The sequence below is a fragment of the Asticcacaulis solisilvae genome, assembly GCF_017875235.1.
GTDB lineage: Bacteria > Pseudomonadota > Alphaproteobacteria > Caulobacterales > Caulobacteraceae > Asticcacaulis > Asticcacaulis solisilvae_A.
Genome location: NZ_JAGGMI010000013.1, coordinates 57,672 through 115,342, shown reverse-complemented (window position 1 = coordinate 115,342; position 57,671 = coordinate 57,672). Strand labels below are relative to the sequence as shown.

The 57,671-nt window shown below is 62.2% G+C and carries 37 protein-coding genes (2 of these 37 cut by a window edge); 15 read left to right on the top strand and 22 right to left on the bottom strand.

From position 1 onward, the window contains the following. Positions 1-108: the final stretch of a FadR/GntR family transcriptional regulator gene (locus J2X24_RS18575; RefSeq protein WP_245344941.1), read on the top strand. It extends 672 nt beyond the left edge of the window; 108 of the gene's 780 nt are visible here — the last part of the coding sequence; its start codon lies beyond the left edge, outside the window; the stop codon is at positions 106-108. 31 nt (positions 109-139) lie between these two features. Here the strand turns inward: J2X24_RS18575 and J2X24_RS18570 are convergent, their stop codons facing one another. Together J2X24_RS18570 and J2X24_RS18565 are read right to left on the bottom strand one after the other, a co-directional pair. Further along, positions 140-1,795 carry a glycoside hydrolase gene (locus J2X24_RS18570; protein WP_245344940.1) on the bottom strand — a complete coding sequence of 552 codons (1,656 nt, stop codon included), beginning with the start codon at positions 1,793-1,795 and terminating at the stop codon, positions 140-142. Between the two features lie 35 nt (positions 1,796-1,830). After that, positions 1,831-3,363: a tryptophan halogenase family protein gene (locus tag J2X24_RS18565; RefSeq protein ID WP_245344939.1), complete on the bottom strand. Its 1,533-nt coding sequence runs from the start codon at positions 3,361-3,363 to the stop codon at positions 1,831-1,833. 337 nt (positions 3,364-3,700) lie between these two features. On the opposite strand from J2X24_RS18565, the gene J2X24_RS18560 reads away from it, so the two are divergent. Continuing rightward, positions 3,701-6,493 carry a TonB-dependent receptor gene (locus J2X24_RS18560; RefSeq protein ID WP_209724893.1) on the top strand — a complete coding sequence of 931 codons (2,793 nt, stop codon included), beginning with the start codon at positions 3,701-3,703 and terminating at the stop codon, positions 6,491-6,493. 147 nt (positions 6,494-6,640) lie between these two features. Here J2X24_RS18560 and J2X24_RS18555 read toward each other — a convergent pair whose 3' ends face one another. The 13 genes from J2X24_RS18555 to J2X24_RS18495 form a co-directional block, all read right to left on the bottom strand. Next, on the bottom strand, positions 6,641-9,700 hold the full coding sequence (locus J2X24_RS18555; protein WP_209724891.1) for a ligand-binding sensor domain-containing diguanylate cyclase: 3,060 nt from the start codon (positions 9,698-9,700) through the stop codon (positions 6,641-6,643). A gap of 142 nt (positions 9,701-9,842) precedes the next feature. Further along, positions 9,843-12,491 (bottom strand): glycoside hydrolase family 3 C-terminal domain-containing protein, encoded by a 2,649-nt coding sequence (locus tag J2X24_RS18550; protein WP_209724889.1) that lies wholly within the window; start codon positions 12,489-12,491, stop codon positions 9,843-9,845. 148 nt (positions 12,492-12,639) lie between these two features. Beyond that, positions 12,640-14,232, bottom strand: a complete 1,593-nt coding sequence (locus J2X24_RS18545; RefSeq protein WP_209724887.1) for a pectate lyase — start codon at positions 14,230-14,232, stop codon at positions 12,640-12,642. 188 nt (positions 14,233-14,420) lie between these two features. After that, on the bottom strand, positions 14,421-17,882 hold the full coding sequence (locus J2X24_RS18540) for a TonB-dependent receptor domain-containing protein (RefSeq protein ID WP_209724885.1): 3,462 nt from the start codon (positions 17,880-17,882) through the stop codon (positions 14,421-14,423). 173 nt (positions 17,883-18,055) lie between these two features. Further along, complete coding sequence (locus J2X24_RS18535; protein ID WP_209724882.1) at positions 18,056-21,172, bottom strand: TonB-dependent receptor; 3,117 nt, start codon at positions 21,170-21,172, stop codon at positions 18,056-18,058. A gap of 105 nt (positions 21,173-21,277) precedes the next feature. Then, positions 21,278-22,240: a FecR family protein gene (locus J2X24_RS18530; protein ID WP_209724879.1), complete on the bottom strand. Its 963-nt coding sequence runs from the start codon at positions 22,238-22,240 to the stop codon at positions 21,278-21,280. Beyond that, entirely contained in the window at positions 22,234-22,710 is a 477-nt protein-coding gene (locus tag J2X24_RS18525) for an RNA polymerase sigma factor (RefSeq protein ID WP_209724877.1), read from the bottom strand. The genes J2X24_RS18530 and J2X24_RS18525 overlap by 7 nt, the downstream gene beginning before the upstream one ends. Positions 22,711-22,920: 210 nt before the next feature. Continuing rightward, on the bottom strand, positions 22,921-23,076 hold the full coding sequence (locus J2X24_RS18520) for a hypothetical protein (RefSeq protein WP_209724876.1): 156 nt from the start codon (positions 23,074-23,076) through the stop codon (positions 22,921-22,923). A 7-nt stretch (positions 23,077-23,083) separates the two neighbouring features. Beyond that, entirely contained in the window at positions 23,084-23,467 is a 384-nt protein-coding gene (locus J2X24_RS22875) for a DUF6445 family protein (protein WP_310004669.1), read from the bottom strand. Next, positions 23,350-25,746, bottom strand: a complete 2,397-nt coding sequence (locus J2X24_RS18510; protein ID WP_310004659.1) for an ABC transporter permease — start codon at positions 25,744-25,746, stop codon at positions 23,350-23,352. The genes J2X24_RS22875 and J2X24_RS18510 overlap by 118 nt, the downstream gene beginning before the upstream one ends. Further along, on the bottom strand, positions 25,743-26,429 hold the full coding sequence (locus J2X24_RS18505; protein ID WP_209724872.1) for an ABC transporter ATP-binding protein: 687 nt from the start codon (positions 26,427-26,429) through the stop codon (positions 25,743-25,745). The genes J2X24_RS18510 and J2X24_RS18505 overlap by 4 nt, the downstream gene beginning before the upstream one ends. A 2-nt stretch (positions 26,430-26,431) precedes the next feature. Continuing rightward, positions 26,432-27,610 carry a sensor histidine kinase gene (locus tag J2X24_RS18500; RefSeq protein WP_209724870.1) on the bottom strand — a complete coding sequence of 393 codons (1,179 nt, stop codon included), beginning with the start codon at positions 27,608-27,610 and terminating at the stop codon, positions 26,432-26,434. Then, positions 27,600-28,847, bottom strand: a complete 1,248-nt coding sequence (locus J2X24_RS18495) for a sigma-54-dependent transcriptional regulator (protein WP_245344938.1) — start codon at positions 28,845-28,847, stop codon at positions 27,600-27,602. Before J2X24_RS18495 ends, J2X24_RS18500 begins: the two co-directional genes overlap by 11 nt. Before the next feature lie 405 nt (positions 28,848-29,252). On the opposite strand from J2X24_RS18495, the gene J2X24_RS18490 reads away from it, so the two are divergent. From J2X24_RS18490 to J2X24_RS18465, 6 genes are read left to right on the top strand one after another with little or no spacing between them, the layout of a single operon-like run. After that, on the top strand, positions 29,253-31,601 hold the full coding sequence (locus J2X24_RS18490; protein WP_209724867.1) for a glycoside hydrolase family 31 protein: 2,349 nt from the start codon (positions 29,253-29,255) through the stop codon (positions 31,599-31,601). Beyond that, positions 31,602-33,122, top strand: a complete 1,521-nt coding sequence (locus J2X24_RS18485) for a carboxylesterase/lipase family protein (RefSeq protein WP_209724865.1) — start codon at positions 31,602-31,604, stop codon at positions 33,120-33,122. Between the two features lie 39 nt (positions 33,123-33,161). After that, complete coding sequence (locus J2X24_RS18480) at positions 33,162-34,736, top strand: GH39 family glycosyl hydrolase (RefSeq protein WP_209724863.1); 1,575 nt, start codon at positions 33,162-33,164, stop codon at positions 34,734-34,736. A 14-nt stretch (positions 34,737-34,750) separates the two neighbouring features. Beyond that, a complete protein-coding gene (locus J2X24_RS18475; protein ID WP_245344937.1) occupies positions 34,751-36,208 on the top strand; it encodes a DUF1593 domain-containing protein in 1,458 nt (485 codons plus the stop codon). 8 nt (positions 36,209-36,216) lie between these two features. Next, positions 36,217-37,821 (top strand): family 43 glycosylhydrolase, encoded by a 1,605-nt coding sequence (locus J2X24_RS18470; protein ID WP_209724861.1) that lies wholly within the window; start codon positions 36,217-36,219, stop codon positions 37,819-37,821. A 44-nt stretch (positions 37,822-37,865) separates the two neighbouring features. Further along, positions 37,866-39,149, top strand: coding sequence for a glycoside hydrolase family 5 protein (locus J2X24_RS18465; RefSeq protein WP_209724859.1), 1,284 nt, complete (start codon positions 37,866-37,868; stop codon positions 39,147-39,149). 18 nt (positions 39,150-39,167) lie between these two features. Here the strand turns inward: J2X24_RS18465 and J2X24_RS18460 are convergent, their stop codons facing one another. From J2X24_RS18460 to manD, 3 genes are read right to left on the bottom strand one after another with little or no spacing between them, the layout of a single operon-like run. Then, complete coding sequence (locus J2X24_RS18460) at positions 39,168-39,560, bottom strand: class I SAM-dependent methyltransferase (RefSeq protein WP_209724857.1); 393 nt, start codon at positions 39,558-39,560, stop codon at positions 39,168-39,170. A 35-nt stretch (positions 39,561-39,595) separates the two neighbouring features. Next, positions 39,596-42,073 (bottom strand): glycosyl hydrolase 115 family protein, encoded by a 2,478-nt coding sequence (locus J2X24_RS18455; protein ID WP_209724855.1) that lies wholly within the window; start codon positions 42,071-42,073, stop codon positions 39,596-39,598. A gap of 7 nt (positions 42,074-42,080) precedes the next feature. Continuing rightward, positions 42,081-43,289, bottom strand: coding sequence for a D-mannonate dehydratase ManD (manD, locus tag J2X24_RS18450; RefSeq protein ID WP_209724853.1), 1,209 nt, complete (start codon positions 43,287-43,289; stop codon positions 42,081-42,083). A 223-nt stretch (positions 43,290-43,512) separates the two neighbouring features. On the opposite strand from manD, the gene J2X24_RS18445 reads away from it, so the two are divergent. The 4 genes from J2X24_RS18445 (at position 43,513) to J2X24_RS18430 (ending at position 48,180) form a co-directional block, all read left to right on the top strand. Continuing rightward, positions 43,513-43,680 (top strand): hypothetical protein, encoded by a 168-nt coding sequence (locus J2X24_RS18445; protein ID WP_209724851.1) that lies wholly within the window; start codon positions 43,513-43,515, stop codon positions 43,678-43,680. A 95-nt stretch (positions 43,681-43,775) separates the two neighbouring features. Next, the gene (locus J2X24_RS18440) at positions 43,776-44,384 is read left to right on the top strand and encodes a hypothetical protein (protein WP_209724849.1); all 609 of its coding nucleotides are present in this window, start codon (positions 43,776-43,778) and stop codon (positions 44,382-44,384) included. Further along, positions 44,381-45,910, top strand: coding sequence for a PepSY-associated TM helix domain-containing protein (locus tag J2X24_RS18435; RefSeq protein WP_209724847.1), 1,530 nt, complete (start codon positions 44,381-44,383; stop codon positions 45,908-45,910). The genes J2X24_RS18440 and J2X24_RS18435 overlap by 4 nt, the downstream gene beginning before the upstream one ends. 131 nt (positions 45,911-46,041) lie before the next feature. After that, entirely contained in the window at positions 46,042-48,180 is a 2,139-nt protein-coding gene (locus tag J2X24_RS18430; RefSeq protein ID WP_209724845.1) for a TonB-dependent siderophore receptor, read from the top strand. A gap of 45 nt (positions 48,181-48,225) precedes the next feature. Here the strand turns inward: J2X24_RS18430 and J2X24_RS18425 are convergent, their stop codons facing one another. Beyond that, positions 48,226-48,867 carry a TetR/AcrR family transcriptional regulator gene (locus tag J2X24_RS18425; RefSeq protein ID WP_209724843.1) on the bottom strand — a complete coding sequence of 214 codons (642 nt, stop codon included), beginning with the start codon at positions 48,865-48,867 and terminating at the stop codon, positions 48,226-48,228. Between the two features lie 220 nt (positions 48,868-49,087). On the opposite strand from J2X24_RS18425, the gene J2X24_RS18420 reads away from it, so the two are divergent. The 3 genes from J2X24_RS18420 (at position 49,088) to J2X24_RS18410 (ending at position 55,017) form a co-directional block, all read left to right on the top strand. Beyond that, positions 49,088-50,266: an efflux RND transporter periplasmic adaptor subunit gene (locus J2X24_RS18420; RefSeq protein ID WP_209724841.1), complete on the top strand. Its 1,179-nt coding sequence runs from the start codon at positions 49,088-49,090 to the stop codon at positions 50,264-50,266. A gap of 163 nt (positions 50,267-50,429) precedes the next feature. After that, positions 50,430-53,615 (top strand): efflux RND transporter permease subunit, encoded by a 3,186-nt coding sequence (locus tag J2X24_RS18415; protein WP_245344936.1) that lies wholly within the window; start codon positions 50,430-50,432, stop codon positions 53,613-53,615. 1 nt (position 53,616) lies between these two features. Then, a complete protein-coding gene (locus J2X24_RS18410; protein ID WP_209724839.1) occupies positions 53,617-55,017 on the top strand; it encodes an efflux transporter outer membrane subunit in 1,401 nt (466 codons plus the stop codon). On the opposite strand, the gene J2X24_RS18405 is transcribed toward J2X24_RS18410, so the two are convergent. From J2X24_RS18405 to prpC, 3 genes are all read right to left on the bottom strand, one after another. Further along, complete coding sequence (locus J2X24_RS18405; protein ID WP_209724837.1) at positions 54,981-55,490, bottom strand: UTRA domain-containing protein; 510 nt, start codon at positions 55,488-55,490, stop codon at positions 54,981-54,983. The two genes, J2X24_RS18410 and J2X24_RS18405, sit on opposite strands and share 37 nt — an antisense overlap. A gap of 10 nt (positions 55,491-55,500) precedes the next feature. Next, positions 55,501-56,952: a bifunctional 2-methylcitrate dehydratase/aconitate hydratase gene (locus J2X24_RS18400; protein WP_209724835.1), complete on the bottom strand. Its 1,452-nt coding sequence runs from the start codon at positions 56,950-56,952 to the stop codon at positions 55,501-55,503. Positions 56,953-57,027: 75 nt separating this feature from the next. Further along, a protein-coding gene (gene prpC / locus J2X24_RS18395) for a bifunctional 2-methylcitrate synthase/citrate synthase (RefSeq protein WP_245344935.1) crosses the window boundary here: on the bottom strand, positions 57,028-57,671 show its 3' portion. 517 nt of this gene lie beyond the right edge of the window; only the last 644 of its 1,161 coding nucleotides appear in the window; its start codon lies off the right edge, out of view; its stop codon occupies positions 57,028-57,030.

The following is a 57,671-nucleotide window of genomic DNA, read 5'->3' as shown; positions in this document are numbered from 1 at the left end:
GCGGCAAAGAACCTCAAAGAGGCGAGATGGGCCATGGAAAGCCTTATCCGGCTGGCCAGGGAAGATACGCGCCGGTCGCAGGTCCGCCAGGAAAGTTCCGGAGCGTAATAGCGGTTCGCGGTGCTTTTCCGTATCCGTCTCAGGAGGCCGCGCCGCGCCGAATGACAACCGTCGAAATCGCGTTGGGCGGCAGTTCGAGTGTCGGTCCGGTCCCGGCGCCCGCTTGCCGGCAGATGACCTCGGCGTCATGCCGCGCGGCCGTAACGACCAAAGACACATCGTCCGCCGGCGTAAGATCGAGCGCCTTCATGGTGAGCGCGCGCGGCCGCGAGCCGGCGTTCACGTGCACCAGTACAATCACCTTGCCGTCAGGCGACAGCGCGCCGATGGTATCATAATCATCGACGGGAAAGAGGCGGTAGCCAGGCCGGATGTACCGGCTGAAGTTCGCCATGGCCCAATATTTCCGGGTCACGTGAATGGCGGGAGGCGCATCGGCCTTCGCCGTGAAGTCCATTTTGATCAAGCCCCAGTTGGAGCCTTTGGAGGGCGGCTTTGCCGAATCCTCGACGGCTTGCCAGAAGACCCATGCGGCCGGCTCCAAGCGCTTCAGGTCCAATATGATGCGTTCGGCCAATGCGACCGGAGGGCGCATATCGTCGAAATCCTCCACGACATTCTGAGGCGACAAATCGACTTCGGACATCCACAGGCGTTTATTGGCTGACCTGGCGATGTCGCGTACGGCCGTCTGGCCATAGGTATCGTAGCTATGCACGTTAAGCTGGCCGATGGCGTCGCGGACCTCGGGCGAGTAGGCGTCCCAGTCCCGTATGAAGGTCAGGGCATCGGTTTCATCCATCGCGGCTACCACCCCGGAAAGACCGTGATGCGTCATGGCCTTGCGCGTCGCCAGGATGATTTCCCCCTGTAGGGCGGGTGGCCAGTGTGCTCCTTCCTGGCGGTTTTTGGCAAACCAGTAAGGCGTCCCCGGCTCATTCACCGGTGACAGGGTCCGAAACCGGATACCGTGCGCCGTCTCGAGACGCGCGCTTACCCGAACAAGATAGTCGGCGAAAACAGCGCTATAGCCTGGCTTCAGGTTCGGCTGCAGGCCATCGTCCGCCCCGGAGACGAGGCCGCTGACCGTCATGAAATAGGGGGGTGAGTTCGAGAATGCTTCGTATATGGCGACATCTTGCGGCACCCGGCGTTTAATCGCATCAAGCCACCACCTTTGGCGCGGATCCGCCTCCCAGTTCCATACGTCGGGATTGTCAGGACGCCACCAATCCTGACCGACCGCATTGGCCGGCTGCTTCCAGAAGCCTGGGACGTCCGCGCCGGGACGCAGATATTCCGGCGTTCCGGCCGGATTGCCTCCCCCGATATTATACCGGGCGATATTCCAGCTGAGGCCCTGGGGACTAAACAGCAGATCGGCGAGCTGGTTGCGGACGGGATCAGGATAGCCCCCGGTAACATTGGCAAACCAGGCGAGCGCCGTTCCCCACCCTTCGAACGGCTGCGCAGAGGGCGTAATCGTCTCCGGCAGGCCCACATGTCTTACGTCGGCCTCAGGTATCGGGCAGGTGTCGCCCGCCTGAGCCGGAAGTCCACAACAGAGACCAAGTATGGCGCCAAAAGCCATGCCGATCGACACGCGTTTCCAGGCCTTTTTCTTCGCGGGCACTATGGTCTCCATTGGAAAAACGACGGACGTGTTGTTCGCTAGATCGGAATGATTGATGGAAGCATCATTCCGATCTAATTTTTGCTTTGCCGCGATATTCAAGGCGAAAACCGCTTCACACTTTTCGCCATATCGCTCTAAACCGCCAGGCTGGCCACCGCCTCGTTGGTGAGCCCGTTGGCGCGAAGGTAGTCCGCGTGATAGGGCAATCGATCCGCCACATTGCGCAAGTGCTGTTTCATCCGCTCATACCCCTGCGCCAAAAGATTGTCGTCCTGGAACGCCATGGTTGGCATATAGCCGCGCGGGCGAATTCCCTGCCCGAGAAGAACGGAAAGCCACGACGTGGCCTGGAACAGCTCTTCCGCCGCAAGGTCGAGTTGGCCGCGCTCGGCGAACAGAGCTACCCTGTTCGCCAGGCTGTCTGGAATGGGCATGGTTCGGGTGTAGTTCCAGAGGGGGGAGTCATCACGTTGCGTGGCGTTATAGTGCAGTATCAGAAAATCGCGGACATTTTCAAATTCAGCCTCGGCTTCCCTATTGTACGCATCCATAACGATCTTCGAGACAGTCTTGTCGGGGAAATATTTGATAAGTCTCTGAATGCTGGACTGGATGAGATGTATGCTGGTCGATTCCAACGGCTCCAAAAATCCGCTGGAAAGACCGACGGCGACGACATTCTTGTTCCACGGCGACCTCCGACGGCCGGTTGTAAATCTGAGGCGGTTCGGGCTGGCAAGGGCGGGGCCTTCGAGAGTCTCGGTGAGACGCTGGGCGGCTTGGTCGTCGGATGCAAAGTCCGTCGAATAGACGATGCCATTTCCCACCCGATGTTGCAGGGGAATGCGCCATTGCCACCCGAAGGCATGGGCCGTTGACACTGTATAGGGTGACAAGGGCAATTTCCGTTCACATGGGACGGCAATGGCCCTGTTCATGGGCAGCCATTTGGACCAGTCTTCGAATGCGGAGCCCATGACCTTGTCGATCAAGGCGCCGCGAGTGCCGGAGCAGTCGATGAACAGGTCGCCCGCGACGCGTTCCCCGGACTTCAGTACGAGGGCTTCCAAAAAGCCGGTCTCGGGATTTTTTACGGCGTCCACAACGTCACCGAGCTTGTGAGATACCCCTCGGTGTGTGCTCAGGCCCTTCAGGTGTCGCGCATAAAGCGAAGCGTCAAAATGATAGGCTGAGTACAGATGCTCAAGCGGATGATTTGGCGTGGTGGAGGGCGGAGCAAAGGCGTCGCGCCTGGCCGCGAGCGTGCACAGGGAAAACGTTTCAAAGTCCGCGACCTTGCCCAGCTCCGCCAGCCTCAGCCAGTACTGGAAAAAATAGCCGAGGTCCTTTTTTGTGCCGTAGACGCCAAAGGGGTGAAAATACCGGCTATTGATGGCGGACCAGTTCCTGAACTCGATGCCCAGCTTAAAGGTCGCGTGGCAATCGCGAATAAAGTCGGCCTCGTTCACGCCGGCAAGCTCGTGAAACGTGCGAATGGGGGGAATTGTGGCTTCGCCGACGCCAACGGTCGCGATCGCATCGGATTCGACAAGCGTCAGGGACACATTGTTTTCCAACACCTGAGACAGCGCCGCGGCGGTCATCCAGCCGGCGGTTCCCCCACCGACAATAACCACCTGGCGGATCCATCTATCCGTTTGTTCCAACCTTGCCTCCGCTGAAAACGTATAATTTATAGTCTTGTAATGTATGATTAAATATTTTTGGCAGCAAGTGCCTTTGTGAGCGGTTATTTGCCCCCAAGCGCCATATATCTGGCGAAGTTAACCAAGAGGCATACTGTTTTTCGCCCACAAATCAAACCATGTGTCAAAAACGCAACGCAAAGATATGGTTTGAGGCGTCGCAATAAGTCATACAAATTTATCATTGAAAAGTCATATAATGCGATTTAATCACAGCTAAGAATTGGCTCGTGCTTGTGCGGCGAAACCGCACGATGGGCAATTCCGCTTCGCTTAAAAAAAACAAATGGAGGAATAGATGCCAAAGCGTAAAGCCAATAGGTCCACCTTGCTGGCCACCGTGGCGGTGCTTGCCATGGCGGTGCCGATCGCGTCCTACGCGCAGGACGCCGCCCCGCCGGCACCGGCGGATGAGGCCCTGGTCATTACGGGGACCAGGGGATCGCTAAGGTCGGCGCGCAACATCAAAAGAAGCGCCAACCAGATCGTGGATTCGATCCAGGCCACCGATATCGGAAAGCTGCCCGACGTAAACACGGTAGAGTCCCTGCAGCGCATCACTGGCGTACAGATCCAGCGACGGTACGGTGAGGGCGGGACGGACTACGATCACCGCACCGAGCCCGCGATTACGATTCGCGGCATGACGCAGGTCCGCAACCTGATTGACGGGCGTGATTTTTTCACGGCCAACGGCGGCCGCGCGCCTGACCTTGAAGGGCTGCCGTCGGAACTGATGGCGGGACTGGACGTTTATAAGAACGCGGCTTCGAACCTGATCGAAGGCGGCATCGGCGGCGTCGTGGATATTCGCACGCGCAAGCCCTTCGATTCAAAGGCTGACATCAACAGCATCACGCTGAAGGCCAACCAGTATGACCGGATCGACAAGGCCTCGCCGTCGGTTTCGGCTCTCTTCAGCCGCCAGTTCGATACAAGCCTCGGCCGAATGGGGTTTCTGGTAAATGCGTCCTATGGCCAGACCTTCTATCGCCAGGACGCGGTCCTTCAGCAGCAGCAGCATGTCATCACCGCGACATCGAACCCGACGGCGTTCGCAAGCTTCCCAAACAAGGGAAGCCTTACAACCCTGTACGTTCCGACCTCGTTTGAAATCTATCAGGACTCGGGAAACCGGATCCGCAAGGGTCTGGCTTTAGCCTACCAGTGGCAAGTCAATGACGACGTCCTCCTGACTGTGCAAAACATGCACTCCGACTACCAGTTCATTCGCCGCGGCGAGTACCTGTACGGCGACGATAAGAACACCGATCCCATGGCGGCCGCGGGCTCGACCTTTACCTGGTCGGAAGACGGGGCGGCGACCAGCGGCGTGCTTTCGCCGCAGATCTTTTCGACCTCGCGTTTCGACCAGGACGTCCGAAGCGTGACGAACCTGTCCACCGTGAACCTGAAATGGCAGATTTCCGACCGCCTGACCTCGAAAACCGACTTCGCCTACGAATACGCGACCTATGACGCCGATCGCAACGGCGACTCGGTGAAGCTGTACGACAACGAGAGCCGGAGCGTGGCCAACATTCCCGATCTGGACATCGCCTTCGACGTCAGGGGGAAATACCCGACCTTCTCCATTGTCGATCCGGCAAATCCAAGCAATCCGTATGCTTATTTCGGCAATCCGAACAACTGGTACTACGAGTGGCTGGCAAACGCCGTCGACCGTCATAAACTGAAGATGTCTGCCTTTGTGCAGGAATTCGACTTCGATAATGACGGGCATTTCTTCAACAAACTGCACGCCGGCGTACGCGTCTCGGACACGAAAATCCTTTTGCGCGGAAATTGGGACAATACCGGAGTCTGTAACGACACGGGCACCAACCCAAGCTGGAGCGCGTGCCCGCTCATTCCGGTCTCACAGCACCCGAATCTCATATCGGTCGGCCCGGCGGACAACTTCATGGTGCCCGGCGTCGGCTTTGCCGTCGGGATCTTCCCCGAATACGCCGATCCGCAGTCCTCGGTGTTCAACCGGACGGTCAAGACCTATGCGGAATTGTTCGCTGGCAAGCCGAACAGCTATACATTCCGAACAAGCTTCAACCCGTCTGAAATCAACGAACAGGAAGAAAAAACCCAGGCCATTTATGTATCCGGCGACTTTGCCACGACCGTTTTCGGCTACGGCCTTGATGGCACCGCGGGTGTGCGCGCCGTCAAGACAAGCCTGAAATCGGTTGGCTATATCCAGGACAGCACCGGGGCGCACGATACGGTGCTCGAAAACGACTACACCAATGTGCTGCCAAGCCTGAACCTCCGGCTTCATGTCAGCAATGAACTGCAGTTCCGGGCGGCTTTCGGCCAGACGCTGACGCGGCCGAACTTCACGGACATGGCGACCCACGTGCAGCTGAATCCGAATATTCCGTCTCAGTACGATGCGTTTGGCCGGCCGACGGGCAGCTCTGGCAATCCGTTCCTGAAGCCCATGACCGCGACGTCGTACGATCTCACAGCGGAATATTACTGGGGCTCGGCCAATATGGCCTTCTTCGGCCTGTTCAAGAAGGACGTCGATGGCTACCTGGCCAGCGGCATCGAAGTCATGAACTTCAGCGGCGTGGACTATTCCATCAGTACGAACATCAATCTTGGAAAAGGCGAAATCAAGGGCTTCGAGACCGGGTACACGCAGTTTTTTGACTTCCTGCCCGGACTTTGGAGCGGTTTGGGCGTGCAGGCCAACTACACCCATGTCGATTCAAAAGTCGAACGGTCCCCAGGCGTATTCATACCTCTGCCCAAGCTTTCGAAGGACAGCTACAACCTGATCGGGCTGTATGAAAAAGGACCTGTCCAGGCCCGGATTGCCTATAACTGGCGGTCGTCCTTCCTGGATCAGTTGAACGGGAGCGGCGTTTTTGGCGCCAACCAGTATGCCGCGCCATATTCGTCCCTGGATGCTTCCGCGAGCTATCGCCTGAACGACGTGTTCACAGTCTCGGTGGATGCCGTGAACCTCGGAAATTCGATGTACCACACCTATGTCGAAAGGGAATCTGGCGGACTGCTGTGGCAGCTCAACGACCGTCGATACAGCGTGACACTGAAGGCAAACTTCTAATCCAGTGCGTAACAACCTGGGCATCCTTCGTGGATGCCCAGGATCTCATTTGAAGCGTTTGGAATCCACCTGTGCACGCATCAATTTCTCATAATCTTTATTATGCGAAATTGATGTTGGATTTTGTTTCGCCGTCAATATCGGGCATCAGCCGGCTTCGGCGGTTTCGTCCTCGACTGTGTAATATCGCCACGTGTTGCGTCCGGCAGCCTTGGCGCGGTACAGCGCGATATCGGCCGACTTGTAAAGCGCGTCTTCGCCGTCGCCATCGTCCGGAAACGCAGCCACACCGATGCTGGGACTGGTCTGCAGCTTATAGGCCTGGAAATGCACCGGCGCCGCGAAGCTCCATATGATGCGCTTGCACACCGTATCGACGTCGCCGTCACCCATAAGCACAATCGCGAACTCGTCGCCGCCGACCCGCGCCACACAGTCATTTTCGCGCAGCACCGAACGCAGACGGGTCGCCGCTTCCTTGAGCAGCGCGTCGCCGGCATCGTGGCCTAAGCTGTCGTTAACCTGTTTGAAACGATCGAGGTCGATCAGCAGCAGGCTGAAACCGGTGTGTTCGCGCCGCGCCCAGGCCATGGCCTTGCGCAGGTCTTCGTGGAACATGCGCCGGTTGGGCAGCCCGGTCAGGGCGTCGAAATAGGCCATGTGCTCCAGTTGCGCCTGGCTGCGCGTCAGTTCGGCCGTGCGTTCCTCGACCAGGGCTTCGAGCTGCCGCTGGCGGCTTCGCAGCACGCCGGTGCGCGTCTGGATGACGATGGCGATCGCCACCACGGCCAGGACCACGGCAAGCAGGTAGAACCACCAGGTCTGGTACCATGCCGGCATCACCCGAACCGGAATGCTGAGCATCCGGCTGCTCCACACGCCGTCGCGGTTCGAGCCTTGCAGCTTCAGGACGTAACGACCGGGTCGCAGGTTGGTGTAGGTGGCGACGCGGTGGCCGGCATCGGTCTCGTTCCAGTCCTGCTCGAAGCCGTCGAGGCGATACCGATAACGGTTGCGGTCGGGCGCGGAAAAATCGAGCGACGAGAATTCGACGGACAGGTTCTTGCCCGGCGGCACGATGAGCGTGCTGGGCAGTTTTCCGCCGTTGAAGGGCGCAGTCACCCTTGCTTCCTTGCCGATGCGGATGTCGCTGATAACCATCGGTGGCGCATAACCCCAGGTGCCGATCATCTCCGGGCGGACGACCAGAACCGCCGAGGCGCCGCTGAACATGAGTTCGCCGTGCGACGTAACCGTACCGGAGCCTACCCAGTAGTTGAACACGGACAGCCCGCTTTCGCGGCCGATGGCGCGGACGGTAAAACGCTCAGGATCGACTGTGGCCAGGGCCGAATCGGTCGACACCCAGATGCGTCCCTGGCCGTCGGCCAGCAACTTGTCGACATTGGGATCGGGCAAGCCTTCGCGCACGCCGATATGGTGGAACACGGGACGCCCCTTCGCGTCGCGTCCGGTCAGGACATCGACGCCACCGCCGGAGGTGCCGACCCACAGCCGGCCTTTGCTATCGACCAGCAGGGTGGTGACGAAGCCGGCGCTCAAGGCGTGTTTGCGCTTCTCCGGCAGGATTTTCTCGACGCGGCCATCGCGCGTCAGCCGGTTCAGACCGTTTTCGGTACCGATCCACACCGCGCCATCCGGCGTCGTCGCCAGGACGCGGGTGCGTTCGTCGGTCAGCGCCGTGACATGGAGCGGCTTGGCGTTGGGTTTGCCAGGATCGAAGCGCCACACGCCGTCATAACCGGCGATCCAGATGGCTGGGCCGTCGCGCATCAGCCCGACCGTATAGGCGTCGGCGTCGCGTCCCGGTATGTGCATGCGTTTCACCGCGCCGCCTCCCACATCGCTGCGGTAAAGGCCCTGCCCTGTCGCGATATAGACGTCACGCCCCATGGCCAGGAAGTCCCAGACATAGTTCTGCGGCAGGGCGGTTTCGGGATGAAGCGGATCCGGAGCCAGGGTGCGTACGCGGCCGCTGACGGGATCGACGATGTCCACGCCCTTGCGCAACAGTCCCATCCACAGCCGGCCGTCCGGCATTTCGCGGATCGCCAGCGCACCGGCTTCGGACATGTCGCTTACGCGCCCCGTGGCGCCGGTCACGACGGAAAACGCGCCCTGTTCCGGCGCATAGCGGCTGAGCCCCTCGCCCGTCGCAACCCAGATCAGGCCCGACCGGTCGCGATGCAGCCCCCAGACCTGGTCGAAGAGAAGGCTGTTGGCAATGCTGGGATCGTGGGTGATGCGCCGCATCCGCATGCTGGCCATATCGATGGCGACGATGCCGTGGCTATAGGTGCCAAGCCAGACTTCCCCCGGCCGGACTTCGACGATCGTGTTGACGCCTTCGTTGGGCAGGTCACCGGCGCCGGGACCTGTTACGGGCCTGGCCACGTCCGTTCCGGCGTCGATAATATAGGCACCGTGCCGCTGCGTGCCGACCCAGACGCGCCCCGTCGTGTCACGATAGATCTGGCGCACGGCCGGTACCTTGCCGTCAGGCGTCGGAAGCGCAACGGTCTCGGTCCGCGTTCCATTGCGCCGGACCAGCCCGGCCGAGGTACCGATCCACAGGTTACCGGCGGGATCGCGCAGCAATGCGCCGATCTTCTCGCTGGGCAGACCGGTGACGACGGCCTTTTGAATAATTCCACTGCGCGGATCGAGATGATCCAGTCCGCCCCAGGTCCCGACCCACAGCCCGCCCTTGCCGTCGCCGGCCATCGAGGTCACCGTGACGTGGCTCAGCCCCTTGGGTCCGGCCGTATAGGCCGTAAAACTGTCGGAAGTCTCGTCATAGCGCGCCAGGCCGCCGACATTGGTGGCGAGCCACAGGCGGCCTTCCCCATCGACAAACAGGTTGCGCACGTCGATATCGGGCAGCGCTCCGGCGCGATCCGGGTCCGGCCGGTACAGCCGGAAGCGGTAGCCGTCCCACCGCACCAGCCCGTTCTGGGAGCCGATCCACAGGAAGCCGTGACGATCCTGGATCAGCGAGGTTGGATTGCGCACTTCCGAACTTTGCGCGGTGACATGCTGGAAGGTCTCGGCCGTGAACCCGGTCCAGCGCGCCTCGGCCAAAACCGGTGTGGCGCCGGCGCCGCAGGTCGCGGACAGGATGAGAAGCAAAACGAAAACGACGGCCCGGAACATCGATTTCGGGCTGGCTTCCGGATCGGTACGCATACCAGTATCGTGGGCGGTGTCGTGCACGGCTACGCTTTAAACGGATGCGGCAGATGCGCCGCGCAGGCCACCATACAAAAGAAACTGAAAGAACCGCTTAGGAGACAGGGTTAACGCTTTTCCCCTCGCCTCGTCATATCAACTAAAATGGCGCGATTGTCTTGCGTCCGATAATATCGATACGTGCGGCAACCCCGGCGGCTGGCGGCAGGCCCGCGCGCTGGCCGGGCTGGCCGCCACCGATCCAGATATCGGCGGCCCCTTCCTCGACAACGCGATTACCGCCGGCATCGACAACGCTCAGCGCCATGGCATCGAGGGTAAAGGTCACCCGCCGGGTTTCACCGGCCTTTAACGCCATGCGCTGAAAGCCCTTCAGCGCGCGGATCGGTGCGCCGTCGGCCTGGCGCGTGACGTAAAGCTGGACAACCTCATCGCCATCGCGGCCGCCGGTATTGGTAACCTCCACCGAAACCGTGGCCCCCTCCCCTGCCGCGAGCCGGCTACGGTCGACAACGGGCTTGCCATAGGCAAAGGTCGTATAGCTCAGGCCGAAACCAAAGGGATAGAGCGCCTCACCGGCGAAATAGCGATAGGTCCTGCCATTCATTCCATAATTCTTGAAAGACGGAAGTTGTTCGGCGGATTTGTAGAAAGTTACCGGCAGACGGCCGGCAGGGCTGAAATCCCCCGCCAGCAGGTTGGCGATGGCCCGGCCGCCCTCCCCGCCCGGATACCAGGCTTCGACGATCGCCGGCAGGTTGGCGTCGGCCCAGTTGACGCTCATGGCGCTGCCGTTCATCAGGACCAGGACAACCGCCTTGCCGGTGCCATGCAGGCGTTCCAGCAGTTTTTGCTGCGGCGCCGGCAGGTCGAGGCTGGTGCGGTCGCCTCCGGCAAAGCCCGGGGCGGCCACGCGCATCTCCTCGCCTTCCAGACGCGCCGTCAGACCGGCGGCAAAGACGATCAGGTCGGCGGACCTGGCCGCCGTCATCGCCTTTTCATCGCCGTTGCTCGGCCGGCTCCATTGGAAGACCTGATCCTCGCGCTGCCCCCGCTGTACGGCCTCGATACGCAGGCTATAGACCTGACCCGCCGTGAGCTGCACCTCTGTGTCGGAGGTCGGCCAGGCAATGTCCCACACATCGGCGATCAGCTTGTCATCGACATAGATGCGGTAGCCGTCGTCGCCCGTGAACCGGAAGCGATGCGGGCCGCTTTCCTCGGCCTTGATATAGCCGGCCCAGCGGATCGAACTTTCGCGTTCCTCACGCGTGGGCCAACCCCAGCGGAACCTGGCATTGGCCTCGGTTTTCGTCGCGACCGGCGCGCCTTCCAGCTTCGGCCCGTTGAATTCCTCCTGCGTCAGGCCCTTTGTCGAGCAGGCCCGGTCGAGGCACAGCGCGGTGTCCGGCACGTTTTCGAGCGGTGGCGCCACCCAGCCGGTGCCTTCTACGTAGGTAACTTCGGCGTCCGGAAAGCGCGCCTTGATGCCGGCATAGACGGTGACTGGCTTCGACGGCGTGCCGTTGTAGTTGCCGACCAGGGCGTCGACGCTGTCGGCATTGGGACCGATGATGGCGATGCGTTTCGGCACGGCCTTCAGCGGCAGGAGGCCGTCATTCTTGAGGAGCACGACAGCGTCCTCAGCCGTCTTCAGCGCCAGTTCGCGGTGGGCCGGTGTATCGTAGTCCTGCGCCGTGATCGCCGCATAGGGCCCGGTGCCTGCCGGATCGAACAGGCCCAGCCGCATGCGCACGTCAAAGAGACGGACCAGGGCGTCGTCGAGATCGGCCTCGGTGATCAGGCCCTGCTTGACGGCATTGATCGTCGTCTGCGGATCGAAGGTCTTGTTGGCGACGAAGTCGCAGATCACATCGACGTCGGTCTTGATGGCCGCGGCCACCGCTTCCTCCGGCGTTTTGACGTAGGCGTGCGAGGCCGGAAGGTAGAAGTCGGCGATCGCCGCGCAGTCGGATACGCCATGGCCCTTGAAGCCCCAGTCCTTGCGCAGCGTATCGACCATGTAGTCTGTGTTGCCACAGGCCGGAATGCCGTCGATGGCATTATAGGCGCACATGACGCCTTCGACCCCAGCTTCGGTTACAGCAGCGTGAAACGCCGGCAGGTAGGTGTCGATCCGGTCGCGCTGCGACGGATGGATGTCGTCAGTGTGACGGTCGGCTTCGGGTCCGCTGTGGACCGCGAAGTGCTTGACGACGGCTGCGGTCTTGGGATGCACGGGATCGTCACCCTGCAGCCCCTTGATAAAGGCCACCCCCATGCGCGAGGTCAGGTAGGGATCCTCGCCCCAGGTCTCCTGTCCCCGCCCCCAGCGCGGATCGCGGAAGATGTTGACGTTGGGCGACCACACTGTCAGGCCTTCATAGCGCCGGGTGTCGCCGTTGCGCGCCCCACGCGCCTTCAGGTTCTTGGCGCGGAACTCGGTGGCGATGACATCGGCGACGTGACGGATGCCCGGCGTGTCCCAGGTCGCCGCCAGGCCGACGGCCTGCGGAAAGACGGTCGCCTCACCGGCGCGCGCGACCCCGTGAAGACCTTCGTTCCAATAGTCGTAGGCGGGAACACCCAGGCGCGGAATGGCGGGCGCGCCGCTCTGGATCTGGGCGGCCTTTTCCTCCAGCGTCATGCGCGACACCAGGTCGGCCGCGCGCGCCTTCGCCTCCAGGGAGGTCCGCAGATAGGGCGCAGGGGTTTGGGCAGCGGCGTGCACCGCCGGCCAGGCGGTCAGCGCGGTGAGAATGCTGAACAGGAACAGCTTCGTCTTCATGTCGAGTCGGGTCCCAGGTGCGCTATCAAGGCGCTATGATGTAAGGTTAGAGCGATATGCCAAAAAGTGTGCAGCGGTTTTTGGCCAAGTATCGCGATAAAATAAAAATCTAGAGCATAATGGCGGTTCGACTTAAACGCGTCATGCTCTAGACCGCTTTGGCCGATGCGTCGATAAAGCGGATCAGGCGGCTCATATTGTTGATGTAGGTGCCGGTCGAAATGCCCATGACCGGCGTAGTGCCGATATAGGGCGAGGTGTCGCGTGCATCGATCGTATTGCCATTGGCGGTGCGCGACGGCGGCAGGCGCGCGGCTTCGGCGTCGGGACGATAGACATTGCTGATGGCGTGGAGCGGCGTCGGCCAGTAGCCCTGGGGATTCAGGCTGCCGGTCAGCTCGGTGATCGATCTGGCCATGGCGTCGCCGGTATTGCGGTCGGAGCCGCGCACATCGGCGATGAAATACTTGTCGAGCGGAACAGCCGTCTTCGACAGCAGCGGCGAATGGCGCGTGGCGTCGGCCTTCGGCATGGCCGTGACGGCCTGAAGCTGGCGGCGCAGGGCCGGCACATTCAGCTTGCGATTGACCCAGGAGACGCCGTCCGTGGGGTCATAGACGACGGTGTTGCGCATATCGCCGCTCCAGGTGCCGCTCTCTTTCAGATACAGCGCACGGTTGGTGCCGACTTCGATGAAGGTCGGATGCGTGAAGCCGTTAAGCTGCCGCACCTTCGGCAGTTCCAGCGTGTCGAGCCAGTCGAGCGCCTCGTCGAGCCGCGCCAGGTACTTCGTATCTCCCGTCCAGCGATAGAACTTGATCATCTGCGCCACGCAGGCCGCGGTCGTGTGCGTCGCCAGCGACGGCGGCTCGGAGGTGCGTGCGCCCGCGGGCTTGAGGTCCGAAGTATACTGCAGCGCCCAACCGGGCTGCGGCTGGCCCTGCTGGGCCAAGATGAAGATGCCCATGCCGCGCATCAGCGGCTCCAGCACCCGCGTTTCACCCAGCGCCTGATAGACCGTCATCAGGAAGTTGGTGTTATTGATCGCCACCTCGTCATTGAAGGTGATGTTGGCGGTATAGTCCGGCAGTCCGCCGTTGGAATATTCGCGGTTGATCGGGTAGCGCTGCGGCCAGCCACCGATCGGGTACTGGGCATCGATGACGAAATCGATCGCCTTGTCCAACGGCACGCGATATTTCGGGTCTCGGCGTTCCAGATAGAGGCGCAACAGAAATTCGGCGCTTTCGATCGTGCCGCCGTCGTCGAAAGTGGCGTTGCCGTAATAGTGGCGCATCTCTTCCAGGCGCATGCCGTGCGAACCGATGGTGTCGTACCAGTCCTTAAGCGACGCCTCGCCGGCGAAGTCGATCATGTAGTGCCAGCCGCCGGACGGATGCTGTCCCCAGATCAGGGCGCCGGCGACGTCTTCCGCGGCCTTGTAATACTGCTCATCGCCGGTGGCGTGGAAGGCGTCGAGGAACAGGTGGCCCATACCGGGCGTGCCGGGCGACTGCACCCAGATCATCGACGGCTTAGCCTCCATCTCGCCCCAGCGCCGCGACATGTCCGGCAGGTAGGACCAGACATAGCCGCCATTGACGGCGACTTTCTCGGTCATGAAGCGCGTCGCCCGGCGCATGGTCTCAAGCACTTGCGCGGATGGCGCACCGGCGGCCTGCGCCGGTCCATGGGCCAGCGCCGCCGTGGAGGCGGCGATGAACAGGCGACGGGACATCATGACAGTGACCTCAGACAAAAGAAGCGGGATGCACATCAGGACATGCATCCCGCCGAGTTTCCAGCTTAGTTTTGACGATCAACGTCAGGCAAACGGGGAGCTGGGTTCGGGAGGCGCGGTTTTGAAGCCGCGCGAACACACACATCAGTTCAGCGCGCCGCCGGGAGACAGCGGCGCGCTTTAAACACTCAGTACTTGTAACGGATACCCAGGCGGTAGTTGACGCCGCTGGAGCCATATGAGGTCAGGGCCGGGTTGTTATAGGCGAATTGCTTGCCTGGTTCGTTCGTCAGGTTCAGCCCCTCGAAGGTGATGCTGATCTTTTTGGTCGGGGAGTAACGCAGCGACATGTCGACATTGGTGGTGCCGGCCGTCGTCCCGAACTCGTTGATCAGCGGCGAATTACAGGCCGAACCGTTGGCCTGCAGGCCTGGATCGCAGCTGCCGACACCGATCGGATAGGTGCGATAATAGTCGTCGCGATTGGCCACGGAGACGCGGGCGTTGAACTTTTCCGTCTCGTAGTAGAGCGTGAAGTTCATGCCGCGCGGCGACGAACCCAGCCACGGACCGGGCGCCCAGGTCGCCGGACGCGTGACGGCATTGGTCCCCGGCGTAACGCTGCCCGGATCGATCAGGTACTGGAATTCCGATTCCAGGCTGGTCATGTTGAACTGCACGCCCAGGTTCTTGAAATACCACGGCAGGAAGGTCAGGTCTTGCTGGTAGCTGAATTCCCAGCCCTGCAGGTAGCCGCCCGGCGTATCGCGCACCTGACGCGCCTGCATCATGCCATCGGCATCGATCCAGGCCCGGCGGTTGACGTCGCCGCCGGTGACGCCTGGGAACTGAAGCTTCAGGGCTTCGCGCTCCTCCGCGCTCAGGAAGTCCGACAAAGGCGCGTCATAGTAGATGGTCTGCGGGAAGGAGGTCAGCTCCTTGCGGAACATGCCAAGGCTGATCAGGCCGCCCTGCGTGAAATACCATTCCGCCGAGACATCGAAGGACGCGCCGCGATAGGGCGACAGCTTGGGGTTGCCGACCGACAGCGTGCCATAGGCAGCGAGGTCGGTGCCTGACGGGACGTTGATGGCGGTAATCTGCGGGCTCAGGATGCCCAGCGACGGACGCGCCATGACCTTGGCGGCCGCCGCGCGGATATAGAGGTTATCCATGACTTCGAAGGTCACGTTCGCCGCCGGCAGGGTGTCGGAGTACTTGTTCTCGCCGGTGACCGTACGGCCGACCGTGTTCTGGCCGATCGAGAAGATTTCCGTCTCGGCCTGGCGCACGCCGATATTGCCCGACAGGCGGCGGCCGCCCAGTACGCTGTACTTGAAGTCCAGCTGTGCGTAGTAGGATGTGTTGTCCTCATCGACCTTATAGGCGGCGCGGCCGCGCTTCGTCGACAGGCTGAAATCGCCCCACTTGTTGATGCAATCGCAGTCGAACTGGAAGGTGGAAGCGAAGGCTTCGATGGTCGGCACAAAGAAGCTGGTGACCGTGCCCGGCTGAAGCTCCAGGCCCTGGCCGAATTCCACCGTCTTGCCCAGCGACTCGACCGAAACCTTGGCTTCCTTTTCCGTCGGGTTGACGATGTCGCTGCCGCGCGACCAGTTCTGCGTGGCAAAGCCGAACTTGCGCTGGGTGCCGCCGAAGCGGACGGTCAGATTTTCGTTCCATTCGTAGCTGAAGTCCGCCTTCCAGCCGGAGTAGTCGTTCTCGGTCGTGCTGCGGTAGTGGCGCATGGCCGACAGGCCCTTGACGATACCCCACTTGGTCGGATCAGCGGCATCGAAGCCCGGATTGAAGCCGGGAATCTGGTCCTGTACGCGCTGGTCCCAGACAAAGGTTTCCTGGGCGTCGAGACGGTTGAACTCGACGAGGTAGCCATGCTGGTCGTTGGTAGACTTGGACGCACCCAGGGCGAACTTGCCGAACAGACGGTCCGTGAATTCGTGCGTCAGCTCGAACGACACCTGCTGGAAGTCGGTAACGTAGGACGCGCGGTCCGCGGCCGAACGCCAGTCGACATTCTTCAGTTGCAGATAGGTCACGTTCTGGCCGTCGACTTCGGCGGCCATGAGCTTGGTCGCCGGCCGGCCGATCAGGTCGCCGCGGAACGGCAGGGTGGCGGCCGGACCGGCATAGCCCGGCGAGTTCGGGTTGGTATAGTATTCGTACGGGTCCAGATTGTTGGGGTTCAGGCTATAGGTATAGCCGGCGACCGGCGTCGTGCCGTAGAGTTTCTGGCCGCAGTCATAGCCGGCATTCAGTGTGTCTTCGGTCGCGAACGAACAGACACCTGGATAAAGGGCGCGGCGCTGTGCATCGGTCATGGCCGTGCCGTTGGGCGCCGCCGTCGTTGGCGCGTTCCGCCCAAGCGAATAGGAGGCGTTGGTGTTGTTGCGGTTCAAGCCGACCGGCGAGAGCTGATAGTTGGTGCTTTCGCTCTCGAACTTGGAATACAGCACATCCATCGTGAAACGGGTTTTCGGCGCCAGCTGGATCTGGAAGGACGAGGTGATGCCGAGGCGCGCCGTATCGACATTGCGCTGGTTGAGCGACGTCAGGGCGGGAAAGCGCATCAGCGAATCGTTGCAGCCCGGAGAGGTTGGGGTCAGATCGGTGACGGGCTTCGCGACCGTTGCCGCGCAATTGGGATGCAGCAGGGCGTAGGCGGCCGGATCAGAACCTGTCATCTCGGCATAGGCCAACGGATTGGCGAGCGGGTTGTAATAGTTGGCAGGGTTGGCCTTGTAGGCCGTCAATGCGGCACCGGTCAGGGTGGTCGGCTTCAGCGCCGTGAATACCGTGCCCGTCGGCGCCGCGAAGCCGGCGCGGCCCGGCAGTTCGTCACCGGCGAAGTCCGTCGAACGATAGACATATTCCACTCCACCTGGTGAACGGCTGTAAGTATCGTCTTCCGACGAGCGCTTGGCGTAGGCCGCCGACATCAGGAAGCCGAGCCTGCCGTCCGCCCAGCGCCGTGAAAACAGGCCGGTGACGCGCGGGCTGCTCTTGCCGCTGTTCTCATAGTAGGAGTTTTCGGCCGACAGGGCGAAGGCGCCTTCCTTGTAATCGAAGGGACGGCCGGTGATCAGGTCGACGGTCGCGCCCAGCGAGCCTTCGTCAGCGTCGGCCGAAGACGACTTGCGGACGCGTACCGAGCTGAACAGTTCCGAGGCGAAGGCATTGAAGTCGAACGATCGCGACCGGTTCGGGCTACCGTCGGCATTGTTGGCGCCGCTGGTCGACAGAGCTTCCATGTTGTTGATGCGGACGCGGCTGAAGCCGCCGTCCAGACCGCGCACGCTGATGGTGCGCCCTTCACCGTTATCGCGGTCGATCGAGATGCCGGGAATGCGTTGCAGCGATTCCGCCAGGTTGGAATCCGGGAAGTCCGCGATATCTTCGGCATTGATCGCGTCCATGATAATGTCGGCATTCTTCTTGAGCCGGATCGCGCTTTGCAACGAAGCGCGATACCCCGTGACCACAACGACATCGCGGTCGCCTGCCGCTTGTGCATCCGGTACCGGTTGGACCTCCTGCGCCGACGCGGACGTAAACGGCGTCATCAGCGCCGCCGCCGAAATCCCCGCCAGCAATACGCCACGCATAGAGACCCTGTTTCCCTTGGTATTCATGTTTTCACTCCCGTTATTCGCTGAAGCCTTTGGCTTCGCGCCTGTGCATCGTTTTTTATGGACACCGGTGTCAGGGCACGGTGCGCGCATCCTGATCGACGTGTGATCAGCAAGACGAATTCGGGGAGCGGTTTTGGACTGGGGCCGGAAGAAATTTTTTATCCGGGCACATTTCAGTAGGTGTAGCGCAGGCCGAGATAAACCTGACGTCCGCTGATCCAGTAGGCGCTCTGCAGCCGCGTTGCCTGATGATCCCAGGTGACGTTCGGTTCACGCGTCAGGTTGAGCCCTTCGAACGTCATCATCAGCCGGGGCGTCAAGCTGTAGCTCAAGGCACAGTCCCAATAGGTGGCGGCATCGGTCCCCGCCGCGTCCGACGTCCACGGCCCCGGAACGACGGTCAGGTACCTATCGCGGTAGTTGGCGGCGATGCGCGCCTTCACCCGCCCTCTCTCATAGTAGAGGGTCGTGTTGGAGGCGTGGCGCGAGACGTTGATGAAATCGGCGTCGAGCGTGGCGGTGCCGGTAGGTTTGTCGGCCTGATAGCGGATATTGCTGGTGATATAGGTGTAGCTGAAGAGGACGCCCAGCCCCGACCATGCGCCCGGCAGGGTGCGGAACGGTTGCTGGACGTTCAACTCAACGCCGCTTAGCGGCCCGCCGCGCGTATTGACAAAGTTGAGGATGGTGAAGTCGTCGGCCGGTGTGACGCCGGTCCCCTGAAGCAGGCTACTAGGCAGTCCGGTCGTGCTGTAGGCGGCTATGTGGGTCAGCCGCTGCACATAGGTCGACACCTCCTTGTGAAACAGGCCCAGCGAGGCAAAGCCGCCGGAGGCCGGATACCACTCATAGGCCAGGTCAAAACTGGTGGCGCGGAAAGGCTCGAGATAGGGGTTGCCCGTCGTCACCGAGGTCTGGCCGCCCTGCACGACGACGCTGCTGGCGCCGGCCAGGCTTGGCAGTGGAGCGCGCGCCACCAGACGGGCGACGCCGAAGCGGATCGCGCTATCCAGCGACGGCTCGATGACCAGGTTGAACGACGGCAGGGCGTCGATATAGCTGCGCCGCACCTTCGACAGCGCGAATCCGTCGGGATCACCCGTGGTCGGCACGGTGTCGTAGAAGGTCGACGTCTGGCCGGTACGTACGATCCGCAAGCCCCCGTTGCCGTGCGCTGGCAGGCCGAACAGTTGGCGGCGGAAGGTGAGTTGGGCGAACAGGGCCAGGTCGTCTTCGGTCACCGCCTGGTTGGAACCGCGCGCCGCCACATTGGTCGTCGACAGCGCCGACCGGCCGCTGTTGTCGAACAGGCGATATTCGGCCGCGAAGGCGTCGATGTCGGGCTCCCGCCAGCAACGGGGCGTTCCCGCCGGCGGCGCGATTGCCTCCTCGCCGCAAAACAGATGCGTCAGCTCCGATAGCGGCCGCGACGGCGCCGGAAAGTCGCCCTCGCCCAGGTCGAAGCGGTAGGTGATGGCGCGAAAGGCGTAGCGCTTGGCCTCGAAACCGAAGCGCAGATCGGTGGCATCCGACACGGCGTAATCGAAGCGTCCCTTGATTGTGTTATAGGCGTAGCGCGTGAAGTTGGGCCGCAGCCGAAGTTCCGGGCTGGTCGCGCCCGTGCCGCCGGGCTGCGTTACGCGCGGCCCGAAATACCAGCTGTCGGGATCGGTGACGTCGAAATTATAGGTCAGGACGGGATGGTTCTGCCCCTCCCCGCGAATGTCGAAGGCATAACCATCGACGTTATAGCGATCGATCTGGGCGTAGACTTCGCGGGCATTGTCGAAGTCCGATCGTGATTGCGCCACAACGCCTTCGAAGGACAGGCGCGGTGTGAACCGGTGGCGTACCGTCAGCGAGGTCTGCAGGAAATCGGTCGTGAAGTCATCGACGCCGTGTTCGGCGCGGATATCGACATTGTCGAACAGGCCGTGGACCATGGTGCCGTTGCCATCCAGCACCACCCGGCGCGGCACGATCTCCGGCTTGCCGGCTTGCGCCGCGCCCCGACTGAAGCCGATTGCCTCAAGGAAGTGGTCGTAGCGCTCGGTGCGGAAGCGTGACGCCAGCAGGTCCAGGCTCAGCAGGGTATCGTCCGACGCCTGCCACTGGAGACTGGCGACGGCGGCGCGCCGGGTCAGCTGGCCAATCAGGTTGGTATAGCGGTAAAAGCGCGGATGATAGGCCGTTGCCTGGTTGGCGAGATCGTAGGCCGCAAGAGACGCCTGCAAATCCCCGGCCGGTACATCGCACAAGCCTCCCGTATCGGCTGTCGGCCGGCAGAAACCGCCATTGGCCGTGCCCAGGTTCCATCCGCCGCTGTTGACGCCCTGCAACTCAAGCGGTGTATCGGCTGTCGACACCGAGACAAGGAGACCGAACCTGTCCCCATCGAACGTATTGCTGACCAGGAGCGCGCCACGCGAACCTGATCTCTGGCTGAGGTCATTGTAGCTGGCCTGCCACGATGCCTGCAGCCGCGGTCCCGCCCTGTCGAAAGGCCGCGGCGTCATCATGCCGACCGTGGCGCCCAGCGAGCCTTCGGGCATGTCGGCGCGCGACGTCTTTTCGATATCGATGCGGCTGAACAGGTCGGACGGAAAAACGTTGAAGTCGAAGCCCCGGCTGCGGTTGGTGCCCTGGGCCAGTCCGTCTGTCGCGACCTGCGCCTCTATGCCGTTGATCTCGACGCGCGTGAATTCCGGCCCCAGGCCGCGCACCGCGATGGTACGCCCTTCGCCCTGGTCGCGCGCCGTGGCGACGCCCGATACACGCTGGATGGCTTCGGCCGCGTTGCTGTCGGGAGTCTTGGCAATATCCGCCGCCGTCAGGCTGTCGACGGCGGCGATCGACAGACGCCTTTCACGCAACATCACGGCCAGGCTGCCGCGCGGGCCGGTCACGACGACCGGCTCCGGCGGAAGGACAACAACGTCAACGGCCGCGGGCTGAGCGACAGGCGGGACCGGCGCTTCCGGGATTTCTGAAATCACATAGGACCCGCCCGGCGTATGCATCACGCGCAGTCCCGTTCCGGCCAGCAGCCTGTCGAGAACCTCCGGGACGGAATAGACGCCCGCCACTTCGGGCGCACGCTTGCCGGCGACGCTGCGTGGCAGGAAGACGATATTGACCTTTCCTGTGGAACCCGCGCCGAGCAGGGATTGCCGCAAGGCGCCGGCCGGCAGGTCGAAGCGGACGCGCTCCTCCGCCCTTGCCTGACAGGCAAGCAGCAGCGCGGACGCCAAGGCGGCGCTCGCGGTCGCTGAAAACCCGGAACGTTTCATCTGCCTGCCTGCACCAGTGAACCTGGCTGCTTTATGCCTAGTTTTGCAAGACGAACAGGATGGCGAAATTGGACAGTCCGCGCAAACTTTCTTTGCCCGGTCAGCTTACCGTGTAAGCTCGATGCTTTCGCTGGACCGCCGGACACGGACCTTGTTGAGCTGGGCGACGGCGGCGGCGAACTCACCCGGATCGTTGCTCTCGAAAACGCCGGTAACGCGGATGCGCGCCACGGACGGATCGGTGACGACGATCTTCGTCGCGTTATAGCGGTTGAGTTCGTTGGCGGCCTCAAGGATGGTCGCCTCGTTGAACACCACCTCGCCCTTGCGCCAGGCAGTGACTTCGGACACGACCGGCCGGTCGAGGCTGACGCGTCCGGCGCCATCGACCGTGGCGCGTTCGCCCGCCGCCATGACGACCTGTGGCTCAAAGCCGTCCTCCGTCGCCTTGCTGAGCTCGACACTGCCCTTCAACAGCACGACGGACACGCGTCCCGTTTCCCGCCGGACGGAGAACGAGGTGCCGAGCGCGCGCACCTGCTCCTGATCGGCCAGGACGAGAAACGGCCGGTTCGGATTATGGGCGACGTCGAACAGGACCTCGCCGCGCAGCAGTTCGATGCGGCGCTGCTTCCCGGAATAGGCTACAGCGATCTTGCTGTCGGTGTTCAGCGACACGCGCGAGCCGTCCGCCAGCGTCATGGTCTCCTGATGTCCGACGCGCGTCTCGTAGACCTGCGGCTGGCCGGCCCACCAGACGCCACCGGCGGCAATGACCAAAACCAGCATCGCGGCGGCGGCGAAGGCGGGCGCCCGGCGTGGCGTCACAGTCTTTTCAGGCACGGGCCGGACCAGGCCTTGCGAACGGCGCGCGGCCATGGCGCCCGGCATCACCTGCCAGACGTCGCTATATTCGCGGAAGACCTCTTCGTGGGCCGGACTGGCGCGCAGCCATGCCTCGAACCCCGCCTCGGTGTTGGGCGACCGCTCCTCGCTGTCCAGCCGGCACAGCCAGCTGGCCGCCTCGGCTTCGATCTGCGCGCGGCTTTTTGTGCCAGGCGTCACCATTCGTCTATCCACTTCTTCAGGTCCAGGGTCGCACGGACAACCTGTTTATGCACCGCGGAGACCGTCATGCCCTCGGCCTCGGCGATCTCCTTGTAACTCTTCCCGTCCAGGCGGCGGCTGATGAGGATTCGCCGCGTCTTTTCCGGCAGTTGATCCAGCCCTTCGATCGTGCGCCGCAACCGCGCCTGGTCGCGCAGGATGTCGTCCGCGCGTGGCGCGCTATCTACGCCTGTGACCTCGGTCCTGACCTCGACGAGTGGCGAATAGCGGCGGCGGCGGACCTTGTCGTAAAACAGGTTGACGGCCGAAGAGACCAGCAGCGCCTCGGTCGACTGGACGACCGCGCGCTGCTCATATTCCAGTACCTTGAGATAGGCCTCCTGGACGAGGTCATCGACATCTTGAGCCAGCACACCTTTGCGGGCGATCGCCCGGCGCGCCTTATCAAGCATGTTACGCAATACATTCATTAAAGTCCGCTCAGGCCCTGGTCTTGCCCTACAGACGTTTTGTCCCGCCGAATTGGACACGGGGCCTGAATTTTATTGCTAGAGCATGCTCCGAAAAAGTGGAAACCGGTTTTTCGGCCAAGCATGCGACCAGCAAGGAACCTTGACCGTGCTGCGTTTCCGTCGAAACGCAGCACGGTCAAGGTCGCGGCGAAATGATCGTATTCAGGGTCAGGCGTCCCGTTCGTGGATCGGACGACAGCCGCGATTGCCCCAGCAGGCCGGCGTGCAGGAGGTCGTGCGGTAGAGGATCAGCCGGTTGAAGACAGCCTCGACGCTGTCGACCATCTCGTAATTGAGCTCCGCCTCACCTAGGCCCCGGCGCATGGCCGGTTCATAGATGGGATAGCGTTTGCCATCGACATATTCGAAGCCGCCGCAGGACCTGGATCAGCTGCTGGCCATAGCCGAGTGGAACCGGTGCGTTCAGTCCCGGATAGAGCGTGTTGTCCGGCCGGGTGAACGGCAGGCGCGCGGCCAGTTCGCGTAAAGTCTCGGGCATCAGGAAAGCATTATCGATAACCACTGCTGGCCTTCGCGGCCGATCTGGCGCAGCGACACCGAGGCTTTCGGATTGGGCGCGACGGACATCTGGTGAACCTAGTGATGCCGCAGCGACGACGACACGGAAAAGTCCCGCGCCGTCGCCGCCGATTGCAAGGCGATGGTTGCCAGCGACACACCGACCGCCACCACGCCTGCGCCCAGGAAGGACCACGGCGACAGGGCCACGTGCTCGGCGAAAGACTTGAGCCAACCCTGCAGACACAGCCACGCCACCGGCCAGGCAACCAGATTGGTCAGGAGGAAGGGCCACAGGAAGGGCATGAAACGCTGAAAGAACAGGTCGGAAAAGGTCGCGCCCAGCGCCTTGCGGATGGCCAGTTCGCGGACCTGATGGCGGGTCAGGAAGATCGACAGCCCGGTCAGCCCCAGCGACGACAACATGATGGCAACGGCGGAAACGGCGTAGAAGACGACCATCTGCTGATGCAGGTCATGGTATTGCTGCATGAGATAGTCCCGGAAAAAGCGGCGTTCGACGGGGACGCTGCCTTCCGAGACCTGCCGCCACAGTGCATCGATCCGCGCGATCGTCGCCTCGCGGTCATGTGTTGACAAACGAATATTGACCTGGGTGAAGTACTTGGAAAAGTTGTCGAAGATCATCGGCTGCATAGGCTCATAGATCGTCGCCACGCGGACGTTCGGAATGACGCCGACAATGCGTGAGCGCATCAAGGTCCGGTCGGTTTCGTATTCGACATCGTGGCCGAGCGCCGCTTCGGGCGACCTGAAACCGAGGGCGGTGACGGCGGCCTCATTGATCAGGACTTCGCGCGGCGTTTCCGGAAACAGGAAGGTGCCGGCCAGATTGTGCCCGGCCAGGATCGGAATGTCGTAGACGCGCAAAAAGTCGGGATGGGTCGAGTTGCGCGTCAGCGAGACCAGCGGCCGGCCGGCACGCAGGGTCCAACCTGGCCGGACGAAGTCATTGGTCGGCGCGCCGAAGGATTCCGCCGCCGCCACGACTCCTGGCAACGCGCGCACCTGCGCCATGAATTTCGCATTGATCGCCGGCGTATCGCTGAAGCGCACCATCAGCACGTTGTCGCCGTCGAACCCGAGGGCCCCTTGCGTCGCATAGCTCCATTGCCGCGACACCGTATGCGACGCCGTCAGCAGCACGATGACCAGCGCCAGTTGCGCCACCACCCAGCCGCGCCAGCGCATCGAGGCGATATCGTTGCGGTGATCCAAACCGCCGTGTTGCGGGCGGGAAATCAACACGGCTGGCGCCAGACCGCTCAACAGCGCCAGAGCGATGACAGCGGCAGAAATCGACAGCAAAAGACCGAGCGGCGAAGTCCACAGGTCGAGCCGGATGTCGAGCGCGGCGTTGAGCGTGGGCAGCAGACGCTCGACGGCCGCAAGGCCCAGGCCCGCGCTGATGACATGGACGACCAGGGCTTCGCGCAGCACCTGGCCAATCAGGTCGATACGGCGCGCGCCGAGTGCGCTGTGCAGCCGGTGTTCGGCGGTGCGTTCGTTGCGCTCGGCCAGGATAAGCCCGGCGAAATTGATGCAGGCCAGGGTCACAATGGCCGCCGCCACGACGATCAGGGCGAATACTGAGTCGAGGTGACCGCGTGGCTTCAGTTCGCCGTCGCCGTGGGGCTGGAAATGCAGGCGGCTGAGCGGGACGAGCGCAAAACCGTCCGGCAGGTTGTTGGGCCCCTGCCAGCGCTTACGCGCAATCTCGGCCAGCCTGGCCGCCAGAATTCCGGGCTTCGCGCCCGGCTTGAACGTCACATAGGTATAGCTGTTCGGCCAGAGAAAGTCGCCGTTGCCGTCATAATTATAGAGCTTGGAATAGACGCTGCTGCCCGCCCCGAATATCTCGCGGTCGAGATGGGTGTTGGCGGGAAAGTCCTTCAGCACCGCCGTCAGGGTCATTCGGTGGCCGTACTGGGTTGTGACGGTCTGGCCCAAGGCATCGGCGCGGCCGAAATAGGCGATGGCCATGCGCCGCGTCATCACCACACTGCCGGGTTTTTCAAGCGCCGTATCGGGATCGCCTTCCAGCACCGGCAGTTTGAGGACGCGGAACAGGTTGGCGTCGGCCCAGTAGAAGCGCTCCTTGGCGTGGCGGCGGGCGGTGCGCATCGGCCATTCGACCGTGTCGAAACGCGCCACCTGATCAACCTCGGGCATGTCGCTCCGCATCCACCGCGCCACGCCGGCGGGCGTACGGTCGCTCCACACCAGCGGCTGGCCGGACGGACCGTAGCTCGCGGAGATCAGATAGACGCGATCCGAACCGGGCATGAAGCGGTCATAGCTCAGCTCGTCACGAACATAGAGGCCGATGACGATCGCCGCGCAATAGGCGAGCGTCAGGCCCGCCACCATCAACAGGTAGACAAGCCAGCGCGCGCCGATGATGCGCCAGATGACGCTATAGCTGCGGGCGATTTCGGACAACTCAAGCTTCACGACAACCGCCGGGAACTGATGTGGACGCGACCGTCGTGCAGCTCCACGATGCGTGATGCCTGGTCCGCCTGGCTGGGGGCGTGGGTGACGATGACAACCGTCGTGCCCCTGGCGTTCAGCTCGTTGAGGATGCCCAGGATCTGCTGGGCGTTCTGCGAATCGAGATTGCCGGTCGGCTCGTCGGCGAGCAGGACGGACGGATTGCCGACAATGGCGCGCGCGATGGCGCAGCGCTGCTGCTGGCCGCCCGACAGCTGGCGCGGCAGATGATCGGCCCGGTGGCCCATGCCCACCCGGTCCATGGCGGCGTCGACCAGGTCGCGTTGGCCGGTCAGGTGGTCGCGGCGATAGCGCAGGCCAAGCTTGATGTTCTCATAGACGGTGAGGTGGTCGATCAGGTTAAAGTTCTGGAAGACAAAGCCGATCCGTGCCGCGCGCATCTGCGCCAGGGCATTGTCTGAGAGTTTCGAGACGTCGTGGCCTTCGAAGGCGTAGCGCCCGCGGGTCGGGCGGTCGAGCGTGCCGATGACGTTGAGCAAGGTCGACTTGCCGCTGCCCGATGGTCCGACGACGGCGACGAATTCACCGGCATCGATATCGAGCGTAATGCCGCGCAATGCCGGCACGGTGCGTTCGGTGTCGGTATAGTTCAGGTGGACGTCGTCCAGACGGATGAGCGGCATGGTCAGCCCCTCACCGGAAAGTTGAAAGCGAAGGTCGTAGGGTCCGAACCGGCCAACTGAAGGTTGCCGCCGTGGGCCAACGCGATCTGACGCGCCAGGTTGAGCCCCGTACCCGTGCCTTGGGGCTTTGTGGTGGCAAAGGCCGTGAACAGATTCGACCGAATGCTGTCGGGAACGCCCGGGCCGTTGTCCGAGACGGTGATGACAACGTTGTGCTGGGTCTCATTCGCCACGATTCGGATCCGGCGCAGACCGTCCAGGCCGTCCGTCGCCTCAATGGCATTGGTGATGACATTGATCAGGGCCTGGCTGATCTGCGGCTCATCGAGATTCAGGCTGGGCAACGCATCGCCGGCCTCGATCGCCCATTCGATGGCGCCATGGCCGGGCGTGCGCTGGAACAGGTTCGCCACGTCGCGCACCAGCCGCGCCGGCTCGACTGGCTGCAGCACCGGATCGGGCAGGCGCGCGACCGACCGATAGGCCTCGATGAAGCGCGTCAGGCTGCCGGCGCGCCGCGACAGGGTCGAGAGCGCCTCGCTGGCCGAAGCGACGTCGGCCGGGGATTTATCGAGAAAGGCGCCGGCAACCTCGGCCAGCGAGGCGACAGGCGTCAGCGAGTTCATGATCTCGTGGCTCAGGACCTGGAGCGTGTCGCGCATGGCGGCGGCCTCGGCCTTGTGCATTTCGGTCTGCACGTCCATCAGCGCCGCCAGCCGGGCGTGGCCACTGTCTGACGCCACTTCGCTTACACTGACGGCGTATTGCCCGCCCAGCACCGGCAGCACGATCTGCCTGCCCGACGCCGCCTCGGACAGGGCCCGCACCAGTTCAGGCATCTCGGCCAGGATGACATCGTCGGTCTGGAACAGGGCGCGGGCGGCGCGGTTCAGCGCCTCGGGCCGCTGGCCATCGACGTGGCGGACCAGGGGCACGGGCAGCTGATCGAGGATGACGCGCAGGTCTTCGTCGCGCGCGTCGCGCGCGGTCCCAGCCTCTCCTGCCCGCACCACGCGCGCGCCATGGCTGACCCACACGGTCCCCGCCAGGATCACACAGGCGACAAGGCCCACGCCAACCCCCGCCCACAGGTCGCGCAGCGCGGAATCGTAGGTAAAGACCGCCGCGGCGACCAGCAATCCTATCGCCAGGATGTGGAAGGGGCGCGAGTTAGAGACCATATTTCGCCATTCGCCTGTAGAGGGCCGGCCGCGTCAGCCCCAGTTCCGCCGCCGCCGCCGATACGTTGAAGTTGCTGCGTTGCAGGGCTTCCTCGATCATCACCTTTTCCGCGTCGGACAGTCGGGCGGCGGTGGTTTGGTCGGAGGACTTGCCACCTGCTTTTCGGGGAACCGTTTCCTCCGGGGCCAGAACCAGGTCATGCGGACCAATGACCGCATCGTCGCTCAGGATGGCCGCGCGCTCGATCACATTGCGCAGGGCATGGACATTGTCCACCCAGGCATGAGCATTGAGGTGTACCTGAGCTTTCGGCGCCAGGGTCCTGGCGGTCAGGCCGTGCTGCCGGCACGTGACCCGCAGGAAATGCTCCGCAAGGTCCAGGATGTCCTTCGTCCGTTCGCGCAACGGCGGGATCTCGATATCGATGGTATTTAAGGCGTAAGTCAGCCCCCGGTCAAGGCCGAGATCGCGGTGGGGATGCGCCGTTGTAGACAGCAGCCGGCTGTTGTGGCGCGGCGCGCGCATGAGCCAGGCCTGCAGCGCCGCCCCCATGGCAACGGGGATGCGCTCGATATTGTCGATCAACAGGGTCGTGTTGGGCTGGGCGGTCAGGTGATCGAAGGTCAGCGCGGCCGCGTCGGTCTGGATCAGCGTGGCGCGACCCGACTGGCGGTGGAGGATATTGGCGACCAGGGTCTTGCCTGTGCCGGGCTCACCACGCAGCAGCACCGGCACATGAAGCGCAGCGCAGCGGTCGATCATCGCCTTGATGCGCTGCAAGGCTTCGGACCGCCCGACAAGCAGCGCCGGATCGCTGTCGGACACCTCGATCAGCTTCCGCTCGGCGGCCGCCTTGTCCACCGCTTCCAGCAGGCGCCCATTGTTCCACGGCTTCATGATGAAGTCGCGCGCGCCGGTCCGGAGCGCCTCGACGGCGATGTTGAGCCCGCTGTGGCCGGTCACCACGATGACGATGGCGTGCGGATCGTGCCTGAGGATGTCGCGCAACAGGCCCAGCCCTTCCTCGCCCGAGGTCTGGGCACGCGAAAAGTTCAGGTCGAGCAGGATGACGTCAAAGGGCTCCGAGGCGAGTTGGCTCATGGCCTCGCCGGGATCAGCGGCGCCGCTATAGCGGTAGCCGGCCGATCTCAAAAGCAATTCGGCGGTCTTGCGGACATCGACGTCGTCATCGACGAACAGGACGGTTTTGGACGCTTCAGCGGACATTTCTGGCATGTACGGTTCCGGACACATCGGACAGACATGCGGACAGTTGTGAGCGCTAACATATAAAATGTCAAATGAAATTGGCTAGTTAGACGAACATGACGCTTAATGTTATTATCACACAAAAATATAAGAATACATGGGAGGGTTATCACCAATCTGTATGCGAAGCCTGAAAGTCAGGCTCGATATTCTGTCCATGACGCCAGCAGCACCGCCGGCGCAGACAAATTCGCCGCCCAGTGAGGTGTGGCGCAACGTGTTGCATCCACCTGGTCCATGGATGCGCTCTGTCTCCTCGGACCATTTCTCTCGAACTGTCCCTTCCGGTGCACGCCGGAAGGGACGTTTTTTTCCTGACTATCCTTCGCCACAACGCGTCCTGATCCCGCAGCGCGCCCAACTGGAGCCCCTATGAAATCCCGCACCTTCCGGACTCTGCTGACCAGCCTCGTTTCGACACTCGCCCTGGCAACCGCCGCTCAAGCCGCGCCGATCGCCACGCTCGACCGCAACGGCGCCTGGGTCAGCGTCGAAGCCTATGGTCCCAATGTCGTACACGTCGTCATCGCCGCCGACAAGGCGGAGGCGCTGAAAGGTCCAGGCTTTGGCATACTTCCGGAAAATGCCGATAATGCCGGCTTTCAGCGCAGCACAAGCACAGACGGCGATATATTCCAGTCGAATGCCCTGACGCTCAAGGTCAATCCGGCGCCAGCGCCGCGCGTCCCAAGCCAGGGCGAGAAGTACTTCGCGCCGTCCCTGGCCAGCGTGGGCCTGACCGTCAAGAACGCCAAGGGCGACACTGTCCTGATCATGAACGGCTGGGAAATGTCGCCGCACGAAGTGACCGGCGAGAAGACCTATCAGGTCGGCGCTTCGTTCGCGGCGCCGGCGGACGAACACCTCTACGGCATGGGCCAGAATCAGGAGAGCCTTGGTTCGCTCGACCTGCGCGGCAAGGTGCTCGACTGCAAGCACTGGTACGACGCCCCCGCTGGCGAGACCGTCTGCGTGCCTTTCATGGTATCAAGCAAGGGTTACGGTATCATCTGGGACAACCCGTCGCAGACGCGCTTCATCGGCGCCGTCAATGGCCGCACCGCCTTCCAGTCCAAGGTCGGCGAGCGCGTCAGCTTCTTCGTCGTCACCGGCGATACGCCCGAAGCCATCTATTCGGCCTATGCCCGCGTGACCGGCAAGACGCCGATCCCGCCCAAGGCCGCCTTCGGCCTGATCCAGTCCAAGGCGCGTTACGACAGCCAGCATCTGGTGCTGAAAGTCGCCAACACTTATCGCCAGAAGCAGTACCCTCTCGATGTCATGGTCGTCGACTGGTTCCACTGGACGCGCATGGGCCAGATGGACATCGACCCGGCGCAGTTCCCCGACCCGGCCGGCATGAACAAGCAGCTCCACGATATGGGCATGCAGTCGATCATTTCGGTGTGGCCGCGCTATGAGACCTCGGGCCGCTATTACAACGAACTGGCGGCGAAGGGGTATTTCCTGCACCACAAGGACGGTTCGCCCGTCGACGGCCTGCCCTTCCGCTCCGATCGCACCGGCGCCCTGATCGATTCCACAAATCCGGAGGCGAGAAAGTGGTTCTGGGAGAAGATCCGCGACAATATCCTTAAGGAAGGCTTCGACTATCCGTGGCTGGACGAGACCGAGCCGGACCTGGTGCCGGAAGGCTATCACTTCCACATCGGCACCGGTGACCGCTACCGCAACCTCTACCCGCTGGTTCACGTCGAAGGCGTGTCGCAGGGCATGCGCGCATGGAAGCCCAACAAGCGTGTCCTTATACTTGCCCGCGCCGCCTATCTCGGCTCGCAGCGCACCGGCGCGCTGTTCTGGTCGTCGGACATCCATCCGACCTGGGAAGCCCTGCAACGCCAGGTGCCGTCCGGCCTCAACATGACCGCCTCGGGCATCGCCTACTGGGGCAACGACATCGGTGGCTGGCAGTGGCTGCCGCAGACGACGAACGCCACCAAGCCGCCGCTGCTCGATCCATCGGACGCGCGTGAAACGGTCGGCCAAAACCACGACTATCCGGAACTGCATACACGCTGGTTCCAGTACGGCACCTTCACGCCGACCCTGCGCCTGCATGGCGACCGCAAAAACGCGGAACTTTGGGCGTTCGGCAAGGAGGCCGAGGCCGTCATGGCCAAGTTCGACCGCCTGCGCTACCAGCTGATCCCCTATATCTACAGCCAGGCCAAGATGACATACGACACCGGCGCGCCCTTCATGCGTCCGCTGTGGATGGACTTCCCGAACGACCCGGCCGTCTCGGATATCGGCAGCCAGTACATGTTCGGCCCCGCCTTCCTGGTCGCGCCGATTACCGAGCAGGCTCAAACCGAAAAGCGGGTCTACCTGCCGGCCGGCGCCGACTGGTACAACTACTGGACCAATGAAAAGCTGGCTGGCGGGCAGTGGGTGACGGTCGCCGCGCCGATCGACCAGATCCCGCTGTTCGTCAAGGCCGGCTCCATCCTGCCGATCGGCGCCGACATCCAGTCGACCGCGACCAAGCAGGCGATCGCCAGCATCCGCGTCTATCCCGGCAAGGACGGCGCCTTCGACCTCTATGACGACGATGGCGCGACCTACGATTACGAAAAGAACAAGGGCGTTACCCAGACCCGACTGGTATGGAATGACGCCAGCCAGACGCTGACCGCGACCGGCAGCGACAAGGCCTTTGCCAAATCCGCGCCGTCCCTCGTTCAGGTCGTGGCAAAATAGATGAAGACGACCGTTACCTGTGTCCTGTCCTTAGCGGCCCTGCTTTGCAGCGGGGTTGCCTTGGCTGCGCAATCCTTACCGCCGATTCACGTAACCGGCGGTAAGGTCGCCGGCGTCGACGACGGCGATGTTCATAAATGGCTGGGTATTCCTTTTGCCGCGCCGCCCGTGGGCAATTTGCGCTGGCGCGAACCCCAGCCGGTTGTCGCATGGCAAGGCGTCAAGACGGCGAGTACCTATTCACCGGCCTGCGCGCAAACCGCCACCTGGATTCCCAACGCCAAGAGCGAGGATTGCCTTTATCTCAACATTTGGGCGCCGGAGAACGCGAAGGACCTGCCGGTCATGGTATGGATTCACGGCGGCGGCTATTATGGCGGCACGGCGGCCCAGCCGCCTTATGATGGCACCAAGCTGGCGAAGCACGGCGCCGTCGTCGTTACGATCAACTACCGTCTGGGTGTGCTCGGCTTCTTTACCCACCCCGAGCTTTCGGCGGAATCGCCGCATCATACGTCCGGCAATCAGGGCATCCAGGATCAGATTGCCGCGCTTCAGTGGGTACAAGACAACATCGCGGCCTTTGGCGGCGATCCAAAGCGCGTGACCATCTTCGGCAATTCCGCCGGGGGTGAGTCCGTTGGCCAGCTGATGGTGTCGCCTGTCGCGAAAGGCCTCTTCCAACGCGCCATCTCACAGAGCGGTAATTTTGGTGTGCCGATCGACACATCCGAAACTGCCTATTTTTCGCAAAGCGCCGCCGAGGAAAGAGCCCAGGCCTTCGTCAAGGGCACCGGCGCTTCGAACCTTGCCGAACTGCGCGCAACGAGCGTCGCAGACCTGCACAAGGTGCCGTATTACACCTTGCCCAGCGTCGACGGTTACGTGCTGCGCGAAGACCTGACCACAACCTATGCCAACAAGCGGCATAATGACGTGCCGCTGATGGCCGGCTGGACCGCCGACGAAGGCAAGGAGCTGGCGCCGGAGCTTTTATTTACCAGCGAATTCACGGCAGCGAATCACAAGGCTTTGGTGACCAGGCTGCTCGGCCACGCGCCGTCAGAAGCGCTGCTTGCCGCCTATCCCGGCCGGACCGATGCCGAGGCCAAAGCGTCAATCAATAGGCTGACCAACGACTGGTGGGGCTGGCGCATGTGGTACTGGGCCGGGCTTCAGGCCAAACATGGTACGGCCAGGCCTTACCTCTACTATTTCGCGCATATGCCGGCGCAGCCCAACCCCTGCAACTACGGCTGCGGGGTCGGCCATGGCGCCGAAATCCTATTCGCCTTCGACAATCTCGATGTTGAAAAGCGCGAATGGACGCAGCAAGATCGGCAACTGGCGAAGGATCTCGCCGACACCTGGGTGCGCTTTGCCCGCGACGGGACGCCCGGTGAATGGTCGGTTTTCGACGGCAGCGACGCCAGCGTCAACCGGATCGCCACAGACGGCGACGATCCGGCGCTGGCAAAACTTCCCGATTTCTCGTTGTTTCCGCAACCCACCGGCCAGTAATATTTCTCAAAAATAAGAATAATTCAGACAGGATCACCTATGACCTATCACCCTTCCCGCCGTACGATTGCCGCACTGGTTACCGGCGCGTTCGCACTCACCGCCCCCATCGCCTTTGCCCAATCCAGCCGCACCGTGACGCTCGATGTCAGCCAGGCGACCAAGCCCGTCGATCGCTTCTATGATCTGTCGGTCGGCGCCGACTATCCCGGCGTTACGATCCGCGACGCCAACCAGGCGCAGCTGAAAATCGCCGCCGAAGAGCTCGGCTTCCGCTATGTCCGTTTCCACGACATCTTCCACGATGAGCTGGGTACGGTGAAGATGGTCGACAACAAGCTGGTCTATGACTGGACCAAGATCGACCATCTTTACGACACCATGCTGAAGTCGGGCATCAAGCCGTTCATCGAACTGGGCTTTACGCCGGCGGCCATGAAGACGTCGGACCAGACCATCTTCTACTGGAAGGGCAACACCTCGCATCCGCGGCTGGACCTGTGGAAGCAGCTGATCGACAATTTTACCCGGCACCTGATCGACCGCTACGGCATCGAAGAGGTGCGTTCCTGGTATTTCGAAGTGTGGAATGAGCCAAACCTCGACGGCTTCTTCCAGTACGCCGACCAGGAACAATATTTCGCGCTCTATGGCGTAACGGCCCGCACGATCAAGGCCATTGATCCGCAGCTTCGCGTCGGCGGTCCGGGAACGGCGGGTGCGGCCTGGGTGCCGGAACTGCTGGCCTACACCAAGGCGACCAATACGCCGATCGATTTCGCCACGACCCATACCTATGGCGTCGATTATGGCTATCTCGATGAAGAAGGCAAGATGGACCTTCAGCTGTCGAAGAACCCGAAAGCCGTCATCGGCGACGTCGAGAAGGTGCGCAAGGAGATCGAGGCATCATACAAACCCGGCCTGCCGCTCTTCTTCACCGAATGGTCAACCAGCTATAATCCGCGCGACCTCAGCCACGACTCTTACGTGGCCGCGCCCTACATCCTCGACAAGCTGAAGAACACGCAAGGCATCGTCCAGGGCATGAGCTACTGGGTCTATTCCGACCTGTTCGAAGAGCCCGGCCCGCCCTCGGCCACCTTCCACGGCGGTTTCGGCCTGATGACGCGCGATGGCGTACGCAAGGCGTCTTGGTTCGCCTACAAGTATCTCAACGCCGTCAAGGGCAAGGAGATCCCGTCGGCCGACAAACAAGTCTGGGCGGGCGTCGACGGCACATCCGTCTCCGCCGTTGTCTGGGACTTCCAGCTGCCCGACCAGAAGGGCCGCAGCAATGGCACCTTCTTCTCGAAGCTGGTCCCCAATGCCAAGTCGGCGCCGGTGAAACTCAAGCTGACCGGCCTCAAGCCCGGCGCCTACAAGCTGACCACCTTCCGCACCGGCTATAAGACCAATGACGCCTATTCGCATTGGATCGAAATGGGCTCGCCCAAGGACGCCACGCCGGCGCAGATCGAAAAGCTGCAAGGCCTGACGCGCGACCTGCCTGAAACCGAAAAGTCGGTGACGGTCGGAAATTCGGGCACGGCAGAGGTCAGTCTCCCAATGCGCAGCAATGACGTGGTACTGGTGACGCTTAAAGCCAATTAAGCAGGTCCCGCATCATGAAATCACTCCTAGTCATCTTTGCCCTGGCCGCTCTCATGGAGGCGGCGGGGCCGCAAGCGGCATTCGCCGCACCGGCAGTGCGCGCCGATGTGTCGAAATACCGGCTGATCGTGCTCAGCGACATTGAGAACGAACCGGATGACAGTGAGTCAATGGTGCGGTTGCTGCTCTACGCCAACCAGATCGACATCGAAGCTCTTATCGCCACGACTTCGGTGCACATGAAGTCCCGGGTTGCTCCGGAAACCATGCTGGCGATCATCGCTGCCTATGGCAAGGTGCAGCCTAACCTCCTGAAGCACGAAAAAGGCTATCCCGACGCCAAAAGCCTCTCGGCTTTGGTGACGCAAGGCTTGCCTGCCTATGGCATGACGGCGGTCGGCGACGGCAAGGACTCTCCGGGATCCGAGCGTATCATCGCCCTGCTGCAAAAGGATGATCCCCGTCCGGTCTGGGTGTCGGTTTGGGGCGGCGCCAATACACTGGCCCAGGCGCTCTACAAGATCAAACAGACCCGCACGCCGGAAGAGACCGCGCGCCTGATCGCCAAGTTGCGCGTCTATACCATCTCCGACCAGGACGACAGCGGCATCTGGATGCGCCGCACCTTCCCGGAGTTGTTCTACATCGTCAGCCCCGGCGGTTACGGCAACGCCACCTGGAGTGGCATTATGCTCAACGAGCCTGGCTTCGACAATACCGAGATCAGCAATACGTGGCTGGCTGAAAATATTCAGCAGGGCCACGGACCTCTAGGCGCCATGTATCCAGATGTCGCGTACGGCATGGAAGGTGACACGCCATCCTTCCTTTCGCTCATCCCGAACGGACTGAACGCGCCGGAGCATCCGGACTGGGGTGGCTGGGGCGGACGCTACACGCTTTACATCCCCAATCGCGCCGACACCGATCTGACTGGGTTTAACGGCGGCATGCCGATCGAGCAGGAACCGCGCCCGATCTGGACCAATGCCATCGACGCCTTTACGCCTGCGCTTGCCAATCCCTTTGGCCGCGCCTTGAAGGCGTCCGACAAGACTGCGACTGGTTACAAGACAACGGTCTGGCGCTGGCGAAAGGCGTTCCAGAACGATTTCGCCGCGCGCATGGACTGGACGACGAAGCCCTATTCCGAGGCCAACCATGCGCCTGTTGTCCACCTCGGCCACGCCGACCAGTTCACGGTAAAATCCGGCCAGCGGTTCGCGCTGAGCGCCACCGGTAGCAGCGATCCGGACGGCGACAGCCTCAGCTATCAGTGGCTGCACTATGCCGAGGCCGGCAGCTTGAAGGCCTCCATCGCGATCGAGGGCGCCGACAATATCTATGCCGTCCACGCGGTCGCCCCGACAGTTACCAAACCCGAAACCGCTCACTTCATCGTCCAGGTGACCGACAAGGGCACGCCCGCCCTGACCCGCTATGGGCGGGTGATCGTCACCATTACGCCTTAAGGATCTTCATGACGACGCCGTCACGCCGCAACCTCTTCCAAACTCTCGCCGCCGGCGCCTTACTAGCTCCTGTCGCCGCGACCGCCGCAACGGCGAAACCCGCCAAGGCCCCCAAATGGGGCAAGAGCGTCGAGGGTCAGCGCAAGGCCGACCTCGGCGACGGCACATATCTCAATCCGATCATTGCCGGCGATCACCCCGACCCGACCATCCTGAAGGACGGCGACGACTACTACATGACGTTTTCGTCCTTCTTCTCCTATCCGGGTCTGGTCATCTGGCACTCGACCGACCTCGTCAACTGGGCGCCGGTTGGCCCTGCCCTGTTCAAGCCGCTGGGGACCATTTGGGCGGTCGACCTGTGCAAGCACAATGGCCGCTATTTCATCTACATACCCGCCCAGCCTGAAGGCAAGCCGTGGTCGATCTACGCCATATGGGCCGACGATATCAAAGGCCCGTGGAGCGATCCGGTCGATCTCAATATCAGCGGATGCATCGATCCTGGCCATATCGTCGGCGAGGATGGCAAGCGCTACCTGTTCGTCAACGGCATCCGCCGCATCCGCCTGACGGATGACGGGCTGGCCACCGATGGCGGCATCGAGCCGGCCTATCAGCCATGGATCTATCCCGACGACTGGATTGTTGAGAACTTCGCACCCGAAGGCCCGAAGTTGCTGCGTCACGGCGAATACTTCTACCTTGTCACCGCTGTCGGCGGTACGGCCGGGCCGGTCACCGGCCATATGGTCATCGCCGCGCGGTCGAAGTCGATCCACGGGCCATGGGAGCATTGCCCGCACAATCCGCTGGTCCGATCGTTGAGCACCGACGAACCGTGGTGGTCGCGCGGTCACGCGACAATTGTCGAAGGCCCAGGCGGCGACTGGTGGCTGGTCTATCACGGTTATGAAAACGGCTTTCGCACTCTGGGGCGCCAGACGCTACTGGAACCGATGGAGTGGACGGCGGACGGCTGGTTCCGCGCCAAGGGTGGCGATTTGTCGAAGCCCCTGCCCAAACCGAAAGGCGGCAAGATCAGCGCTTCGGGTTTTGCCCTGTCGGACGACTTCAGCACCGACCGTTTCGGCATCCAGTGGGCCTTCCACGATCCGAAGTCCGACGAGATGACGCGGGTCAAGCGGGACGCCAAATCGCTCAATCTCAAGGCCAAAGGCACATCGCCGGCCGACAGCTCGCCACTCACCTGCCCGGTCGGCGATCGCTCCTACGAAGCCGAGGTCACGCTCGAACTGGACGGCGAGGCCGAGGCCGGCCTGCTGCTCTTCTACAATCACAAGGCTTTTGTCGGCGTCGGCTTTGACGGTGAACAGACGCGGACCTGGCAATATGCCGAGGACCAGTCGTGGAACCGCCAGACGCTCAAAGGCCGGAAGGTCCGCCTGCGCGTCACCAATGTCGAGAACGTCATCACCTGGCACTATTCGCCAGACGGTGGCCGGACCTGGACGCGGCACCCGACGCGCATGGAAGTCGGCGGCATGCACCACAACGTCTTTGGCGGCTTTTTGAGCCTGAAGCTCGGCGTTTACTGCACGGGCGACGGCAGTGTCCGTCTGTCGGATTTTACCTATAAGGCGCTCGCGTAAAGAACGGCGCCACAACAAAACATAACAAAGCCAGGGAAGTAATGATGTCGGGACAATCGAAACGTGAGGGCGTGCGCGCCAAATTGGCGTGGGCGGCGGGATTGACGCTGATCACCCTCCTCACCGCCTGTGGCGGTGGCGGGGGAAGTGGTGGGGGCAGCAGCGGAGGCGGCGTGTCTTCCAGCAGTTCATCGAGTTCGTCGAGCGCCAGTTCAAGTTCATCGAGTTCGAGCAGTTCGTCCAGTTCAAGCTCCAGTTCCTCCGCCGGGACGCTGACCGCCGCCAATGTCCGCGCCGAGATGGCGCCGGGCTGGAACCTCGGCAACTCGCTGGAAGCCATCGGTCCGGGCACCGGACCGTTTACCGTCTCGCAGGAAACCGCCTGGGGCAATCCGGCGGTGACCCAGGCATTGATGACCTCCGTCAAGGCAGCGGGCTTCAAGAGCGTGCGCATTCCCGTCGCCTGGAACCAGTATGCCGACGGCAGTGGCAATATCAATGCCGCTTGGATGGCGCGCGTCACCCAGGTCGTCGACTATGCCCGCGCCGCGGACCTCTACGTCGTCATCAATATCCATTGGGACGGTGGCTGGATGCAGCCGACCTATGCCGCCCAGGCGGCCGCCAATGCCCGCCTGACCACGTTCTGGACCCAGATCGCCACGAACTTCAAGAACTATGACGGCCACCTGCTGTTCGCAGGCACCAACGAGGTCATGGTGGACGGCGACTACAGCACGCCCAAGGCCGAGTACTGCCAGGTGCAGCATGGCTTCAACCAGAAGTTCGTCGATGCCGTTCGCGCCACCGGCGGCAATAATGCGACGCGGTGGCTGGTGGTCCAGGCTTTCAATACCAATATCGATCACGCCTTGCTGTGCAATGCGACCTTGCCGACCGACCCGATGGCTGGCCGGTTGATGATGGAGGTGCACTATTACGACCCGTATAACTTCACCCTGAACACGACCAACAGCATCTGGCAATGGGGTGCGATCGCCACCAGCCCAGCCAACACCGAGACCTGGGCCAATGAGGCCTATACCGACGCCCAGTTCCAGAAGATGAAGACCAACTTCATCGACAAGGGCGTCCCCGTCATTCTCGGTGAATATGCGGCAAGCCTGCGGACCGAATACGACGCCGCGGGCACCTATCGCAACTACTGGAACAAGTACATCACCCAATCGGCCTATAGCCACGGCCTGGTGCCGGTCTATTGGGACAATGGCTACCTGGCCAACCACCAGTCCGGCCTGTTCGACCGCGCCGCGGCGACGCAGGGTTATGCGACGACGATCAGCGAGATCATCAACGCGGCAAAATAGATGGTAAGCTGCCCGGCTTCAGTCCGGCAGCTTGCCATAACTGTTTTTGTAGACCTTACCCGTCTTGGGATGGGTGAACTTGATCGCCGACCAGACACTGTTGACGCTCAGGGTGGTGCTCTCGACCATGCCATGCGCATAGCCGATAGCGATGACCTTTTTCAGGTTCAATTCCGTGCCAAGCTGACGGGATTTTGGCCACGAAATATAGAGCACCCCTCCGGGCGCAATATGCCGGCTGAGGTCATCAAACTGGTTGTCGAGGTCATCGGCCTGGGTAACGAACAGATGGATGTAGTCAAACGCGCCGCTGAGCTTGTGCGCAAGCGTCAGCTCCGGCAGTTTCAGATCATCTTCAATGCCCTTTGGAGCATCGCGCAGCATTGCGCGCATGCCGGGCCTGATGCCCATCTTTTCCGCCACGGTTCGCATTGGCAGGATCTCGTTCAGAACGGCGCGCCGTAGGTATCCGGCGCACCGTCGAGTTTGATGTCGATGCGATCAAGAAGAAAGCCTGGATCCTGAGCGAAGACCTCAAGTTTATGTGTGCCGCCTGGCAACTGGCTCAAAGGCAGGGTTCGTACCGCGGTGTTGCTGAGGACATTCTGCTTCCACTCTTCGCTGCGGCCGAAGGTCTCAAAATCGAGGATATGGACGGGTCCGCCATCCAACCGGACCGCGAGCTTCAGGCCATTGGCCGAAGTCAGCGGATGGGCAGGAATGGCGACAATCTTCAGCTTCGCATCGGTCGTGGCGCCGGTTTCGAAGTCGTAGGTCAGGGGTTGGCGGCCGGCGGGATCGGTCGTCGTGGCCAGGTCGAGCCTTGACCGCAGGGCCGTGCCACGGCTGCCGAGACCGGGCACGACCTCCCAATCGGCATTGTTCTGGCTTGCGGCCATGAGCGAAATCGTCCGGTCGGCCGCGGCCTTTATATTCGCTGGCTGCGGACGCGTTGCGGCCGGCAGAGACCACTGCGGATAGATGGGTTCGTCAAACACCGGCAGGCGACGCGGCGCCATGTCCATGATGCCCCGCCACTTGCCACCGTTCTGAGCATTATAGGCGGCGGTATCGGCAAGGATGCGGGCATGCGCCGCCTTCGCCTCATCCGACAGCGCATTCACGCTCGCCCGGCTCTGCTTGGCATAAAGCACCGCCAGGTCGAGCTTAAGGATGCGTTCGTTCAGGCTGGAGGCCGCGCGCACAGGATAGAGGACCAGCTGGAAATAGGCGTCTTTGCGATCCGCCGGCAGGGCCGTACCCAGGCGCTCTGCCCTTTCGGTCAGGGCCTGATAGCGTGCGATCCGCCGCAAGGCTTCGTCGCCGCCGGTACGGATGTAGTCGCTGAGGACATTGGGCCGCGTCGGCTCCGTCTGGCCAAAGCCCATGAATTCCGGCCGGCGCTCCCAGGCCAGGTCATAATATTCGGTCATGATGGCCGCGAGGTCTTCGGCCGCATCCTCTCCGAACTGTGCCGCCGCCCACGTTTTGAGGTGTGCGCGCGGCGTCGCGTCGAACACCTTATGATCGAAGGCGAGGTCAAGGAAGTACTGCGTCAGATATTCGGCCGGCTTGATGTCGCCGACATTGACGATCCAGACTTTTCGCGCATCCATCCTGTACGCGCGCTCCATCTGCTCACGGATCAGCGCCGGATGGGTCGTCCCCAGCCACAGATAGTCGTGCGGCCGCCCCCAGTAGGAAATGTGGTAATAGACGCCCGAACCGCCACGCCGCTTGCGTTCCTCAGGCGTCGAAAGCTGATTGATGTAGCCGTAATTGTCCTCGGGCCAAATCAGGGTGACGTCATCCGGCACTTGCAGGCCGGTCTTGTAGATGTCGAGCACCTCCTTATAGAGGGTCAGAACCTGCGGAATCCGGTCGGCCGGCTTCCCCTGCGCCTTCGACAGCAGGCCGCGCTGGATGGCAAAGACGTCGGTCAGGGCATCGCGCGCCTGTTCGGGCGTCCTTGCGCCCTCCATGCCGGAATCGTGCTTGCCGCGCAGGCCGATGGTGTAGATGTTGTCGAAGCTCTTGACCTCCTTCGCGCGCTCGTCCCAGTAGCGGACCATCGCGTCGCGGTTGGTGAAGAAATTGAATTCCCCGCGCGCCTTGTCGTCCCATTCGCGGACATTGTTGCGCATCATCGGCTCGGCGTGCGAGGTGCCCATGACGATGGCATAATCCCGCGCCATCTCGGCATTGCCCCTGATCTGGTAGAAGGGCCTGGTCGAGTCATGCATGGCCGGCCACAGCGTATTGGCCTTCAGCCGCCACATCAGTTCGAAGATGCGGGCATAGGTCTTGGGCCCGATATCGCCGGTTTCGGATTCATATGTCCTGGCCGCCCACGGCTGCAGGCCCCAGTCCTCGTCATTGAGGAAAATGCCGCGATACTGCACCGACGGCGTTTGCGACAGACGAGGCTCGCCGCTGACGCTCAGGCGCTCGACGCGGCGCGGCGTGACGTCCGCCCACCATTCCCACGCCGAAACGCCCATTTCGCGCGTCAGGTCGATAACGCCCCAGATGGCGCCGCGCGTGTCCGACCCGGCAATCAGCAGATAGGTCGCGCGCTTCGATCGGACGACGACACGGTCATAGCGCTCCCATTGACCCTTCAGCGTCGAGAGATCGAGGTTCGCCTCGCGCGCTACCTGGGTGACCAGTCGCGAGTCGTAACGGCCAATGACGACGCAGACCTGGCCACAGTCGGAAAGCCGCGCCGAGACCTTGGCGGCCTGACCGGTCACAGCCGTCAGGTCGCGACCCAAGAGCTGGCCGGCTATACCAAGCGTGCGATCATCGTCATGGATGACCGCTGCGACGGTCTTGCCGTCGAAGAGTGTGGCCTCTTCCGCCAGGGCCGGCGCGGCCATGCCCATGGCCAATAGAACCAGGACCCGGCCAAACGCGCGCCACATGGTCACACTACCAGTTGAACAGGGTGCCGTCCTGAAGACGGTTCACCGGCAGGTAGGCGCGCTGATAGGGATATTTCGCTGCCAGTGCCTCATCGATATCGACGCCGAGGCCAGGCGCTTCCGGCACCATCAGATAGCCATTGTCGAAGCTGTAGCCGTGCGGGAAGACCGCGTCGGTTTCTTCGGTGTGGCGCATATATTCCTGGACGCCGAAGTTCGGGATCGAGATGTCGAAATGCAGCGCGGCGGCCATGCATACCGGCGACAGGTCGGTGGCCCCGTGGCAGCCGGTGCGGACATTATAGATATCGGCGAAGGCCGCCAGCTTCTTGAGGTGGCTGATGCCGCCGGCGTGAACGACCGTGGCGCGGATATAGTCGATCAGCTGGTTCTGGATCAGGTCCTTGGCGTCCCAGATCGACGAGAAGATTTCACCCACCGCCAGGGGCGTCGTGGTATGTTCGCGGATGACGCGGAAATTGTCCTGGTTCTCGGCAACGACCGCGTCCTCCATCCAGAAGGGACGATAAGGTTCAAGGTCGCGACCCAGGCGCCCGGCTTCGATCGGCGTCAGGCGGTGATGGACGTCGTGCAGCAGGTGGACCTGTTCGCCCAGAGCCGCGCGCGCCGCCTTGAACAGCTCCGGCACGACGCGCATATAGGCTTCGGTCGACCAGACGTTCTCAGTCGGCAGATCGGCGTCGGCGGGTTCATAGAACATCTTGTCCTTCGACACACCGTAAGTGCTGCTCAATCCCGGCACGCCGCACTGCAGGCGGATGGCCTTATAGCCCATTTCCTTGTAGCTCTGCGCGACCTCGACCGTGTCCTGGATGGTGGTCCCGTTGGCGTGGCCATAGACCATGACGCCGGTCCGGCAACGCCCGCCCAGCAGCTGATAGACCGGCAGGTTGGCGACCTTGCCCTTGATATCCCACAGCGCCATGTCAACGGCGGCGATCGAGGTCATGGTGACGGGCCCCCGGCGCCAGTAGGCGCCGCGATAGAGGTACTGCCAGATGTCCTCGATCTGATGCGGGTCGCGGCCGATCAGGCAGGGAATGATATGATCCTGAAGGTAGGAGACGACCGACAGTTCACGACCGTTCAGGGTCGCGTCGCCGATGCCATAGACGCCTTCGTCCGTGATAATTTTGAGCGTGACGAAATTCCGCCCCGGACATGTAACGATAACTTTGGCGTCGATGATCTTCATACTGGTCTATCCCGGTCTTAATGCAGCATGGCTGCGCAATTTATGTCAGACCTTTATCCCACTGCGCTGCGCCTATCAATATTGGACTGACCAATTTTGCAAAAAATCTGGTCTTACTCGCCAGGGAAACCAATTGGCCTGTCCTATCAGCCGGTTCGCGGTAATCAAATATTAATAATGTATCAGTGTTATGCCACTATCGTAACTGAGCTGACGAGGGGCCATGGTCAGTTGTAGCGTAACGACAAAACCGAAGGGCATCATGCTGGCCGTGGCTTACGCCATCGCCATACCGATCTGGCTCCTGTCGGCGCCATTCATCGTCATCGGGAACTTAAGCGCCTGGACGGCCCGCCGTCGGCAACCGCATTTGATCGACGACGCGTCCTGATACGCGGCCGCACGCTCTTCGATCATAAGTCGAATTATTGCGAATGCATCGCAATATATATTTACACGCCCGGCATCGGCTGATATCGGAAGGCCATGAGTACGGCCCTGATGACCTTCACGGCAACTGTTCTTATCGCCGGAGCGGTTGCACTATTGTACCTTAGATGGCTGGGCCGCGGCCTGCCCGCGTTTATCGCGCCCTACGCCGTACCCGCCGCATGGATGGGTATGCTCGCCTCCGCCGCCCTGTGGATGACCGCTTATAAGCCAGATTTCGGCTTGCCCTTCGGCTTTCTGATCGCCATGAGCCTGCCGCTGGCGGTGATTGCCTGGCAGACGCTCCGCAATCCGGACGCGGCCACCAAGCCTGAGAAACAGCGTCGCGAACGCGCGCCCGACGTTCCGGATCACCTCGGCAAGCGACGCATCTCGCGCATCACCGCACGGCTGATTTCATGCCTGATCCTGGCGCCGGTGACCGGCATGGCGGTCGCCATGCTGGCCTGGGAATACATGCCGGGCCACGCCGCCACGCGGTATGCCTGGGCCGTCTTTTCGTTTTCCGTCGCCTCGGCCACGGCGCTCGTGGTGGCGCTCAGCGCCCAGCGTCCATGGCGCGCCCTGGGCCTGATTACCGCCAGCACCGCCGCTGTGTCGACTGTGGTCGGCCTGCCCCTTCTCAACGGAGCGCTGTCGTCATGACCCTTTGGCCCAAGGTTCCCGCCCCCTTTGTCCGCCGCGTACTGCACGGTCACAAGATTCTCGGCCTGAGTCTGTGCGCCATCCTCTACCTGATCTGTCTGTCGGGTTGGGTCGGCGTCTACTATGTTGAGTTCGAGCGCTGGGAGCGTCCGAACGTGCCGGAGTTCACGACAGTCACGCCCGAAGCCATCGCCCGCGCCACGGCGGATACGCGCCCCATTATGCTGGCGGACACCCATCGCGGACCGCTCGACACGGATCTCTACATCACCGTGCCGTCCGCGGAGATACCTCGCCTCGTCGTCGGCTATGGCCACGAAGCGCGCGCCTACGACGCATCCGGCAACTATGTAGGCCCGGCCAGCCACGACCTGACGCACTTCCTGACCGAACTGCACTATTACATGCACCTGCCGGAAAGCTTCGGCATGATCATTGTCTGCCTGTTCGGCATCGGCATGATGGCGCTTTTGATTGGCGGCGCCCTGTCGCACCCCAAGATGTTCCGCGACGCTTTCGCGTTCCGGATACGCAGGCAAGGTCACCTGACCCGCGCCGACCTGCACAACCGGATCGGCGCCTGGACCCTGCCCTTCGGCCTGATTATCACCATCACCGGCACCCTGATCGGTCTCGGCCAGCTGGTCGCCATGGTCATGGGCCTGATCTTCTATAATGGCGATATTCTTAAGGCCTATGAACCGATCTTCGGCAGCCAGGCCGAAATCACAGCCGCCACGGGTGGCAAGCCGCTGCAGGACGGCGCCATGATCAACGCCATCAACAATCTCAAAGCGGCGGTGCCCGATCAACCGATCAGCTTCATTGCCATCCGCATGGTCGGCACGCCGACCGAATTTATTGAAATCACCACCCAGCCAGCCCAGCGCCTGGTCTATGGCGAAGCCTGGCGCTTCGACTCGATGGGCAATCTCAAGGGCAGCTACCATCTGTCCGACGGTCCCGCCGGCCGCCAGATCGCGGCCAGCCTTTACGACCTGCATTTCGGCTCGTTCGGCGGCTGGCCGGTCAAGCTGATCTACGCCATCCTGGGCTTCGGCCTGACGGTCATGATCTCCGCCGGCATGGATATCTGGCTGACCAAGTCGGCCGAAAAGGGCAAGCCGCACCCGCTGATTCATCGTCTCTGGACCGTGCTGATCTATGGCGCGCCGGCCATGATTGCGCTGACCTTCGCCATTTCGATGGGCTTTACCGCCGCCGGTCTACCCGTCCCGCCGGTGCCGGTCTTCTGGGGCGGCATGGCACTGATGACGGCCGTGACCTTCGCCAGCTACCGCGTAAGCCCGGCGCCCGTGGCCGAGGTTTCGCGCCTTATGCGCATCAGCCTGGGCCTAAGCCTGATCGCTATGGCAGGTGTCCATCAGGCCGTCCATGCTTCGGGCACAATCGCCGCCTTGCAGATCAACATCGTCCTGATCCTGGCGGGCCTTGGCTTTACCGCCACGGCCCTCCACGGCTGGCTGCGCGTGCGCAAAGCAATGATGTTGCAAATCGGTCAATAGCCCGGCAATCATTAATCGATTTTGCAATTCATTTGCATATTGCTTGACAGTGGCGCTCCGCGTAGTAAATGCGACGCATTCTTAATGCGGTAGCTGTGTGTATGCCGCTCTGAAAAAGGCTGTTCCTCCCCATGTCCAAGACCACGCTTCGTGCATCCGCTTCCGCCCTGATCCTGCTGGGCCTTGTGTCCACCCTTCCCGCCATGGCGGACGATGCCGCGCCCGGGGAAGGCCCAAATGACGAAAAAGCGGTTATCGTACTGGGCAAGCGCGTCATCCGCGAATCGGCCGGCGCCACCGGTCTCGACCTGTCCCTGCGTGAAACGCCGCAGTCGGTGACAGTCGTGACGGCCCAGCAGATGAAGGAATTTGACCTCACCGATGCCAACCAGTTGCTGGCCACCTTACCCGGCATCAACGTCGAGGCATCGGAAACGGATCGCACCTACTACAATTCGCGTGGCTTCGACATCGTCAACTTCCAGGTTGATGGCGTTGGTCAGCCCCTTGACTGGGGGCTTCAAACCGGTGCGCTTGATGTCGCCATCTTCGACCGCATCGAAGCCGTGCGCGGCGCCAACGGCATGATGACCGGCATCGGCAATCCGTCGGCGACGATCAACTATATCCGCAAGCGTCCCACCAAGGACTTTCGCGCCAATGCCTCGGTGGGTTATGGCAGCTGGGACAATCTGCGCCTGTCCGGGGACGTTTCCGGCCCGCTCAATGCCGACGGTACGGTCAGCGGCCGCTTCGTCTTCGCCCGCACGGACACGGACAGCTACCTCGACTATTACAGTGTCGAACGGAACGTCTTTTACGGTGTCGTGTCCTGGGACATCGCGCCGAACCTGAACGCCACGGCCGGCTATTCGAAGCAGGACAATCTGGCCGACGGTGTAAACTGGGGCGCCCTGCCACTGACCTATTCGGATGGAACGCAGATCGACTACGACGTTTCGGCGACGACGGGTGCGCCGTGGACCTTCTGGGACACCCACACCGATACGGCTTTCGCCGAAATGTCGTATGAGTTCGCCAGTGGCTGGACCGTTAAGGGCGTCTATACGCACAAGGATTTCGACGACGAAGCCAAGCTGCTGTACGCCTTTGGGAATCCTGACCCTGTCACCGGGGCGGGCGTAACCGCCATGACCGGTTATTACCCATCGACCCTGAAGCAGGACATGTTCGACTTTATCGCCAACGGCAATGTGTCGCTGTTCGGCCGCGAACATCAGCTCGTCCTCGGCTTCAACACCTCCAAGAGCAAAAGCCACAAGTGGGAAGCCTTTGCCCCGTTCGATGTCTATCCTTCCATTCTGGACGGCGTCATCGTCTATCCGAACCAGCCGGCCTATCCCGATACCTACCTAGCCGAAGAGATTGACGACCGCCTGACGCGCGCCTACGCCGCCGCACACCTCAACCTGACTGATAGGCTGAAGGGCATTGTCGGCTTCAACGCCATCGATCTCGAAACCGAAGGCTATTCCTACGCCGTCGACAATTCGCGTTCGGAGCAGAAGGTCAGCCCTTACGCCGGCGTCGTCTATGACATCAATCCGAATGTATCGCTCTACGCTAGCTATACCGACATCTTCAATCCGCAGTCGGAAACCGACGTTGCCTTTGCCCGCCTGCCATCGGCGGAGGGCAAGAGCTATGAGGCAGGCATAAAGAGCGAGTGGTTTGAGCGCCGCCTTTATGCCACCGCGTCGGTGTTCAAGTCAGAGCAGTACGGCCTGGCCGAATGGGCCGGATACATGCAAAATACCGACCCTTCGGCACCAGGTTATAACAGCGATCCGACCCTGGTCGGCAAGTCCTATTACGCCGGCATCGATACCTATGTCGAAGGCTATGAGTTCGAAGTCGCAGGCAAGGTCACTCCGCAATGGACCATTAACGGCGGCTGGACCAGCCTGTCCATCGAGGACAAGGCCGGCAATAACGTGCGCAATTACTTGCCGCGCCAGACCTTCAAGCTGTCGACGACCTACGCCATGCCGGAGCGCCGCGACCTGCGCCTGGGCGCATCCATTCGCTGGCAGAGCGACATTGAAACGATCGACGTGGCCACGACCGTCAAGCAGGAAGCCTATGCCGTCCTTGACCTGGTCGCCAGCTTCCGCTTGACGGACAAAGTCCGCGCCGCGCTCAACATCAAGAATGCGTTCGATGAGACGTACTGGAACGGCCTGAAGTGGAGCCAGGCCTTCTACGCACCGCCGCGCAGCGCCATGGTCACCCTGACTTACGACTTCTGATCGGAAAAGGGCGCCATGCAATATGCACGGCGCCCCTTTTTATGTCTATGGCGCCTTGGCGAGTTCGGCATTGCTCACCGTAAACAGGATGCGCATGACCGGCCTGAGCTCCGCCAGCAGCGCCTTGCGGTCGATGTCCGGATTGCATATGGCGCGGATCATCATTCCGTCGAAGATCATGCCGATGATCTCACCGCGCATGTCCATTGCCGTCGGATCGCTGCCGCGATTGAGACGCCGGCACAGGCTGCGGCCCAGTTCGCGCTCCTGGACGTCGGCCGCCTGGACTATGGTCGCGACGCGCGGATTGCGCCCGGCCTCGGCCAGGACCTCGAGCGCCATGGCCGCGTTGCCGCACATATATTTGTGCTCGACCGCGTGCTCGAGCACCTCCAGGACCGTATCCAGCAGTTTGTCGTCGGGCGTCGCCTCCCATTCGGCAAACTTGGCGCGCATCTCGGCCAGGTCATTGGCGACAATGGCCTCGATGATCGCTTCCTTGTTGGCGAAATAGCGGTAGATGACGCCGACGCTCATCTTCGCCTCGGCAGCAATGTCGGCCATGCTGGCGCCATGAAAGCCGGACTTGCGGACGCAGTTCAGAGTCGCATCGAGGATCTGCTGTTGCCGGACTTCACGGCTCTGGCGGGGTTTCGATCCTGTGGCCGGTGGGGAAGAGTCGGTCATGCTGTACGCGGAAATCCTTTGCACTAAAGGCAGTAAACGATTTTTAATGTTGTGGTCCGATTGACATACACGAAAAAGCCGCATAACACCAGAAATGAGAATGATCGTTCATTCACATTTCTATCATAACGTCTTGCTGACACTTTTTGGCAAGGGTTGCGGCGCACAATAGTTCCATTACCCTGCGTTCAGAAAAATTCTGCCCATCTGGAGCACCCGCATGAGATCGCCCCTTTTGCCCCTCAAGCTTGCCGCGACGGCCGTCCTGGCACTTAGCCTCGGCCTCACCGCCTGCGGCAAGAAGCCGGAAGGCGGCATGCCCCAGGGTATGGCCGCGGAGGTCGGCGTCGTGACGGTCCAGACCGAACCGGTCAACCTGACGACCGTCCTGTCGGGCCGGACCTCGGCCTACCTGGTTTCGGACGTGCGTCCGCAAGTATCGGGCATCGTCAAGCAGCGCCTGTTCACCGAAGGCGGCTTCGTCCAACAGGGCCAGTCACTCTACCAGATCGATGCCGCGCCCTTCCAGGCAGCCGTCGCCAGCGCCCAGGCCCAGGTGTCGCAGACCAAGGCGGCCGTGACCTCGGCCCGTCTGCGCGCGCAACGCTATGCCGAGCTGGTCAAGACGAACGCTGTTTCCAAGCAGGAAAACGACGACGCCCAGGCGGCGCTGCAGCAGGCCGAGGCCCAGCAGGAAGCGGCCGAAGCCGCGCTCCAGACCGCGCGCATCAATCTCGACTATACCCGCGTGACGGCGCCGATCTCGGGCCGTATCGGCAAGTCGTCGGTAACGCCAGGCGCGCTGGTCACGGCCGCGCAACCGACCGAGCTGACCAAGATCCAGAACACCAGCCAGATCTATCTCGACATCAACCAGTCGGCCACCGACCTGATGAACCTCAAGCGGGCCTCGGCCAGCGGTGAAATCAGCCAGCCGGGCACCGCCGAGGTCGAACTGATCCTCGAAGACGGCACGGTCCACCCCGTCAAGGGCCGCCTGCAGTTCTCGGACGTCTCGGTCGACGAAGCCACCGGCACGGTGACGCTGCGCGCCCTCTTCCCCAATCCGGACGGCACGCTGCTGCCTGGCATGTACGCCAAGGCGCGCGTCGTCTCCGGCGTCGTCGGCAACGGCATTCTGGTGCCGCAGCCGGCTGTGACTCGCGACCCCAAGGGCAATGCCATGGTCATGGTTGTCGGCAAGGATAACAAGGCGCAACCCCGCCCCATCAAGGCGACCCAGACGGTCGGCGACAAATGGCTGGTGACCGAGGGCCTGCAATCCGGCGACCGCGTGATTGTCGAAGGTCTGCAAAAGGTCATGCCCGACGCCCCCGTCAAGCCCGTTCCCGCCGGTTCAAAGGCGCCTGCTCCGGCTGGTGCGCCTGCCCAGAAGTAATGCGATCCCGGCCGAAAGCTTCCCGGCTTTCGGCCTGTCGCTCTAATGCCCGCCCGGACTCCGCCTGGACAGGCCGCCCGCTTTAATTTCGTCGCGATATCTAGTCGAAAACCGCCCACACTTTTCGACATATCGCTCAAAAGACTGCCGAAGGATTTAAGGCATGATCTCCCGTTTCTTCATCCACCGCCCCATCTTCGCCTGGGTGGTCGCTATCGTCATCATGATGGCGGGCCTGCTGTCGATTGCCAACCTGCCGGTGGCTCAGTATCCGCAGATCGCCCTGCCGCAGGTATCGGTCAACGCCTTCTATCCCGGCGCCTCCGCCAAGACCGTCGAAGACAGCGTCACCCAGATCATCGAACAGCAGATGAAGGGGATCGACGGGCTGATGTACATGAACTCGACCTCGGACTCGAGCGGCGCGGCCAGCATCAATCTGACCTTCAAGGCCGGCACCGATCCCGACATCGCCCAGGTCCAGGTGCAGAACAAACTCCAGTCAGCCACGCCGCTCCTGCCCGCCGAGGTGCAGCAGCAGGGCCTGACGGTCGCGAAGGCCTCCAGCGGCTTCCTGATGGTTATCGGTCTCTACTCCGACGACCCGAAGGTCACCGATACCGACCTTGGCGACTACATGTCCTCGACCCTCATCGATCAGATCAGCCGCGTCGACGGCGTCGGCACCATCCAGAACTTCGGTGCGCAATACGCCATGCGCATCTGGCTCGATCCCAACAAGCTCACCAGCTACAACCTGACGCCGACCGACGTCATGGGCGCCATTCGCGCCCAGAACACTCAGGTGTCCGCCGGTCAGCTGGGCGGCCTGCCGGCTGTCCAGGGCACGGCGCTCAATGCGACGATCACCGCCCAGTCGCGCCTGACAACGATCGACCAGTTCCGTAATATCATTGTCAAAAACTCCGCCGGCGGCGCCATCGTCCGCCTTCAAGATGTGGCGCGCCTCGAACTCGGCGCCCAGCAATATGGCGGCACGGCCAAGTTCAACGGCCGCCCGGCAACGGGTATCGCCATCAGCCTGGCCACCGGCGCCAATGCGCTCGACACCGCCAAGGCCGTCAAGGCCAAGATGGACGAGCTCAAGAAGCAGTTCCCCAAGGGCTATCACTACGTCGTGCCCTTCGACACCACGCCGTTCATCGAGCTTTCGATCGAGGAAGTGGTCAAGACGCTCGTCGAGGCTGTCGTGCTCGTCTTCGTCGTCATGTTCATTTTCCTGCAAAACTGGCGCGCGACCATCATCCCGACCATCGCCGTCCCGGTCGTCCTGCTCGGCACCTTTGGTGTTCTGGCGGCGTTTGGCTACTCGATCAACACGCTGACGCTGTTCGGCCTTGTGCTGGCCATCGGTCTTCTGGTCGATGACGCCATCGTCGTGGTCGAAAACGTCGAACGCGTCATGCACGAAGAGAAACTGCCGCCTTTGGCCGCCACCATCAAGTCGATGGAAGAAATCACCGGCGCCCTGATCGGCATCGCGCTGGTCCTGTCGGCCGTGTTCATCCCGATGGCCTTCTTCGGCGGCTCGCAGGGCGTCATCTACCGTCAGTTCTCGATCACCCTGGTCTCGGCCATGGCCCTGTCGGTCATCGTCGCCCTCGTCCTGACGCCCGCCCTGTGCGCCACCCTGCTCAAGCCGATCGACCACAACGCCAAGAAGAAGGGTCCGTTGGGCGGCTTCTTCAACTGGTTCAACAAGAGCTTCGACGGCCTGGCCAATGGATACCGCAACACGGTTGGCAAGATCCTCGGCCAGAGCGTGCGCTGGATGGTGGTGTTCGCCGCCATCGTCGCCCTGATGGCCTTCCTGTTCACGCGTCTGCCGACCTCCTTCCTCCCCGAAGAAGACCAGGGCATCCTCTTCACCATCGTTCAACTGCCGCCCGGCGCCACCGAAGAACGCACCAATGTCGTGCTCGACGAAATCGCCGACCATTTCAAGAAGGATCCGGCCGTCGAATCCGCCTTCACTGTTTCGGGCTTCTCCTTCTCGGGTCCCGGCCAGAACGCCGGCATGGCCTTCGTCCGCCTCAAGGATTTCCACGACCGCAAGACAGCCGACGAAAAGGCGCCGGCCGTCGCGGGACGCGCCATGGGCCGCTTCAGCCAGTTCCGCGACGCCATGGCCTTCGCCATCGTGCCGCCGGCTGTGACCGAGCTCGGTAATTCTTCGGGTTTCGACCTCCAGCTCAAGGATGTGGGTGGTTTAGGTCATGGCGCCCTGCTCAACGCCCGCAACCAGGTGCTGGGCATGGCATCGCAGAACCCCAGCCTGATGGGCGTGCGCCCGAATGGCATGGAAGACACGCCGGAACTGAAGCTTGAGATCGACCAGGCTGCCGCCGGCGCCATGGGGGTCAGCCTGTCCGACATCAACGCCACCCTGTCCACCGCCATGGGCGGCGCCTATGTCAACGACTTCATTGATCGCAACCGCGTCAAAAAGGTCTTCGTCCAGGCCGATGCTCCCTTCCGCATGAAACCCGAGGATCTGAACCAGTGGTACGTCCGCAACGACCAGGGCCAGATGGTGCCATTCTCGGCCTTTGCCACCTCGCACTGGGAATACGGCTCGCCGCGCCTGGAACGCTATAACGGCTCGCCGTCGATGAACATCCAAGGCATGGCCGCCCCCGGCCAGTCGTCGGGCCAGGCCATGGCCGAGATGGAAAAGATCATCGCCCAGCTGCCGCCCGGCATCTCGTACGAATGGACCGGCCTGTCGCTCCAGGAAAAGCAGTCCGGCGCCGAAGCCCCGATGCTGTACGCTCTGTCGATCTTCATCGTCTTCATCCTGCTAGCCGCCCTGTACGAAAGCTGGTCGATCCCGGTCGCCATCGTCATGGTCATCCCGCTGGGGGTTTTGGGTGCGCTTCTGGCCACCATGCTGCGCGGACTGTCGAATGACATCTACCTTCAGGTCGCGCTTCTCACCATCATCGGCCTCAGCGCCAAAAACGCCATCCTGATCGTGGAATTCGCTAAGCATAACCACGAAAACGGCATGAGCCTGATCGACGCCACGCTTACAGCTGCCCGCGTCCGCCTTCGCCCGATCATCATGACCTCGCTGGCCTTTACCTTCGGCATCCTGCCGCTCTTCTTCGCCAATGGCGCGGGGTCGGGCAGCCAGAACGCCATCGGCACCGGCCTGGTCGGCGGCATCCTGTCCGCTACCTTCCTGGCCGTCTTCTTCATCCCGCTGTTCTTCGTCATCATCGAAAAGATGTTCAAGGCGGACGAAAAGCACCTCAGGAAGCTGGCCGAACAGCGCGAAGCCATGGCCTATCTCAACCGCACCGACTCCGATCCGAAGGGACACTGATATGACCCCGACCGTCAAAATCACCCTTCTGGCCGCCGCCGGCGCCCTAACGCTTAGCGCCTGCACCATGGCGCCGCGCTATGAACGCAGCGCCTTACCAGTGCCCGGCCAGTTCCCGACCGCGCAAGTGTCGTCTGGCGCATCGGCGGAAACGCTCGCCTGGCGCCAGGTCTTCCTCGACCCGCGCCTGCAAGCCGTCATCGCCCAGTCGCTGGAGAACAACCGCGATCTCCGCGTCGCCGTACTGAACGTCGAGCGCGCCCGGTCGCAATACCGTATCCAGCGCGCCAGCCTGGTCCCGGCGTTCCAGGGCACGGTCTCCGGTTTCCGCGGCGATACCGGCTCGGTCAATCCGGCCACCGGTGCTCCCATCGGCGAAACCGAATCCTATACGGCCGATATCGGCGCGTCATGGGAGCTCGACCTGTTCGGCCGGGTTCGCTCGCTGAGCCGCGGCGCGCAGCAGCGCTTCTTCGCCGCGGGTGAAAACCGCAAGGCGGCACAGATCAGCCTGATCAGCGCCGTGGCGTCTTCATGGCTCGCCCTGGCCGCCGATGAAGACCAGTTGCGCCTGTCGCGTGAAACCCTGCGCCTGCGTGACGAAAGCCTGGGGCTGATGCGTCAGCGCTTCGAAGCCGGTGCGTCGGATCAGCTGACCCTGCGCCAGACCGAGGTGCTCGCTGAGCAAGCCCGCGCCGATGTCGCCGCCCTGGTTGCCCAGGTCCAGCAGGATCGCAATGCCCTGCGTCTTCTCGTCGGCTCGGAAGTGGCGGCGGATAACCTGCCATCGACCTTCCCGGACAACGCCGTGCTGGCTGATCTGCCGGTGGGCCTGCCGTCGGACATCCTGCTGAAGCGTCCTGATGTCCTGGCTGCCGAATACAGCCTCAAGGCCGCCAACGCCGACATCGGCGCGGCACGCGCCGCCCTCTTCCCGCGCATCTCGCTGACCGGCTCAGTCGGCAAGGCGTCCGGCGACCTCGACGGCCTGTTCGACGGCACGGATACATGGACATTCGCGCCATCGATCTCGGTGCCGATCTTTGCCGGCGGCGCCAACCTGGCGAACCTCCGCGCCAGCCGGACGAGCCGCGATATCGCCCTGGCCCAGTATGAAGGCGCAGTCCAGGCCGCCTTCCGCGATGTTTCGGATCAGCTCGCCGTGCGCGCCACCATCGATGAGCGTCTGGCCGCCACGGACCGGGTTGTCGCGGCGGCCGCCGACGGCAATCGCCTGGCACAGCAGCGCTTCCGCGAAGGCATCGATTCACGACTGACACTGACGGATGCCGAACGCACGCTTTACGGCGCGCAACAGGCTCAGATCGGTGTGCGCCTTGTCCGCGCCATCAACCTGATCAACCTCTATGCTTCGGCTGGCGGCGGATTCGACGCGGAATAGCTGCGGAGCGTCAGCTTATAGCTGTCGCCAATCAAGGCCTGCACTCCAGAGGTAATGCCGTGTCCGTCCTTGCGGACTCGGCGCCGCACCATCAGGCAAGCCAGGGGCCCTTCGGCTTTCAACAGGCGCAGGGTTTCCGGATCGGCCAGGTCGGCGGAGATATGCATCTCCGCATGTGTGGCCCTCACGGTCTGAGCCAGCCAATGACCCGGAGAGGTCCGCGAGAAATCAGCGGTCTCGGCGTCCGGCAGGAGGGTCAGGTTGATTAGCCTCTGTTCGACTGCCAGCGGTTTTTCCGACGCGAAATGCACACCGCTCAGATACAGCACACGCCCACCCTTGCCGGCCAGGGCGATCTCATCGACACGGAACGCGGCATAGGCCGAGCGCGACATCAGCTCATAGCGGTAGAGTTCGCCGCGCGCCCGGACTTCGGCCTCGATATCGTCCTCGACCTCCGCCTGCACGGCCATGTCGGATCCTCTAAATCACATAGAGATCGACATACTCATTTACAGGCATGGCCTCAAGGGCCGACTGATTGAGACTGACGGCCAGGATGCGGTCCTGCTGTTTCTTTGGGAAGCGGCGTTTCAGGTTCTGGCGGAACTTTTCCTCGAGTACGGGAATGCCCTCGGCGCGGCGCAGGCGATGGCCGATCGGATAGTCGACGCGCAGTTCGTCGGTCTTGGTGCCGTCATGGAATTCGATCGTCATGGCGTTGGCGATCGAGCGCTTGTCCGGGTCGTGATAATCGCGGGTGAATTCCGGTTCCTCGACGCAGGAAATCTTGTCGCGGAGGGCGTCGATGCGCGGATCGCAGGCCACAAAATCCTCGTAATCCGACGCCGTCAGGCGGCCGAAGATCAGCGGCACGGCGACCATGTACTGGATGCAGTGGTCGCGGTCGGCCGGATTGTTGAGCGGCCCCTTCTTGTCGATGATGCGGACACAGGCCTCATGCGTGCGGATCGTCACCCTGGCGATATCGTCGGCTGTCTTGCCTAATTCGGCCAGCTTGGCGTGGAAGGTCATGGCTGCTTCGACGGCGGTCTGTGAGTGGAATTCGGCCGGGAAGCTGATCTTGAACAGCACGTTTTCCATGACGTAGCTGCCATAGGGACGCTGAAATTTGAACGGCTGGCCCTTGAACGATACGTCGTAAAAACCCCAGGTCTTGGCGGTCAGGACGCTGGGATAACCCATCTCACCCTTCTGCACCATCAGGGCCAGACGCACGGCACGTGAAGTCGCGTCACCCGCCGCCCAAGACTTGCGCGACCCGGTATTGGGACTGTGGCGATAGGTGCGAAGGCTTTGTCCGTCGACCCAGGCCAATGACACGGCATCGATGATCTCATCACGCGTCAGGCCCAGCATCTCGGCGACCACAGCGGTCGAGGCGACCTTGACGAGTATGACGTGGTCGAGGCCGACCTTGTTGAAGCTGTTTTCCAAAGCGATGCAGCCCTGGATCTCGTGCGCCTTGACCATGGCGGTCAGGACATCGCGCATGGTCAGGGGCGCCTTGCCGGCCGCGACCGCATTGCGGCTCAGCCAGTCGGCGACCGCCAGGATACCGCCGAGATTGTCGGAGGGATGGCCCCACTCCGCCGCCAGCCAGGTGTCGTTAAAATCGAGCCAGCGGATCATGGCGCCGATATCGAAGGCCGCCTTGATAGGATCGAGCTGGAACTGCGTGCCGAAGACCTTGGCGCCATTGGGTACGACCGTCCCTTGCACGACCGGGCCCAGATGCTTAGTGCAGGCCGGGTATTCCAGCGCTTCGAGCCCGCAGCCGATCGTGTCGATCAGGCAGTTGCGCGCCGTCGTATAGGCCAGGTCGGACTTGACCTCATAGTTCAGCACATAGTCGGCGATATCGACCAGCACGCTATCGGGTTCGGGGCGGACATTGGAGATATGGGCAGACATGGATAGCCTTCTGTAGCGACGGACGCGGTGTCGTCCCCTCTCCCCGCGTGCGGGGAGAGGGATAGGGTAAGGGGCTTACGGGCGTTGATCCAAGGGAACAAACGGCACGTTTTCGGGGCCGGTATAGTTGGCATTGGGGCGGATAATCTTACCGTCCTGGCGTTGCTCGATGATGTGCGCCGACCATCCGGACGTTCTGGAAATGACGAACAATGGCGTGAACATTGCCGTCGGTACACCCATCATGTGGTAGCTGACGGCGCTGAACCAATCGAGGTTCGGGAACATCGCCTTGATACCCCACATCACCGTCTCCAGCCGCTCGGCGATGTCGAACATCTTGAGGCTGCCGGCTTCACGGCTCAATGACCGCGCCACCTCCTTGATAACCTTGTTGCGCGGATCGCCGGTCGTGTAGACGGGATGGCCGAAACCGATCACGACCTCCTTGCGGGCTACGCGCTCCCGGATGTCGGCCTCGGCTTCATCAGGCGTGTCGTAGCGTTTCTGAATGTCATGGGCGACCTCATTGGCGCCGCCATGCTTGGGACCACGCAAGGCGCCAATAGCCCCGGCGACGCACGAATAGACGTCCGATCCTGTGCCCGCGATCACACGCGCGGCGAAGGTCGAGGCATTGAACTCATGCTCGGCATAAAGGATCAGCGAGGTGTGCATCGCCCTGACCCACGACTCGCGTGGACGTTCCCCGTGCAGCA

Coding starts and splice junctions, on each gene's coding strand:
- J2X24_RS18560 (WP_209724893.1), top strand. CDS start 3,701: ATGCCAAAGCGTAAAGCCAATAGGTCCACCTTGCTGGCCACCGTGGCG.
- J2X24_RS18555 (WP_209724891.1), bottom strand. CDS start 9,700: ATGCGTACCGATCCGGAAGCCAGCCCGAAATCGATGTTCCGGGCCGTC.
- J2X24_RS18550 (WP_209724889.1), bottom strand. CDS start 12,491: ATGAAGACGAAGCTGTTCCTGTTCAGCATTCTCACCGCGCTGACCGCC.
- J2X24_RS18545 (WP_209724887.1), bottom strand. CDS start 14,232: ATGATGTCCCGTCGCCTGTTCATCGCCGCCTCCACGGCGGCGCTGGCC.
- J2X24_RS18540 (WP_209724885.1), bottom strand. CDS start 17,882: ATGAATACCAAGGGAAACAGGGTCTCTATGCGTGGCGTATTGCTGGCG.
- J2X24_RS18535 (WP_209724882.1), bottom strand. CDS start 21,172: ATGAAACGTTCCGGGTTTTCAGCGACCGCGAGCGCCGCCTTGGCGTCC.
- J2X24_RS18530 (WP_209724879.1), bottom strand. CDS start 22,240: ATGGTGACGCCTGGCACAAAAAGCCGCGCGCAGATCGAAGCCGAGGCG.
- J2X24_RS18525 (WP_209724877.1), bottom strand. CDS start 22,710: ATGAATGTATTGCGTAACATGCTTGATAAGGCGCGCCGGGCGATCGCC.
- J2X24_RS18520 (WP_209724876.1), bottom strand. CDS start 23,076: ATGCGCCGGGGCCTAGGTGAGGCGGAGCTCAATTACGAGATGGTCGAC.
- J2X24_RS18505 (WP_209724872.1), bottom strand. CDS start 26,429: ATGCCGCTCATCCGTCTGGACGACGTCCACCTGAACTATACCGACACC.
- J2X24_RS18500 (WP_209724870.1), bottom strand. CDS start 27,610: ATGGTCTCTAACTCGCGCCCCTTCCACATCCTGGCGATAGGATTGCTG.
- J2X24_RS18495 (WP_245344938.1), bottom strand. CDS start 28,847: ATGCCAGAAATGTCCGCTGAAGCGTCCAAAACCGTCCTGTTCGTCGAT.
- J2X24_RS18490 (WP_209724867.1), top strand. CDS start 29,253: ATGAAATCCCGCACCTTCCGGACTCTGCTGACCAGCCTCGTTTCGACA.
- J2X24_RS18485 (WP_209724865.1), top strand. CDS start 31,602: ATGAAGACGACCGTTACCTGTGTCCTGTCCTTAGCGGCCCTGCTTTGC.
- J2X24_RS18480 (WP_209724863.1), top strand. CDS start 33,162: ATGACCTATCACCCTTCCCGCCGTACGATTGCCGCACTGGTTACCGGC.
- J2X24_RS18475 (WP_245344937.1), top strand. CDS start 34,751: ATGAAATCACTCCTAGTCATCTTTGCCCTGGCCGCTCTCATGGAGGCG.
- J2X24_RS18470 (WP_209724861.1), top strand. CDS start 36,217: ATGACGACGCCGTCACGCCGCAACCTCTTCCAAACTCTCGCCGCCGGC.
- J2X24_RS18465 (WP_209724859.1), top strand. CDS start 37,866: ATGTCGGGACAATCGAAACGTGAGGGCGTGCGCGCCAAATTGGCGTGG.
- J2X24_RS18460 (WP_209724857.1), bottom strand. CDS start 39,560: ATGGGCATCAGGCCCGGCATGCGCGCAATGCTGCGCGATGCTCCAAAG.
- J2X24_RS18455 (WP_209724855.1), bottom strand. CDS start 42,073: ATGTGGCGCGCGTTTGGCCGGGTCCTGGTTCTATTGGCCATGGGCATG.
- manD (WP_209724853.1), bottom strand. CDS start 43,289: ATGAAGATCATCGACGCCAAAGTTATCGTTACATGTCCGGGGCGGAAT.
- J2X24_RS18445 (WP_209724851.1), top strand. CDS start 43,513: ATGGTCAGTTGTAGCGTAACGACAAAACCGAAGGGCATCATGCTGGCC.
- J2X24_RS18440 (WP_209724849.1), top strand. CDS start 43,776: ATGAGTACGGCCCTGATGACCTTCACGGCAACTGTTCTTATCGCCGGA.
- J2X24_RS18435 (WP_209724847.1), top strand. CDS start 44,381: ATGACCCTTTGGCCCAAGGTTCCCGCCCCCTTTGTCCGCCGCGTACTG.
- J2X24_RS18430 (WP_209724845.1), top strand. CDS start 46,042: ATGTCCAAGACCACGCTTCGTGCATCCGCTTCCGCCCTGATCCTGCTG.
- J2X24_RS18425 (WP_209724843.1), bottom strand. CDS start 48,867: ATGACCGACTCTTCCCCACCGGCCACAGGATCGAAACCCCGCCAGAGC.
- J2X24_RS18420 (WP_209724841.1), top strand. CDS start 49,088: ATGAGATCGCCCCTTTTGCCCCTCAAGCTTGCCGCGACGGCCGTCCTG.
- J2X24_RS18415 (WP_245344936.1), top strand. CDS start 50,430: ATGATCTCCCGTTTCTTCATCCACCGCCCCATCTTCGCCTGGGTGGTC.
- J2X24_RS18410 (WP_209724839.1), top strand. CDS start 53,617: ATGACCCCGACCGTCAAAATCACCCTTCTGGCCGCCGCCGGCGCCCTA.
- J2X24_RS18405 (WP_209724837.1), bottom strand. CDS start 55,490: ATGGCCGTGCAGGCGGAGGTCGAGGACGATATCGAGGCCGAAGTCCGG.
- J2X24_RS18400 (WP_209724835.1), bottom strand. CDS start 56,952: ATGTCTGCCCATATCTCCAATGTCCGCCCCGAACCCGATAGCGTGCTG.